This is a genomic window from Psychromonas sp. B3M02, from assembly GCF_003318165.1.
Classification (GTDB): domain Bacteria; phylum Pseudomonadota; class Gammaproteobacteria; order Enterobacterales; family Psychromonadaceae; genus Psychromonas.
In genome coordinates, this window is the sequence record NZ_QOCB01000136.1 from 1 (window position 1) to 45,509 (window position 45,509).

Genomic DNA, 45,509 nt, shown 5'->3' on the forward strand with positions numbered 1-45,509 from the left:
AAATAGGTAATCCATTGAAATGTAAAGTGTTAAAAATTAATTAAAAAGTAGTACTTTATGTACTGTAAATTTAATCGACAAAATTAGTTAACTAAATACTATTAATTAACTTAAATTATCCGTAATCAAAACCTCTCTCATTAATCTGTGATGGTCATTATGATTAAATTCATTACCATAAATATCTAATATCATATGTTGTGAATATTGTAATTTATCACCAGAAAGAGTCATCTTTTTTTGCAATGATTTTGTTGATGCCTTTGTTTGTAAAAATGCAGATTCGGTAATTGGCCAATTAGGACAATTTAAACGAGCTTCAACTTCAAATACAGTTGAGCGTTTTGTGATTGCTTTACCGCCAGCAAGCACAGAAAGCCCTCGGGGTATGGTCAAAGAGTTGATAACATTCTCAGTACCTTGCTCCCATAACCAGTAACCCACTTCACGATGAATGATTTTTCCCGTCGAGCTTCTTTGTACTAACTGAGTGTATTGTACTGCGCTCAACGTTTGTTCTTCGGCATTAGATGTTTCACCTGCTTCTATAAAAACAAGCGTTTCAAAGTAGTCATTAAGTTCTGTAGACCCATCTGCTTCGGGGGATTTATCTTTACCTTTATTGCCTTTCCATGTACCAATTAACCCAGCTAATGGTCCGTAATCGATTGGGTCTTGCTCCTGCATATTGTTGCCTTTTATTATTAATAATTTTTTGTGGGGAAGGTTTTGAGCAGAATTATATATAAATATCAGGAGCTTTAGTAGAAATTACTACTTTAGTGTAGTGGCAGAATGAATGACTGGTAAGCAGTTATTTAACACTAACTACTTACCACCAATTCAATTACCCATTGATGGTTTGTCTTCTTTTTTGATAAGCACTGATAACCAACTCAATAGCTGACAATAAGATGAGGGTATAACCTAAGGTTTCTGTGCCCTCTTCTACAATATTTTTAACGATACGGACATATTGTTCGCCCATCACAGCCTGCCAAAATGAACCTCGTCCCATTAGTCGTGAAAACGCTACAAGCGTAATAAACCCAGATAAGAACACACCATAACTTGGCAGAGTAGTGTAGGCTTTTAAAGCCTTATATATCTGTGATAACTGACCTCGTAATGAACATATTAACGCGATGAAAATCATACATACCAAGATCTGCCAAGCACCATCAAATACATGATGATCCAATAACGAGTCAGACTCTCTAACAAACATCATCGCTAATAACGCAGCTAATATTTTACCAATAATATTTGATGCATTATCTAACTTAGCTGCCCATAGAAACAACATACAACTACTGAAAGTTAATAGGTCTTGAAGATGTTCAGTCAATGTATGTTCGCTATATTGAGCATGAGTATGAAGTTGGTAACCTTCCATATCGATCAATATTGCCACTACAGAAACAACGATTAAATAGAGTAAAGCGCGAAGTAAAAACATAAATAGGGTCTGCCATGATGATTTTCATCTCACATATTTAATGAGATGAATGAGTTAAAAATTGATTTCGTATAGCTCAAAAGCCTATTAACGATCTCAACAGCACAAATTTATAAATTACACTTTTAAAATACCAATCATGTTCAATAACGTCTCTATCACGTAAGGAGTTAACCTAAGTTAAGATAGTTAAGTGGTAGAATACAATTGTATAAACAAGCAATCTTCAGAGATAACTTTAATAGTAAATTACTCTTTTTCTAATAAGATTGCCCTGAACCTATGAGGGGAAACTCTTAACGTTGCGACTTTATCAACACCATTAATGACTTAATCTACATTCATTGAATATAGATTAGTGGTTTAATGTTTTTGACAAGTGTTTTACTGAAATAGAATTAATTTATTAATGATGAAAGAATGGTTTTATATTCTTTAATTCTCATCAAGTTAAACTCATTAATCCTTTAATGATGATTTAATACCGCTATGCTAACTATATTAAATAATAGAAGTTGCTTGCTTTATAAAGCCTAATTAATAAAGCGCGAGATTATAACAAGAGAGAAAAAGTAATAAAGCTATTTTAACAAAGTAATAACATTATTCTTTGTAAAGAATAATAAGCAGAAACCTTGGATGGAAATGCCTAAAGCTACCCCAGAGTAGAGGTAGCTTAGAATAGATTAATGTTGCTTTAAAGCTCGCTTAACAAAGGCTTTAGTTCGTTCATTTTCAGGATTAGAAAATATCTGTTGAGGTGTGCCCTGCTCTACAATGTAACCATCTTCCATAAAGATCACTCGGTCCGCGACCTCTTTAGCAAATTGCATTTCGTGGGTCACCACAATCATGGTTTGTTTCTCGAAAGCTAATTGTTTCATCACCGCTAATACTTCATCAACCCATTCTGGATCTAACGCTGACGTTGGCTCATCAAATAAGATGACTTCACCTTTTGCTGCCATTGCACGTGCAATACCAACACGTTGTTGTTGTCCACCCGATAACTGTGAAGGATAAGCATTAAGTTTTTCGGCTAAACCTACTTTTACTAAAATAGTTTCAGCTGTTGATAATGCTTGCTGCTTAGGAACCTTCCAAACAGTAATCAAACTTTCGGCTACATTTTGTAATGCCGTTTTGTTTGCAAATAAAGAATAATTTTGAAATACAAAACTACTTTGTTTACGTAATGCAGTAACATCTTTGGCTTTATGATCCACCGCGTCGATACTCGCCGGCCCAATAGTGATTATACCTGTAGTCGGTGTTTCCAGATAATTTAGGCAACGTAGTAATGTAGATTTACCCGTCCCTGATGGGCCGATAATCACTACAATTTCACCTTTAGCAACTTCAAAGTTTATCTCTTTGAGCACGGCTAAATCACCAAATTTTTTACCTAATTTAGACACGTTGATCATAATTAATAAGCCTTATTAAGTCTGTATTCTAATAAATGTTGAATACGCGTGAAGAAGATAACGACTACCCAGTAAATCACTGCAACAGCTAAGAAACTTTCAAAAAATTTAAAGCTAGAAGAGGCTTCCATTTGCGCTTTTGCCATAATTTCAGCGACACCAAGAGTGAAGGCTAAAGAGGTACTTTTAATCATATCGATAAAGTAATTCATTAAAGATGGGGTCGCTACACGTGATGCTTGAGGTAATATAACGCGTTTCATAGCCTGTAAGCGTGTCATACCAATACTAAGACAGGCTTCCATTTGCGATTTATCAATGCCTAAGATAGCTGCTCGAATACTTTCTGCCATGTATGCAGAGAAATGTAATGACAGACCAATAATAGCGGCAGTAAATGCATCCATACCGACAAAGATAGGCATGAACTGTGGAAAACCATAATACAGAAGAAATAACTGTACTAATAAAGGTGTACCACGAAAAAATGAAATATAAAGTGACGCAAGGTGTTGAATAAAAGCAATTTTAAATACTCGCACTAGCGCTAAACCAAGCGCGAGTATTAATGCAAATAAGAACCCCCAAAGTGCCATTTCCATTGTTACCCCAAGATACTTAAGTAAAATGGGCATTAATTCAATTATGTATTGAAGATCAAAAGAACTTTGCATAAAAACGACTCTTTAAGGATTAATATTATTGTGTAATGTCTGTACCGAACCACTTATTAGAAATCTCAGCTAATTTACCGTCAGCGCGCATTGATGCTAAAGCAGTATTAACTTGATCACGAATAGCTAATTGAGATGGTTTGTTTAAGAATGGCATCGCATTTTTAATTTCTTCAAATGGGTGACCAGCTAATTGTAATGGTAAACCCGCTTCTTTAATTAATTGAACTGAAGATACGCGATCCATCACAAATGCATCAGCACGACCTAAAGCAACATCTTGCTCGATACCTGTATCGTAAGTCACGATATTGATTTCGTTGTTAATATCGTATTTACGCAGTACTTCTTCAAAGTTACTACCTAGGTTAACAGCTACTTTTTTACCTTTAAGGTCTTCGATACCTTGAATATCATCGCGGCCTTTACGAACTGTAACCTGAACACCGTCAATCACGTAAGGTGTTGAGAATGCATATTTAGCAGTACGTGCTTCAGTAATAGTGATTTGGTTAGAGATAGTATCGATATGACCTGCTTCTAACATACCAAATAAACCAGAAAAACTTGCTGTTACATATTCAACTTTGTAATCTGAACGTTTTGCAATTTCATTCCATACATCAACTTCAAAGCCTTGTAGTTTATCTTGCTTAGAGAATGTGAATGGGAAGTAACGACCAGACATACCTACTTTCACAGTTTCTTGTGCAAATGCAGGAACAGTTAATAAACTACTTGCTGCTACGAAAGCAATCAGCGCCTTTTTAAAAAATAATTTCATAGTAATCCCTATATAGGTGGTGTTTCCAATATGCTAATTAAGATCCATCTATTTTCAGTAGCAAGACAATTATCTTTAACAACTAAAAATTACCTTTAATTACCGTTATTGGGTTAGCTATAGTAAAAGTGTCATTAAACCTATCTATTATTGTTTAATGAGATAATTATTATTCCAATAATCAAACTAGCGATATTAATAGAAAGCGAGTTAAACCTTTAATAACCGACTATCTAACTTTTATACCTAGACAGTTTGTTACTATTAACACAATCTTTGTTTATTAATTGAACTAAATGATTATTTGTCAGAAAAACAGCCAAATTCTACCGTAAAATCAATATTAAAATCATCAAAATAATTGATTCTAAAGCAAAACACAGCCATTCAACTGGAAATGTGTTGCGAATAGTAAACTACTCTTGCACCCCTGTCGTTTAAGATTTTATAACTTAATGTTATATAATAGAGAGTTAGCCCTGCTCTGCTAGAGAATAGAACAATTTATCAGCACTTAGCCAATAGCAATATAATCTGCATGATTTTTTATACGTGAGATCCAAGCCAAAATCGCCGGATAACCATTTAAATTAAAGCCGCCTTCATAGGCCACGTGCGTATAAGCAAACAAACAAATATCAGCAATACTAAAATCATCGCCGACTAAATAGGGATAATCTTGCAACCTTACTTCCATCACGCCTAAAGCTTTATTACCGCCCGCTTGTTTACCCGCTAACTCCTCAAGTCGGTCTGCTGGGCTGCCTAGGTATTTATGAATAAAACGTGCTACGGCAATGTACGGCTCATGGCTATATTGTTCAAAGAACATCCATTGCATGCAAATTGCTTGTTGATATTGAGTTTCAGGAAACAATTCACTTTGTTGTGCTAAATAATAAAGAATAGCGTTGGATTCAGATAAAAATTGTTGATCTTCGGTGACGAGTAACGGGATCTTTGCGTTGGGGTTCATGGCTAAAAAGCTATCTGTACGGGTTTCCCCTTTTAAAATATCAACCTCAACCCAATCATGCGGTATCTGTAATAAAGCACATAATAATTTCACTTTATAACAATTACCTGACAGGCTATCTCCGTATATGGTTATTGGCATACTCTATCCTTAGGGTACTGTAGTACCGCACAATGACACAAATCATAAATGAGCGTAGCTCTCCTGACCTTATCCTGGTAAAGAAAACACTAACAATAATGGATTACTCCAAGCATGGCGACAAAGCCTAAAATAAACACGATGACAGCACTGTATGTTAATAATGCTTTAAGATCAAAATCCCCGTTACTTTACACTCATTCTGCGAACTTTTTTAATGGCTTAAAACTATTCAAACAAGCCACCAGCAGATAATTTTATTAGCCTATGCACAGGCTTTGTAATAAATAGAAAGTTCAAAGACAATTAGGATAATAAATAAAATAGGCGCTTTCTCACATTATCATAAGTATCAATAGATTAAATACTAAACTATGCGTTAAGAAACAATAAAACTGCACTGATTGAGGTAACTTATAGGCCTATTTTGAGTAAAGGGATAATGTTGTGACAACTAATAATATGCCATTAGGACGCCGTATTAATACTTTATGTTTTTTATTATACTGCATTACCTTGGTTATTAGTCTCCACACACTATGGCAAACCAGTTACCAGTCATTACAAATCAGCAACCAGCAACAATTAGAGCGCTTTAAACGTCACTTAGATAGCCAACTTGGACACTACGCGTTTATTCCGCAGTTATTATCGGCACAGGATGTCATCTTTAACGCGTTTCAATACCCAAATAATCCATCTGTCATAGATAACATCAATAAACATCTGCAATCTATAAATAACATCGTCACTGCGTCAGACACTTACTTACTTGATAAACATGGGACTACTATTGCAGCCAGTAATTGGCAAAAAGAGACTACTTTTATCGGCAACAATTTCGACTTTCGTCCCTATTTCCAAGATGCAATACAAGGGCAGCGTGCGCAGTACTTTGCGTTAGGGTCTCGTTCAGGAAAACGAGGATACTATTTTTCCTATCCAATTAAGAATGAACAACAGGTGATTGGGGTTATCGTGGTCAAGATGGATCTGTCTTTAATTGAAAAGGATTGGATAGGCAAAGAGCAGGATTTTTTGGTTACCGATAACGATGGCATCGTATTTATTTCATCAAGAGCAGATTGGCTATTTCATAGTTTAAAACCTTTATCGAAACAACAGGTCAGAGCCATCAATAATGAAAAACGTTACTTACAGCGCCCGATACCATCTTTACCACCTATTTATGGTGCATTAGATAAGCAAGCAAGTTTACTTACTTTAGCGAATAAACGCCCTTTCTCTAATTATTACTTATCCTTGTTCACTGTCTCTGAAGATAAGCAATGGACAGTAAGAGTCTTTGCGCCGATTGTCCCTATTATTATCGAACTATTAATTTTAACCTTAATAATCACCTTGCTTTATTTACTCATCTATCTCTCTTTAATCATGGTTAAACAACAATTACATCGCCACCAAGAACAAGTGCGTTTAGAAGCGAAAGCAAAACAAACCTTAGAAATGACGGTATTAGAAAGAACGTCTGCGTTACAGGCGGAAATCGAAGAAAGACATAAAGCGGAAACAGCTTTACGCTCAACTCAAAAAGAGCTTATACAATCAGCCAAACTCGCAGTATTAGGACAACTATCCACCAGCATAAGTCATGAATTAAATAACCCTCTCTCAGCCATTCGCAGTTATGCTGATAACGCCATTGTTTATTTGGACAGAGACAAACTAGATAATGTTCATGAAAATTTAACGCGTATCACTTCCTTAACCGAACGTATGGCCAAAATTAGTGCACAACTTAAATCTTTTGCGAGAAAATCCGATGGAGAATTACAAGTAGTCGCGTTACAGCCGGTAATTTTAGCGGCACAAGAGTTACTTAAAGCGCAATTTAAAAGTCAACAAGTTGAATTGACATTAGATATGCCAACCACCTTCATTGAAGTTAAAGCTGACGCTATCCAACTAGAGCAAATTATTATCAACCTACTCTCTAATGCTTTGCAATCCATGCAAGGTAGTCAGCAAAAACAAATAAAAGTAAGGCTTAGCTATAACGAAAATGAAGCGATCATCAAAGTACTGGATAAAGGTACAGGCATAGATAAAAACCACTTAGCACAGCTTTTTGAACCTTTTTTTACCACCAAAAAAACAGGATTAGGGTTAGGGCTTTCTATTTCACAACAAATTATTAATAACATGCAAGGTAAATTAACTGCCCAAAATAGACAAGAGCAAGGCGCTGAGTTCACCATTAGCCTGCCAATCTATCTGTCCCTTAAAACAGTTAATGAAAGCAGCAGTAAGGAGCACGCTCAATGATATTTTTTATTGATGATGAAGAGGATATGCGCATCGCTCATCAACAAAGCTTTGCTTTAGCAGATATACAAGCACAATGTTTTGCTGACGCAGAATCCGCGTTAGTGGCAATGCAAAGCCACTCTCCCTTAATGATCATCTCCGATATTCGTTTACCTGGGATCACAGGTCTACAACTGTTAAATACAATACAGCAAAAAGACGCCGACTTACCCATTGTGTTAATTACCGGTCATGGTGATATCTCTATGGCAGTAGAAGCAATCAGAAATGGCGCTTATGATTTCATAGAAAAACCCTTTGCTTCAGATAGGTTAATAGAGATTACCCGTAAAGCCATTGAAAAAAGACAGTTAACCCTGGAAAACCGTGAATTAAAAAGGGCCCTACAAAGTAAAGATATATTAGGCCCTAGGATCATAGGCAATACACCAAGTATTGTTGCTTTAAAGCAGATGATCTGCCGAGTTGCTGATAGTCATGCGGATATTTTACTTTATGGTGAAACGGGGACAGGCAAAGAGTTAGTCGCGCGATCATTACACGAACAAAGCCAACGCAGTGAGCATAACTTTGTTGCAGTAAATTGTGGGGCAGTACCTGAAAACTTAATTGAGAGTGAGCTATATGGCCATGAAAAAGGCGCTTTTACCGGCGCAGAATCGCAACGCATAGGTAAATTCGAATATGCACAGGGAGGCACTCTATTTCTTGATGAGATTGAGTCTATGCCGATGCAAGCACAAGTTAGGTTGTTAAGAGTATTACAAGAGCGTACTTTAGAAAGAGTCGGCTCTAATAAAGCCATAGACTTAGATATCAGGATCATAGCAGCAACAAAAGTAGATTTAAAAGAAACCGAACATTTTCGACAAGATCTCTATTATCGCTTAAACATGGTCACTTTAGACTTACCGCCATTACGCCAACGTAAGGAAGATATTGCTCCACTGTTTCATCATTTCTTACTCGTCGCAGCAGCACGTTATGGAAAAGCAGCACCCGCGCTCCCCGCTGATTCGTTACAAGCCTTAATCAGTCATGATTGGCCTGGCAATGTCAGAGAATTAAGAAATGCCGCAGAGCGATTCATCTTATTAGGAAGTTTATCAGATTTGAATCAAGCCAATAATAACATTAACGCTGGCTTAAGTTTGTCTGAACAAGTTGAGGTATTTGAAAAGACCTTAATAGAGCAAGCCTTAAGTATCAATAATGGCTGTATTAAAGACACCATGGAAGCACTTACCTTACCGCGTAAAACCTTATACGATAAAATGCAAAAACATGGCTTACAAAAGCAGAACTTTAAAAGTGAGGAGTAGAGTGAAATAGCGAGGAGTAAGAGGCAGTTACTTATTCTAATTACTTTTGTTAAATACAAAAATGCTGGAGTCATTAGCTCCAGCATTTATTAACCACCAATATTAAAATAGACTTACTACACCCACTCAATAAGGTCTATTTAATAAAAAACTAGCTACTTAGTGATCACTTCTGGCCCCATCATCAAATTAGGTAACCAAGTAGAGACAGCAGGAATGTAAGTCACTATCATCAAGAAGATAAACATCACCCCAACTAGCGGTAGAGAAGCTTTAACCACTTTCATCATAGATAGTTTAGCCACACCCGCAGTCACAAATAGATTCAAGCCAACAGGTGGCGTGATCATCCCTATCTCCATATTCACCACCATCATGATCCCAAGGTGAATTGGATCAATCCCTAATGCAATAGCAATAGGAAACACTAATGGTGCCACGATAATTAACAGACCTGAAGGCTCCATGAATTGCCCACCAACTAATAACAGTAGATTAACCACTATTAAAAACTCAATCGGCCCAAGTCCTGCTGATAGCATAGACTCTGTGATCATTTGAGGAATACGCTCTTCCGTCAATACATGTTTAAGAATCAACGCATTGGCAACGATAAACATTAACATAATAGTTAATTTACCGGCTTCGTATAACGTCTTACGGGTATCTTCATGACAAAAGACATGCATCGCTTTTAACAAATAGGGTTTCGCTTTTTTATGCTCAGGCTCTTTGTCCGATAAAGGTCCCATATCTTTATATACAAAGTTAGAAATCACAAAGGCGTACACCGCTGCCACAGCAGCTGCTTCAGTAGGTGTGAATACACCGCCATAGATACCACCGAGAATAATAACAATTAATAGTAATCCCCAGCCTGCGCCTTTAGCTGCATTAAACACTTCTCCCCACCCAACAAAAGGTTGTGCTGGAATTTTTTTGTATCGAGCATAAAGGTAGATGGCAAACATTAGCATTAAACCCGCTAATAAACCTGGTATAACTCCACCCAAGAACATACGCCCTACAGACACATCGGTAGCGGCTGCATAGACCACCATGACAATAGACGGTGGAATAAGAATCCCCAACGTACCGGCATTACAAATTACACCTGCGGCAAACTCTTTGGTATAACCATTCTTTACCATACCAGCAATCACAATCCCACCAATGGCCACAACCGTCGCAGGAGAAGAACCTGACAAGGCAGCAAACATCATACATGCCACCACAGACGCCATCGCCAGACCGCCACGTAATGAGCCAACCAGTGCAATTGCAAAACGAATAATACGTTTAGCCACCCCTCCCGTTGCCATAAAGCTAGAGGCGAGTATAAAAAACGGAATAGCTAATAAAGTGTAATGACCGGTAAAGGCATTAAGCAGTGTTTGCGCAATAGAAGCTAGTGACGCATCGGAATGAATCAACAGAAAGACAATACTAGAAGCACCTAAGGAGATAGCAATAGGCACACCGATCACCATCAATATGATCACCATAATAAATAGCATTAACATCGCCATTAGCTTTTCTCCTGTTTAACGTCCGTATCATGCAAAGCATCTATTTTTTCTTCAGCTTCATGGCTCGCAATCATGCGGTCCGTAGTATTAGTCATAATTTGCCATGCAATTTGTAAAAACCTAAACGTCATTAATGCCATTGATAGTGGTAATGCAAAATATGGAATGAATCGAGGTAATCTTTCGTAGCGCTCGCCTTCATTAAACCAATCAGATAAAAACTGCAGTAACTCAGGCATTGGTATATCTTCCGTTTCATACCAAGCACGGTCAGTAATAAAGGGGACCCAATAATTCCAAGAGCCAATCAATAAAGCGATAGAAAAGAACAAGCAAGTAGCAACTGCCAATAATGCACACCCCTTTTTCAAACCTGTAGGCACCAGATTAATCACCACATCCACACCAATATGAGAATGCTTTTTAACGCCATAGGAAGCACCCACCAGAACCATCCAGGCAAACATAAATACAGTTAACTCTAAGGCCCATAAGATGTTGTCGTTAAACACATAACGGACAATCACATTAGCAAAGGTCAGTAAGGTCATTACCCCTAAAAATGCAGCGATTAATGTCTCTTCAATATGGTCGGTGATTTTCCCTATACGGGTAAACAGTGTATTGGCCATTAACAACTCCTTCTTTAATGACAATCTTAGGAAAGCGGCACTCTTACTGTTGACATGAATAAGAGTGCCCAATTTACAGGTTATTTATTATTAGAGGCCTGTGCAGCTTCAATTAAGTCGCTACCAATATCCTTTTCAAACTTCTTCCAAACCGGTTTCAAAGCTGTCACCCATTGTTGGCGTTGATCAGGGGTTAAACTGCGTACCACACCACCAGCTTTAATAATGTTTTGTTTATTCAATTCATTAACGGCTGTTGACTCACTGTTACGTGTTTCTGTAACTTCTTGTAAAATAGTCGCTAGCTGATTACGCATATCATCTGGTAGTCCATCCCACCAATCGCCAGAAGTCACTACTAAGTAATCTAAGATGCCATGGTTACTTTCAGTTACCCCATCTTGAACTTCAAAGAACTTTTTACCGTAGGTGTTTGACCATGTGTTTTCTTGACCATCAATAACTTTAGTTTGTAGACCACCGTACACCTCTTTAAAAGACATCTTTTGAGGGTTTGCACCTAGTTGTTCAAATTGAGCCACTAATACATCAGAGGCTTGTACACGGAATTTAAGTCCCTTAGCATCTCCAGGCACTAGTAAAGGCTTATTTGCAGACAATTGCTTCATACCGTTATGCCAGAACTCTAACCCTTTTAAACCACGGCGATTCATGGCATTTTTTAATTTATCTCCTGCATCAGAGTTTTGGAAACGATCCACGGCAGCCACATCATCAAACAGGAAAGGCAGATCAAAAATACGGTATTTCTTGGTGATTTTTTCAAATTTAGATAAAGATGGTGCAGCTAACTGCACATCTCCGTTTAACAAGGCTTCTAACACTTGGTTATCATCATATAAAGTAGAGTTTGGAAACACTTGCATACACGCCTTACCATTCATCTCTTCATTAACACGTTTTTCTAATAATGAAGCAGCAACGCCTTTGGGGTGTTTATCTGCATTGGTAACATGACTAAACTTAATAACCATTTCACCTGGGTCACAGTTTGCATAAGCTTGAGTACCTGACAGCAAAGCTGCGCTACAAAGAGAAATTACAGTAATTTTTTTAAACATGTGAAGCTCCTATATCCATATGATGCGCATCACTGCGCGGGTTTTGCTTATGACCGAACCGATCACAAATATTTTTAACATCAAACAGATATAGCAAAGCACAAGCCAACATTTAAAATAAACGATGGACTCAGTATTGACGGTAGCTAGAAGGAAGTGAGTAGGTTTGAAATTACAGCAACCTAAATATAATGGGTGGGATTTCACCCATTATATTTAGGTTAATGAGTCAGAACCCACCATTATTAATGTGTTGAAAAATAGAAGAAGAGTTTAGGCAATAAAAAAGGCCACCGAAGTGACCTTTTAAATAAGATTGGAAATCTGTATTAACCTTTACGTTGTTGACGTCTTATGCCAACTAATCCCATTAACCCCATCGCAAACACTGCTAACGTAGTTGGCTCAGGCACTGAGGTGGTTGACGCAGTAAAATCAATATTACTGATTGCACCCGACCCATATAGATTAATCTCTATCGAAGAAACATCTGCCACATCAAAGTACAAACGGTCCCAGGTATTATCGCCACCTGTATTTGGTGTAAAGAACTCACCGATATTTAACTCTAAACCATTAACGTCATATAAATGGATGGCGGTATTAGTATTTGTTTCAGTGTATTCAACATCAAAGAAATCGATACTATTTAAAATAACACTTTCAGAGAAGTCGATAGTGAAATACCCTGCAGGACGACTACCTTCATCATCAGGGTTACTACAGGTGAATGCATCACAAGACTTTGGTTTTTCGTGAATAATTAATATATTACCTGGGTTAGATACTCCTAGGCTTGGGTTGTTTACATTAGTAAAAGGCGACTCTAAATCTGGGTCAGCGGTATTATCTAATGTGCTATCAAATACAACGGCTAGATTTGATTTGTTTCGGTCAACATTAACACCATCAAAAGTGACACCATAAGTTGACAAATACTCATCATCAACACGTGTGCCGTTGTCTAAATCATCAAATGTAATAGTGGTAGCCGAAGCTAATGGCGCTATCACAGCAGATGCTAGTATCATCCAATGTTTAACAATCATCGTTACTCCTTAACGAATTTATAGTTCCATACAAGATAAAGTTGTTCATTCTTTGTTTAACACTTAATTATAGACACATTACTGTAATAAGCTTATATACCATTAGTAATAATTATTGAGGTAAAGGTGATTATTTATCACATTTACGCATACAATCGTTTCGCTTTTAATAAAGCACCAAACACTACCGAGCTAAACGCATCAGCAACATTAATAGTGACCTCAGGATAACGCTCTTTCAGCGCGCTTTGTATTAAAGGAGAAAGTCCCATACCACCGGTTAAATAAATAATTTCAGGGGCTTTACCTGCTTCTGTAATAGCCTCATCAATCATTACAAACATCTTATCCAGCCAATTAACCATAGTTTCAGAGACTTCCTGACGTTCGATGTTTAACTGCAAAGTACTTTCAATAAACGAAAGCGATAACTCAGTTTGTGGTTTATCACTCAAATTTATTTTTGCAGACTCAATAGCGTGCATTAATTGGTGGGTTAAACGTTGTTTTTGAACTCGCTGTAATCGCATTAATGGTAAAGGGTCTTCACTTTCAAAAATGTACTCGGATATCAACTTAGCGCGTGCAGGTGAGTAAAATTCGCCCATTAACGGAATGTTATCGATATCGTAAACACCGGAGAACAACATATTAGGAATCGCTCTTCCCGTATCAGTTCTTCCACCACGACCAAACAATGGCGAAACAATCCCTGCGGCTAAGGCTTTATCAGACACAATACCACCTTGTCTGATCCCTTTTGTTGCAAAAATATCTGCATCTCTATCTAGATTATTGGCTTTATCCTGACTCAGTTCACAGAAGGTAACATCAGATGTACCACCGCCTAAATCCACCACCATAGCATCTGTTGCTTTTTTAATGTTTTGTTCAAAGTGATATGCAGCAGCTAAAGGTTCGTGGATAAAGTCTACTTCAGTAAAACCAACTTTATGCGCTGCACGTAACATTAATGCTTCTGCTTGTTGGTTACCTAACTCACCCATAGTGGAATGGTAGTTAACAGGACGTGCGATCACCGCTTTAGTGATCTGTTTTGACAATTGCTTTTCTGCGCACTGTTTCAAGTAAGAGAGGAAACGCACTACTAAGGTTTCAAAACTATCTAGCAGGCGCTTTGGAATTTTCGCCCCTAGGAAGTTTTTAGGGCTATTCACATAGCGCCCTTCATGGGGTGTTTCTAAAAAAGCTTTAAAACCTTGCTCTCCAAAAAGGATCTCACCAGCGGCTAACATATCATTCAGTGTTTGCTCATTGGCTTTAGCATCATGGCTATCAGCGCCTGACTCATCATGCGCTAAATAGATAGCAGAACGTATTTTGTATGGGTTATCACTGTTTTCATCAACGACAATGAGAGTCGGTAAATTATCAACTAGTGCAGCAACCGCACAGTTACTTGTTCCAAAGTCGATTCCAATAAAATCAGCGCTCATAACATTTCCTAAATACAAAAAATAAAGGAGCGAGATATTACCCGATCCAATAATAAATACCTAGGTGATGACAGTTAAAAAAACATAAACAGTCACTGTTAGCTTAATTAGCACGCAACAATCAGGAACAAAGCCTAAAACAAAAATTAGCAACAAAAAACCAAACGAAAAAGACAAGTAACTTATTCTTTATAGGTAACGCCCCTATTTAGTGCATAACACTATTTTTGTTGTGCGATGGTGCAAAATAAATAGCTAAAAGATGAATCTAAAATACCGAATAAAGGTTAACTTATTGATATTTATATAAATTTAAAACATGGCACTCATCGTGCTATGTTTTACCAAGAACAACCTTGTTAATTAAATGTTAAAATGGATTTTAATGGAGGTAATAGCAATGGATGCGTTAACCAATTCTCACCCTAATCTGACTGTGTTATTAATTGAAGACAGGCCTAACGACCAGTCTGAATTGAAACATCACCTCATCCACCTCAATTATACTATTTCTTTACACATTGATACCCAACAAGCTATTTCATCAACTTGCACTGATACCGTCGCAGACATCATGGTGATCAATACACACACACCTAGTGACCGTATTTTAAAAGAGCTCACCAACATCGATAAATTAACACCATTACCTGTGTTAGTTTTTGCCAAACAAGATGCAAGAGAGATGATTCAATCGACATTAAAAGCCGGAGTAAGCGCTTATATAGTTGGTGAAATACAAGAAAGTCGATTGACTTGCCTGATTGATGTAGCAATAGAACGTTTCAAACAACGCCAATCTTTAATTGCAGAGCTTAAGAAAACTAAAGCACAATTGGCCGATAGAAAAACAGTGGAGAAAGCCAAAGGTTACATCATGCAAGAGAAGCAAGTAACCGAACAACAAGCTTTTACCTTATTACGTAACATGGCAATGAATAATGGACAATCATTAGCCACTGTTGCAAAAAGTGTTATTGAAGTGACTGAGTTACTTGAACACAAGGTGAAATAATATTTAAACATTACCTGTAAGCTTTTTTATCAATGGCGATAAAAGCTGACTACACAAGGTAAATAGAAATACCCATTACTACCAATAATAGTAAAGGCTATCAACGCATAAACAATGACGTTTATGTTTGAAAGAGCAACGGCGCTCATTAATTACCTAATTTATTAGGTGATTGGTGGGCGCTTTTTTTTTGCATAAAAAACGACTATACAATAAAAGGATTTTTATAATGAGTTGGATTAAACCAGTCAAGTTTGTCGCTAAAAAGCTAGCATTGAGCATCGCTATTTCGGCAACCGTTATCTCTTATTCTCACGCTGATAAAATTGGCTACCCAGAAAAAGAGGAACTTAAATTTGGTTTTATTAAATTAACCGATATGGCTCCCATAGCAATCGCTTACGAAAATGGTTACTTCGAAGATGAAGGACTGTACGTAACAATAGAAGCGCAAGCAAACTGGAAAGTATTATTAAACGGTTTAATTGATGGCAGTTTAGACGGCGCACATATGCTGGCTGGTCAACCAATTGCAGCAACCATGGGCTTTGGTACTAAAGCACATATTATCACCCCTTTCTCAATGGATTTAAATGGTAATGCAATCACCGTCTCTAATGAGATTTGGGATAAGATGAAACCCAACATTCCAAAACAAGCCGATGGTAAACCAGTCCACCCTATTAAAGCTGATGCATTAAAACCCGTTGTTGAATCATATAAAGCCGAGGGTAAACCCTTTAACCTAGGTATGGTATTCCCGGTTTCAACTCATAACTATGAATTACGATACTGGCTAGCTGCTGGTGGCATACACCCAGGATTTTACGCACCACATAAAGGGGATACTAGCGGACATATTGATGGCGATGCGATCTTATCAGTAACACCACCACCACAAATGCCATCTACCTTAGAAGCTGGCACGATTTATGGTTACTGTGTAGGTGAACCTTGGAACCAACAAGCCGTATTTAAAGGGATTGGTGTGCCAGTGGTGACCGATTACGAAATTTGGAAAAATAACCCAGAAAAAGTATTTGGTTTAACAGCTGAGTTTGCAGAAAAATACCCTAATACGACTATCCGTTTAACCCGCGCCTTAATCCGTGCAGCAATGTGGTTAGATGAAAATGACAATGCTAACCGCCCAGCTGCGGTGAAGATCTTGTCACAATCTAACTACGTGGGTGCTGATTATGAAGTGATTGCAAATAGTATGACGGGAACCTTTGAATATGAAAAAGGTGACAAACGTGACGTGCCTGACTTCAACGTATTCTTTAGACACAATGCAACCTACCCATACTACTCAGATGCAATTTGGTACTTAACACAAATGCGTCGTTGGGGACAAATTTCAGAACAAAAATCAGATGAATGGTATAAGGATTTAGCGAAAAAAGTATATCGCCCTGACATTTATCAAGTTGCAGCACAATCATTGATTGATGAAAAAGTAGCTGATGCAAAAGACTTCCCTGACTTTGCCACTGAAACAGGTTACCGAGCACCACAACAACACTTTATTGATGATTTAGTGTATGACGGTAATACACCAAACGCTTACATTGATGCATTTGAAATTGGGCTTAAAAAGAGCGACAAACTTTAATTTAAACCCGGTCTTCAAATTAACTATTTAACCTTAATGGGTTAAGTAGATATCACTTAGGCTCCACTTTCACAGTGCGAGCCTAAGCATAAAGCGTTAAACAAGGAACAGTTAACATGACGACTAGCTCAGTAAGTAGCAAATCAGCAATTTCATCGGCAACAAACGTGAAAATTCAAAAGTTTGTTAAAAGTACAACCCGAATACTCGCCCTACCATTGTTAGGCATTATGGTATTTTTATTGTTATGGAGTATCGCCGCTAAAAATATACATACGTCTTTGGGTGAATTCCCAGGACCCAATGCGGTATTTAACCAATTTAGCTCACTCTACGATGAACACACCGCCGAACGAGAAAAAGCTGATAAATTTTACGAGCGTCAAGAGATTCGTAATGCCAAACGAGTAGAAGACGATCCAACCTACGTCCCTAAAATCAGAAAATACACAGGTAAAGAGACTTTTGTCGATCAAATATTTACCAGCTTAATTACCGTAACCAGTGGCTTTTTACTGGCAGCTATTATTGCCATTCCACTCGGTATCGCAATGGGATTAAGTAAAAACCTAAACGCCGCCATCAACCCTATTATTCAGATATTTAAACCCGTTTCACCATTAGCCTGGTTGCCACTGGTGACTATGGTAGTAAGTGCGCTATATGTATCAAGCGATCCATTAGTCTCTAAATCATTTGTTAACTCACTACTCACAGTAACCCTATGTAGCCTTTGGCCTATGGTCATTAACACATCAATTGGTGTTTCTTCATTAGACCAAGACTTAAAAAATGTAAGTCGAGTGTTACGTTTACCAATTTTAACTCATATCCGTAAAATCGTATTACCAGCGTCGGTACCGATGATCTTCACCGGTATGCGTTTATCTTTTGGTGTGGCATGGATGGTATTAATCGCCGCAGAAATGCTTGCGCAAAATCCAGGTTTAGGAAAATTTGTATGGGATGAATTCCAAAACGGAAGTTCAGATTCATTAGCGCGCATTATGGCCGCCGTGATCGTGATTGGTTTCATCGGTTTTATCCTAGATAGAGGCATGTTACAGCTACAACGCTTTGCATCTTGGGATAAATCAGCAACAACAGTTTAATAATCGTTGCTTAACACTAGCAACATTAGAAATTAAGGAATAAAAATGAGCACATTACTTGATATAAGCCATATCGATATGGTTTTCCCAACACCAACGGGCGGTTTTACAGCCCTAAAGGATGTTGATTTAAAGATTAAAAAAGGTGAGTTCGTTTCATTAATTGGCCACTCAGGCTGTGGTAAATCAACGGTATTAAATGTGGTTGCAGGACTTTATCAAGCAACCACAGGTGGTGTTATTTTAGGTGGTAGAGAAGTCACAGAGCCAGGCCCTGAACGCGCCGTTGTTTTTCAAAACCATTCATTATTACCTTGGTTAACAGCCTACCAGAATGTTGAACTCGCCGTTGAGCAAGTATTTGGCTCTAAAATGGGTAAAGTAGAAAAGAAAGAATGGATTGAGCATAACCTCAAGTTAGTGCATATGGATCATGCCATGTACAAACGCCCTAATGAAATTTCAGGTGGTATGAAACAACGTGTAGGTATTGCTCGCGCATTAGCTATGCAACCGGAAGTGTTACTAATGGATGAACCATTTGGTGCATTGGATGCATTAACACGAGCACACATGCAAGATTCATTGATGGAAATTCAAAATGAATTAAATAACACCGTGATTATGATCACCCATGATGTGGACGAAGCGGTATTATTATCCGATAGAATTGTGATGATGACTAATGGACCGAGTGCAACGGTAGGTGAAATATTAGAAGTAAACTTAGAGCGTCCTCGTGATCGTTTGAGTCTGTCTAAAGACCCACACTATAATCGTTTACGATCAGATGTATTAACTTTCTTGTATGAAAAACAACGTAAGGTTGAAACAATCAAAAGTAAAACCGTGGCCAGTTCGACACAAAGTAAAACCGCTTAACTAACACCGCTTAACTAACACCACTTAGTTACTTTATTAATCATAAATATATCAGAGGGCTTAACAGCCCTCTTTTTGCATCAACAGATGATTATTACCTCAGATCACCTTACATACAGAGCAATAGAGATAAAGTGGCTAATTGAACCCATTAAAACAAACAAATGCCAAATACCGTGTGCATGACGCAGCTTTTTAAGGTTATCTAATACATAGAAAATCACCCCCAAGGTATAAGCTAGCCCCCCCACTGTTAACCAAATAATGCCACCACCTGGGATCACCTGCATTAAGGATGAATACTTAAAGACACAAACCCATCCCATGGCGAGGTAAATTAAGATCTGTAACCACTCAATGCGTTTTTTAATAGCTACATCCATGATTAAACCAAAGATCGCCAGCCCCCATACAATGGATAACATTAATAAACCATCGTCTCCCTGCAAAGACAACAACATATAAGGGGTATAAGTGCCCGCAATCAGCAAATAGATACAAACATGATCTAAGGTTTGGAATATCTTTTTAAGATTAGCGGGTTGCAGACTGTGATACAGGGTGGACATGGTATAAAGCAACACCAGTGTTGCTCCAAACACACTAAAGCCAACAATAATGCGCCAATGTTCCTGCTGTAATGCAATAGTTAACAAGGCCCCTAAACCCACTAAAGCTAATATAGCGCCAATTAGATGAGTAATACTATTAAACTTCTCGCCGTAATACATTAAAGTCTCCTGTACTTTCAACTAATAAGATGATTTATTAACAATAAATGCCATACCAGCAAAACAATAACAACAAGGAAATGATATGACAGCAAATGCATTTTACCCCATTGGACAATCCGGGGTGCCATGGTCAGACAAAGAGAAACAACAATGGTTTAATCAAACCGTAAGATCTCGTTCATATCTACAACAAGTGGTCACTGAATTAACTGCGTTAAGTGACGATTTCACCTTAACAAAATATGGTGAATTAACCATTAATCCAACACTCTATCCACTTTATGCACTGACTTCCTCAAACTGGGATAACAGTAAACCTATTATGTTAGTTACTGGTGGTGTTCATGGTTATGAAACCAGTGGTGTTCATGGTGCGATAGCATTCTTAAAAGAACAAGCAAAACATTATCAAGGACAATGTAACATCGCTGTCTTACCCTGCATCAGCCCATGGGGTTATGAGCATATTTTACGTTGGAATCCCTATGCCGTAGATCCAAACCGTTCTTTTGTTGAGAATAGCATCAGTGAAGAAGCTGCCAAGGCCATGCAATTTGTTGCCTCTTTAGAAGGCGAAATAGCCTTACATATCGACCTACATGAGACCACTAATTCAGATGAAAGTGAGTTTAGACCTGCGCTAGCCGCTCGTGATGGCGAAGATTATGTCGCAGGTACCATTCCAGATGGCTTTTATTTAGTAGGAGACAGTGACAATAAACAAGTCACTTTCCAAACAGCGATCATTGAAGAAGTAAAAAAAGTAACGCATATCGCCCCCGCCGATGAAAACGGTGAAATCATAGGTTCAAAACAGGAAGGAGAAGGCATTATTAACTATGCTGTTAAATCTCTGGGTTTATGTGCAGGCATGACCAATGCCCCTTATACCACAACAACAGAAGTCTACCCAGACAGTGAAAAAGCTACTGCAGAAGAATGTAATAAAGCACAAGTCTGTGCGGTCACAGCTGCTATTGATTATATCTTAGCTTAACTTAGAAAGAGTTCACTTCCAGTGGTGTTAAATAACGCCACTGTCCTAACTCCACATCCAGTTTAACCTGTCCTATTTGTTCACGATGTAAACCAACAACACGGTTACCCACTGCTGCAAACATGCGCTTAACTTGATGAAACTTACCTTCAGTAATAGTTAACAGCACTTGCTGTTCAGATATGATTTGCACTTGTGCAGGCTGTGTTAATGCCTTTTCGCCTTGTAATTGAATACCTTGTTTAAAGATGTTAATCAATTCAGGCTTAAACGGTTTAGATAAGGTCACTCGATACACTTTAGGGCATAAATTAGTTGGTAAGGTAATGTTGAAGGTCCAACGGCCATCGTCGGTGATCAAAATTAAACCCGTGGTATCTGCATCTAAACGACCTGCAATATGCAGTTCATCTCGTTGATTAATGCCATTTTCTACTTCTGCCCCATTAATCTGTCTGTCTTTAGTTAATAGATTTAATGCAGATGGGTACACTTCATCAATATTAGAGCAAATTGTATTAGCCGGTTTGTTCATTAATAAATAACGAAAGGGCCTTGCTAGCAAACGTTGATTGGCAAACATCACCTCGTTATTCTCATGCACTTGATGCGCGACTTCTTGTACAATTTCTCCATTTACCCTCACTTCACCAGCTTCTATAACCTGTTTGGCTTGTTGCTTGGTGAAGTCAGTACTTTTCATAACAAATTTATCTAACCGCATTAATCCTCTGTTTTAAAAATGCTTTATTTACCACTTAGTAGCACCACTTAAACGTTTATCTTACCTTTCAAATACAATACAGCATAACCAGAGACTAAAACGCGATCATCTTGTATTTGGCAATATAAAGTTCCGCCTCTATTGGAAGCTTGGTATGCCACTAGCGATTTTTTATTTAAAGCGTTCGCCCAATATGGTGCGAGCCCCGCATGGATAGAGCCTGTAACAGGATCTTCATCTCCACCATTGGCAGGCCAAAAATAACGAGAAATGAAATCATAATGTCCTAAGTCTTTATGATTTTGAGATTGCTTACTGGCGGTAACAACCACATCTAAAGGTGTTAACTTTTTTAATAATTCGGACTTATAACTTATATTTAATATTTGATCCACTGAAGCTAACACAACAACATAAGCTTGACGGTTTTTTAAAACCAGTAAAGGCTTAATCGATAAAGCTTCTATTAAAGCTGTTGGTGGTTGTTCTAATAATTTCGGAGACTGATTAGGAAAGCTCATTTCAATACGTTGATCATCAAGTTGTTGTACTGTTAATTTACCCACTTGTAAGGTAACAAACTCGATATCACCCGTCATCCCCAAATGATGATAAAGCACAAACGCACTCGCTAATGTCGCGTGCCCACAAAAATCTATTTCAGTTAATGGTGAAAACCAACGAATTTCATAAATGCCCTGTTTAGTTTCAACAAAGAACGCCGTCTCAGACAAATTATTTTCGATAGCAATCTTTTGCATCAAGTCATCGTCAATCCAGTTTTCTAAAGGTACGACTGCCGCTGAATTACCTTTGAATTGCTGTTCGGTAAATGCATCAACCACATAAATATCCAGTTCCATTTGATTTCTTCCTTTGAATATATAAAAGCAACAGTACATATTAAATGCAGTCATTAATAAAGATACAGTTTAAAAACTGACAAACAGTACAGAAAGTAACATCTATTGCGTTTAAAATAAAAAAGCAGGCCGATGCCTGCTTGATAGAAGGGATTAAGCTAACTACTGCTTGCTAGCAATAGGCTAGATAGGATTAACCACGGTAGTAGCTTTGTGCAACAACCGGCATTTTTGTCACTGTCATGGCTAGTTTTTTACCACGTACTTCTGCATAAACAACAGACTCGAGCACCGCATTTTCAGTTTTTACGTAACCCATAGCCACTGGCATTCCGTAAGTTGGACCAAAGGTACCACTGGTCACAACACCAATTTCATTATCGTCAGCATCAAATAATACCGCACCTTCACGTACAGGGGCCTTTGATTGACCCACTAAACCAATACGCTTACGGCTAACATTTTTAGTCGCAATTTGATCTAAGATGATACCGCTACCAATAAATCCACCTGGACGTTCACCATCGCTGCGGCGTGCTTTGCTAATTCCCCATAACAAGCTAGCTTCAACAGGAGTTGTAGTTTCATCAAGGTCATGTCCATAAAGACATAAACCACACTCTAAACGTAAAGAGTCACGTGCGCCCAAACCAATCCACTCTACTTCTTCTTTTGCAAGCAGTTCACGTGCTAGTTGTTCTGCTTGTGCAGCAGGAACTGAAATCTCATAACCATCTTCACCAGTGTAACCAGAACGACTTACGTAACATTCAACGCCAACTAATTCAATTTTAACAGCATCCATGAACATCATTTCTTTAACGCTTGGATTAAACTCACCAAGTACAGCTGCAGCTTTTGGCCCTTGTAAAGCAAGCAGCGCTCTGTCTTCGATAATTTCTATTTCTACATCATCGGGCAAATTCGCTTGTAAGTGTGCAATATCTTGTGCTTTACAGGCTGCATTAACCACTACAAATAGGTGATCACCAAAATTAGTTACCATCAAGTCATCACTAATGCCGCCTTGCTCATTCGTAAAGAAAGCATAACGCTGTTTACCATTAGGCAGGTCAATAATATCTACCGGTACTAGTTTTTCTAAACCAGCCGCTGCATTTGCACCTTTCAAACGTAGCTGTCCCATGTGTGAAACATCAAATAAACCAGCAGATTGACGACAGTGTAAATGCTCTTTCTTCACACCTAAAGCATATTGCACAGGCATATCATAACCAGCAAATGGCACCATTTTTGCGCCCATTTCGATATGTAAAGCATGTAGGGGTGTAACTAATAATGGTTCAGACATTGAGTAGATCTCCATTCAAACGTTAAGTATGTAACCAGTTATAATAAAACTAATCATTAATATTCTAAGATGCAGTCACCCATAGGATTTGCGCATCGTCTTCACTAACAGAAGCAAGCATATGCCCCATGTTAGCGTCGTAATAAACTGAATCACCTTCAACTAGGTTGACCGGTTCATAATATTCAGAGAAGAAAGTTATCTCCCCTTTTAACACTAATAAAAACTCTTCACCGTCGTGACGTATCCAATCACTGTAGTCATCAAAACTGCGCGCACGTACCAATGATTTAAAAGGCATCATCTTTTTATTAGATAACTGAGTCGCTAATAACTCATGTTCATAGGTTAAAGTTGGATGAGATTTACCCAACTCATTACGTGTAATATCTCGACGCCCTGTTGTGTTGACCTTTTTAGGTGTTGCAAACAGTTGCGGAATATTAATATCCAAACCAGTTGTCAGCTTTTGCATCGCTTGGAAAGTCGGTGATATTTGTTCATTTTCAATTTTCGACAGAGTCGAACGGGCTAAGCCAGTCTTTTGGCTAGCCTCTTCTAAAGTTAACCCTAATGCGCGTCGAATATCTTTTAATCGCTCACCCAACTTAATAGGGGCGATGTTTTCAGTCGATTGCTCTGTCGAAATGGTCATTGATGGATATACATCTTGTTGATCAGTCATGGTCGACCTCCTCTCTTTCTTTTACTTATCGTTTTAAAGAAAGCACATTACTACAAATATAATAGTTAAAGTGAAAAACCAAGTTTCCTTTAGGAAACTTATTTCTACTTATATTAATAACATTTACACAAATGTCCATATATTAAGCGCTTAACCTGTAAATAAGTGTTTTTAGACATAATTATAACCATTTGGTTAACTGTTAACCTCGAAAATAAATCCACTATAGGAAACATTTACTATTGATATCTTTTTCTAATATGGTAAAAATACATAAAATTGTGCGACGTTTCGACGCAACCTATAAATCAAACTGCATTTTTAGCTAAGGGATCATTATGGAAAGCAACTTAAAATTCACGGAAACACACGAATGGGTATTGGACAACGGTGACGGTACTATCACTATGGGTATTTCTAACCAGGCTCAAAAATTATTAGGTGACGTGGTTTACGTTGATTTACCAGAAGTGGGTGATGATGCAGAAGCAGGTGAAGCTTTTTCACTGGTAGAATCTGTAAAGGCGGCTTCAGACCTGTACGCTCCAGTAACGGGTGAAGTAGTAGAAATCAATGAAGAGCTTGAAGGTAGCCCAGAGCTTATCAATGAGTCCCCTTATTCAGCGGGTTGGATTGTTAAAATTAAACTATCTGACGCTGCAGAACTAGATGGCTTAATGTCTAGTGAGACTTACCATGAAGCAAACGAGGAATAAGCAACTTGCTTATCTCTTTATTCAGCAATAACTGTAAATAGAGTAAACCTAAGGCGGCTTCATTGGAACTCGCCTTTTTTTTAAACATAACTTACTGCGACTGTTTAGGATGAATATGACTGCCAACACATTACTTGACTTATTAAGTGACCAACAAGAATTTGCAACACGCCATAATGGCCCTGACTCAACTCAGCAACAAACTATGCTGGAAACCATTGGTGCAGACAGTTTAGACCAATTGATTGATCAAACCGTACCTGCCGCTATCCGTCTTAAAGACAAGATAAACCTTGCTAAACCACAAAGTGAATCAGCAATGTTGGCGTCATTAAAAACCATCGCAGAAAAGAATGTGGTTAACCGTAGTTTCATCGGTCAAGGTTACTACAACACCTTAACGCCTAACGTAATATTACGTAATGTGTTAGAAAACCCAGGTTGGTACACAGCTTACACGCCATACCAACCAGAGATTTCACAGGGTCGTTTAGAATCATTACTGAACTACCAACAAGCTGTGATGGATTTAACTGCAATGGATTTAGCCAACGCCTCTCTTTTAGATGAAGCGACTGCAGCTGCTGAATCAATGACACTCAGTAAGCGTGCGAGTAAAAATAAAAGCAACGCCTTCTTTGTGAGCAATGATTTACACCCACAAACTGTTGATGTGATCCGCACTCGTGCTGAATATATCGGTTTTGAGATTATTACTGGTAGTGTTGAAGAATTAGAGCAGCACGATGTGTTTGGTGCCATTCTTCAATACCCAAGCACCACTGGTAACGTGACTGACTTAACTGACGTTATTGAAAAAGCACATGCTAAAAAAACCTTAGTTACCGTTGCTTCTGACCTATTAGCGTTAACTGTATTAAAAGCACCTGGTGAAATGGGCGCAGACGTGGTGATTGGTAGTGCACAACGTTTTGGTGTACCAATGGGCTTTGGTGGTCCACATGCAGGCTTCATGGCAACACGTGATAAATTCAAGCGTACCATGCCTGGTCGAGTAATTGGTGTATCAAGAGACAGCAAAGGCAAACAAGCCTTACGTATGGCAATGCAAACACGTGAGCAACATATTCGCCGTGAAAAAGCCATGTCTAACATCTGTACTGCACAGGCATTATTAGCAAACATGGCCGCATTTTATGCACTTTACCATGGTCCTGAAGGTTTATTAAAAATTGGTCGCCGTGTACACCACTACACAGCCGTACTTGCCGCTGCTTTACAAAGTGAAGGTATCGAACTAGAAAACACCGCGTTCTTTGATACGATCACAATTAACACTAATGAGCATACTAAAGCGATTTATCATCGTGCATTGGCAGAAGGGATGAACTTACGTAAGTTCCCTGCAGTACCTAATGATGCAGACAATACAACAACAGATAATACACCAATTAAATTGGGAATCAGCCTAGATGAAACCACTACAGTAAAAGATGTAGAAGACCTAATTCTAGCAATAACAGGCAAAGCATTAAGTGTTAGTGACTTTAGCGAAACCATTGCACAAGATGAATTTGCAGCTATTCCAACAGCGTGTCGTCGTACCAGCAAATACCTAACACACCCAGTTTTCTCAGCACATCATAGTGAAACACAAATGATGCGCTACATGAAAAAACTAGAAAATAAAGATTATTCATTAACTCACGGTATGATCCCGCTAGGTAGCTGTACCATGAAGTTAAATGCAGCAGCTGAAATGCTACCAGTCACCTGGCCTGAATTTGGTCAGATGCATCCGTTCGCCCCTACAGAACAAAGCTTTGGTTACCAAGAACTAGCTGAAAAACTATCTGCTATGTTATGTGAAATCACAGGTTATGATGGTATGTCATTACAACCAAACTCTGGTGCACAGGGTGAATACGCAGGTTTAATTGCTATTCAGCGTTACCATCAAAGTAACGGTGATTCGCATCGTAATGTTTGTTTGATCCCAAGTTCAGCTCACGGTACTAACCCTGCATCTGCGGCAATGGTATCAATGAAAGTTGTGGTTGTTGGCTGTGATGATGAAGGTAATATCGACCACGCTGACCTTAAAGCTAAAATTGATAAGCATCGTGATAACCTGTCGTGCATCATGATCACCTACCCTTCTACACACGGTGTATATGAAGAAGCAATTCAAGAAGTATGTGATTGGGTACATGAAGCTGGTGGTCAAGTTTACCTAGACGGCGCTAACATGAATGCACAAGTTGGTATAACAACACCAGGCTTTATCGGCTCTGACGTCTCACACCTTAACTTGCATAAAACATTCTGTATTCCACACGGTGGTGGTGGCCCAGGTATGGGACCAATTGGTGTTAAAGCACACCTTATTCCATTCCTACCAGGACACATTGAAGTCACTGAATCTGCAGATAATAAACACTATGCAGTATCAGCAGCAGAGTTAGGTTCAGCATCAATCTTGCCTATTTCATACGCTTATATTGCAATGATGGGCGAACAAGGTTTAACGCAAGCAACTAAACTAGCAATCTTAAACGCCAACTACGTAATGGAGCGTTTACGCCCTCATTACCCGGTTTTATACCTAGGTAAAGAAGGCCGTGTTGCTCACGAATGTATTATTGATATTCGTCCAATTGAGGCAGTATCTGGCATTTCTGGTGAAGATATCGCAAAACGTCTAATGGATTATGGCTTCCATGCACCAACGATGTCATTCCCGGTTGCTGGTACATTGATGATTGAACCAACAGAATCAGAAAACCTAACCGAGTTAGATAGATTCTGTGATGCAATGATCGCAATCCGCAACGAGATCAAACAAGTCGAATCAGGTGAATACACACTAGAAGACAACCCACTAGTTAATGCACCTCATACTCAAGTTGACCTAATGGAAACAGAATGGACACACACTTACTCACGTGAGGTTGCGTGTTTCCCATCTGAATTCAGTAAAGGCGCTAAATATTGGCCAGCTTCAAACCGTGTAGACAATGTATTCGGCGACAGAAACTTAATCTGCTCTTGCCCAAGCATTGAAAGCTATATGGAAGATTAACTAGCCACTTAGCAATACCACTGTGTGATAAGAACATATTGTTTTTATCACATCTCATCTAAACGACATCTTTAATCGGGTGTCGTTATTCTAGCCACTAATTAATAAAAATTAACCTTTTTAAAGGTCACGATTTCACTCGTTCTAAATTTCTACTTTTCGCAAAATAAGCAATAGCAAGGCATCTATTTATAAGCATAAAACACTAAATTTAAGGAGTTAAAAAATGAAGGATAAAGAATCAATAGTACCCACTTATGTTATCACTGCAGACTGCCCTAGCCGCTCAGGCACAGTGGATGTTGTAACACGTTTTTTGGTTGAACAAAGCTGCTACATTAATGAAATTCACTCATTTGTGGATACCACGGAAAATAGATTTTTTATTCGTGTTGAATTTAGGTTAGATTCAGACGCCAATTTCGACCAAACTGAATTTAGTGAAAAGTTTGAACAACGCGCACAACAGTTTGCGATGAAATGGCAACTTACACCAAGTGATTACCAATCTAAAGTAGTGATCATGGTGTCAAAGCATGACCATTGTTTAAATGACTTACTTTACCGCTACCGTACAGGCGATCTTAATATACAAATTCCAGCGATTATCTCTAATCATCCGGACTTAGAGGAACTAGCTGACTGGCACGGAATCCCTTATTACCATTTACCAATCACCAAAGAAACCAAGCCAGATCAAGAAGCGAAAGTGTACCAAATCATTCAAGATTGTAATGCAGACCTAGTGGTTTTAGCACGTTACATGCAAGTACTCTCACATGAAATGTCTAAAAAACTGTCAGGCAAAGCAATTAATATCCATCATTCATTATTACCTGGCTTTAAAGGTGCTAGACCTTACTATCAAGCCTACGATCGCGGTATTAAACTAGTAGGTGCAACAGCTCACTATGTGAGTGATGATCTAGATGAAGGCCCAATCATCAGCCAAAGTGTGGATACCGTAGACCACAGTTACTACCCACAAGATTTAGCGGCAAAAGGCCGCCATATTGAATGCTTAACTTTATCCCGTGCGGTACGTTACCACATAGAAAACCGTATCTTCCTTCATGGTAATAAAACCGTTATATTTGGTAAGTAAGGAATCTAAGTATCCAACGCGCTCATTGAGATTTTTTATAAAAGAAATAGTTAGTAAGAATTACAACCTAAAATTTTAGGTCACTTTAACTTATTAATCATAGTCGGACGCAATGTTTACGAGCAGAAATAGCGAAAATGTCTTTTGTTGTTAAGTGTTAATGAAGCTTGTGACTTTAATGAAGTTTGTGACAAGTATTAATTCCAGATAAAAAATAGGCAAACATTATATGGTTGCCTATTTCAAATGCTCGTGTGTGTGATTTTTGAACTATATAAGGTTTTGAGAATGTCTAACAATCAAAAGGCCATAACGCATATTTTAATTCTCAGTAAGTATCAAAATCACTTTCGCCCCCAAAGCGACTTAGGAAATCAACTTAGAGTTGTCAAAATTCAAGATTAAAGACCTGTCACCATAAATAGACGCTAAACCAATACCAGAAGTAGCTCCGGTTATCGCGACTTTATAATCTTTAGACATAAATTAGCTTTTTCTCTATAATTTATTTGAGTAATGACCGCTTGGCAAATTTAGGATAAAAATAGTTAAGCAGGCGCGTTTGTTGCAAGTAATATTCAAGAATACGGTAGGTAAAGCCTACCGGAATAATCTAAAAGCAACATTACTTGGCTAAATAATCGATCAGTATTTCCGCATGAGTTAACCCAGTGTCTTTAATTTCATAATAGAGTGAGTACTGAATCTCTTTGACTGGAAGAACGCGGCCTGAATCCAATACAACATCGCCATTAATCGTTGTCTCAACTTTATTGACTCGAACAACTTCCCCGCAAGGTCCTTTAGGTGTTGTTAGCTGTAAAGCGTCCCATCCTCTACCATCGCACGTAGGAATAGCTTTCAATAAAAACGCTGTTAAGTTGGATAGGTCAGTGCCAAAAGGTAGGTTTGAAAGTGTGGTTACCTTTTTACCCATCTCATGCTTCATATCAGCTATGGTTGTACCCCAACGCTCAAATTTTACTTCCGCATTTTTTCCACCAAAATCATTAATCGTAAACATTGCATCTCGCTTTGGATAACCCGCGCCCACTTGGCCAAGCATCATCGGTAATGCGCTGCCCTCAGGCACAATTGAACCAAGGTAAAGCTGCGATAAATAGATCCCCGATGTTTCTTCACCATTGTTTGTGAAAACAGCTGGCAAAGAAAGTACGGCTTCCCAGTAAGTGGCAAAATTATTTACCTGTAGTAGTACATTATCTTCAGCATCTGGCATTGGCTTAACGTGGTCAGGAAGCATGCCCTTAAGAGCATCTAAATCCGTCTTAAAGGATGTGACGTAATACTTAGCAAGGGGGAAAGTAAATGGTGGTGGTGGAGCATAGCTTAAAATTTCTTTAGGGATCACAATCTCTGTTCTTTTATTGCTCATTGTTTTTTCCTTTATTTTACATGCCTAGAGTATCAATCGATCGCGTAATACTGATTAAGCAATGGGTATATTTTCAATTGTTGCTTGCGGTTTATGTTTTAATATTTTGTGATTTCACTCTAATTTGCTTTAAACTTCCGGTGAGACACTTGTCTCATCTAGTTATTGAAATATATTACTCGCTCTCTTGTCCGTCTATAAAAAAAGCAAAGATGAAACAAATTGGTTAATTTGTTTCATGGTTAACGAGGTTCGATATGGAAATAAAAGACTATAAGCTCTTTGGCATAACAAAAACGCAAGCGAGTATCGTTAATGTCATGCTAAGGCTACTTCAAAATCATTCACTTCAGGCCCTACCTATTACAACGATATGTATGGAGGCGGATGTGGGTCGAGCAACGTTTTATCGGCATTTTGAATCTAAAGAAGATATTATAAAATTATATCTACGCGTAGTAACGGATAGATATTTTTCTATAGTCCAAGACATTTCAAATCTTACGATAGAAAAGCTGGCGGGCACTTATTTTGAATATTGGAGTACGGAAAAAGCGTTTATAGATATTGTCTATAAAAATAATATGTCGATGCTGCTTCTTGAAGAAAATCAATATATTGAAAAGCATATTCAGGCTTTAAATTCGAATGTTTTTCCACAATTGAGTGATGAATTTACCGAGTTGGAAAACTATTACTTTCATTCATTTTATTTTGCAGGTTTTTGGCGACTGATCTTCTTATGGGCGAGCCGGAACTACCAAGAAACGGTTGACGAGATGACAGCCATTTTTTTGAAAATCCACAATTCAAGAGGTGAAAGCTAATTAAATGGTAGCTTTTTTGTATCTGGTGTTAGCATCTCTAGATCCTTCTCAGCCTCTGATTTCAATTAGTATTTAAAAACGTCAATATCTTTAGATAATAAATACCCTGTTAGAGACCTTATTAGCCAAGTAATAAGGTAGCCCCTCTTAAAATTTTTATAATTTTTTCCAAAGTCTAAATTTAAATCATGTAGAGTTGACGGCCCGCATAACCGGCAAAAATCTATTGGAATTTAGCTAACCATTGAATACAACGCGCTGCATCACGGTTCTCATAAGTTTCAATTGCGGCTTCAAGCTCAAGAGAATAGTCAGATTCATTATCATTTCCTATAGCGTTTAAACGCATAGTGTACCAAGCCGTTATTCCTCCCTCAGGTACGCTTGTAAATCGAGGAAACATGGGATTGTTACCTGTATGATTTAACCAGTTATTCGCTAACGTGGGATCTAAAGCTAAAGCGCGAGCAATACCGACCATATCGGCAGCATGGCTTTGTAATGATGTAATGGCTTCTTCCCGTGTTTTAAAGCCTCCCGTAACCACAATAGGGATACTGGTGCGTTGCTTTGCTTTTTTAGAGAAATCAATAAAATAAGGACCTTTAGTTAAGCTATCTGAGCTAGATTTTGCTCCCGGGAAATAGGAGCCTCCGCTTATTTCTATCAGGTCGATTGTGGTTTTATCAAGTATAGACATGGCTGATAATGCGTCTTGTTGTGTTAACCCCCCTTCTAATTGGTCTGTACAATTAATTTTAATGCCAATAGGGAACTTCTCGCCCACAACACTGCGGACTTTATCAATGATATCAATAATGATTTTGCATCGAGATAATATATCCCCCGCATACATATCGTTACGATGATTAAACAATGGCGATAAAAATTGGCTCAGTAAAAAACCATGTCCAGCATGGATTTGAACGCCACTAAATCCAACTTCTTTAGCTAACATTGCCGCTTTAGCATAGATGTTTGGTAACTGAGCAACTTCAGCTTCAGACATGCCCGCACATTCAAAATTATCAATTTTTAAGGCTGATGGGCCTTTAGGCTGACTTATTGTTGGGTGCGAAAGCCCACCTGCATGTCCTAATTGAGCCCAAATATGTGCACCGTTCACTTTGGCTTTCGAGGTCAATGATTGCAATTTTTTTAGATTTGATTGTTCACATAGGACAAGATTACTAGGTCTTTCTGGAAATTTAGGGTCCACTTGTACTTCGCCAATAATGGATAAACCCACTCCACCTTCAGCCCACTTTTCATAAAGACGAGCTTGAGCGTCAGTAGGATTACCTTGCCCATCTGCAAGTGAATCTGACATTGCTGATTTAACAATTCTATTCTTTAGTACTACTCCACATGGGAGATTAAGTGGTTGGCTAAGCATATTAATCGGCTCTTCGGTGGTGGGCATATCGACCTCATGTATTTAATCTTTGCATCAGTTGTTAAAGACATTATGAACAATTTTTATTAAACTAAAATAGCCTAGTAACATAAACACTATTAAAAATAAGTTAACAATGAACACTTCCGATATAAATCTTTTTATTCGAATTGTCGAAACCGGCAGTATCACTAAAGTTGCCAAGCAACAAGGTCTCACTACGGCTGCAGTCAGCTCAGCATTAAAGCGCTTAGAGAAACAGCTTGATCTTCAATTGCTGATCAGGACAACCAGGCAATTACGAATTACACCTCAAGGTGAGCAATTCTTATTTCATTCTAGGCAAGCATTACGCACATTAGAACAAGGCCGCATCTCAGCTCAGCAGCTACAAGGACAAATTGGTGGTAAGTTACGCCTGTCTATTTCATCAGATTTAGGGAGAAATTCTGCATTACCTTGGATAGATGAATTACTAGATCTTCACCCCTCGTTATCGATTGATTTGAGTGCTGGAGATTCACTTTCAGACTTTTACTTGGATCAAATAGATGTTGCGCTCCGATACGGGAAACCACAGGATTCAACAATGGTTTCGTTTCATATTGCGACGCTTGAACGGATCACCTGTGCATCTCCAAGTTATTTATCAACTTTTGGTGAGCCTATGCACCCAGACGACTTACGTGCACATAATTGTTTATTGCATCGAAAAAATGGCCGTTTATTCAATCACTGGGAGTATATGGATAATGCAAAGTCTTGTAATATAAAAGTAGAAGGTAACAGAATAAGTAATGATACTGATATTGTTAGACGCTGGGCAATTAGTGGAAAAGGCATAGCGTACCGTTCGCAAATAGATGTTAGGTCAGATTTACACAATGGTACTTTAGTGGAAGTGTTACCTCAATACCCGTCTCCCTCTATAGAATTACATTTAGTTTGTCCAAGTAGTAAACAAGTTAGTCCAGCAGTTATTGAACTGAGGGAGTTATTGAGAAAAAAATTAGTGATGTACTAGTTTACCCATAACTCTGGTGACTGGATTGTCTGTCCGGATAAAGCAACTCTACTTTTGAATCCTCAGGGGCAGGTCTTTCACTTTTCTGACTTTAGTTGACTTCGTCTTATAGCAATCCAACATAATCCACCCTCCCGCATTCATTTTATAGAATGCTTTTATTGCATATGTAAGTCTTACAACCGTCCTGTATTTATTGCATGTAACTTAGTCTGAACCATCACTTAACCCCTTTAATATCAGGCAATTAAAATTGGAACAGTAGTTGCACCTGTAATATCACTGAATTGATAGAAAGGAAAATAAAGATGAACGACGTTGCTTATACAGGGTATTTAGCATTTTATTTATATTTAGTGATGTTACTTATTCAGTGGGGAGTCGCCACTTTTAGCAAGTCTAAACAACCCAATGCAGTCCCTGGAAAAATTGATGAAAATCTATCACACGATAGTTTCGTTTTTAGAGCGCATCGTACATTCCAAAACACCTTAGAAAACAGTGCACTATTTATAGGAACGGTACTATTGGCATTTACGCTTAACGTGCAAAGTCCTATTTTTGCGATTTGTATATGGATTTATCTCTTAGCCCGAATGATACATATGGCTTTGTATTATGCCATTGCGACCGAGAACAACCCCAGTCCACGCACTTACTTCTTTTTGATGGGTGTAGCGGCTAATGTTGTTATGTTGGGGATATTGGCTCTAAGACTTATTTAGTCAAGAATATTAACAACAATATAAGCGACAAGTCGCTACAAGCATACTCACCATCACTGAACTATCAATATCGAAGTAAGCATTATTTCTAACGTTATAACCCTAATCTTAACACCCAACAGGAGATAAAATGAAACAGACATTAATTATTGGTGCAACAGGTCAAATTGGTAAAAAACTCACACAGTTGATGTTAGATAACAATCATTACGTAGTCGCACTAGTACGTGATAAAAGCAAGCTATCAGATATGCATGACGATAAATTAACCATTGTAGAAGAAGATCTTAATAAAGATTTTGGACATGCGTTTAAAGACTGCGAAAATGTCGTTTTTGCTGCAGGTTCTGGCGGCCACACGGGCACTGATAAAACAGTTCTAATAGATTTATGGGCAGCCTGTAGAGCAGCTGATTATGCAAAAAATAACGATGTGAAGCATTTCACTATGGTCAGTTCGATTGGTGCCGATGCACCATCAGAAGGCCCTGAAAATATGCAACCCTACTTAGTGGCGAAACACATGGCAGATGAGCACCTAATGCACAGTGGCTTGCATTATTCAATTATTCGCCCAGGATCGCTCACCAATGAGACAGGTAAAGGCAAGTTTACTAATCAGCGACCAGAGCAAAAAGAACAAGCAACAATTACGCGTGACGACGTAGCGACTGCATTGTTATTTGCTGTGACAAATCCACCGAAGAAAAGTACTATTACGGAAATTTTCAACGGCTATAAAAGTATTGACGACGTTTTACCTTCGTAACCTTTTAAGGTCTGTGACGGATAACTATTTACTATTTAGCCAACAACATGCAGTAAAGTAAAATAGAGTGATATTAAGAGAGTCGTTAAATTTAAGACTCTCTCAACAACATTACTGGACAGTTTAAAATAGTGTCCAAACTGTTTTGCTACGTAACCACTTGATTGATATGCATTGAGATGGCTTTGTCTCACCTATTAGCTTGCACTTTATACTTATTTAAATTCAATGGCGATGACCTACGTTGCTCAAAAGATATTCCTTGCACATCGTCTTCAAGCAGCCCGAGTATTAGTTGATGCTTTTTCTACAAAGCTCTCATACCCTATAAACACTTAGTGTATTCATTCATCCGAGATTGTTTAATTCGCACCTTCTTTAACACAATTAATATTCAGCAATGGGTTAAGACCGTTTATTTGCAAATAAACGTAACAAGAAATTCGTCTCGAACTCATTTTAAGAGACTTGTTTTCCAATCATGTAATACCAACGATGCCAACCATCTGGTGTTTCAACTATTATCACTATTATTGGATTTAAAAGAATACCGATAGAGCTTCAGCAAGTAGACATTTTTTTAACTAAAAACCGATTCATAATGCCTTGAAATAGATGCCCTCCCAAAGGTGCTTAGGATTAATGGATTGCGTATAAAGACCATTTATTTGGCGCATTCGTTTACTTAAATTTAATTGCCAAACAGGCGTTACTCTATATGGGAATACTTTGTTACCTAAAACAAAAAAGAGCACTTAACTTACTGCTCTTTTTATATCAGTTAACTTTACATGCCTTTATCATTGCTCTTTTTGATTTTCTGCTTCTTCTTCAACATCATCAAAATTTACATCATTGTCTACGACGCCTTTAAATGCTTTGATCCAGCCGTTTTTAATGGTATTAGTAATGGTTGTCCACACTTCAGAATCTACATTATTTAAATCGCCTTCTATAGGTACTTTAGTAGCTAATGTGTTATTCCCTTTATTTTTTAAAACAAACTTGAAAAACCCTGCAAAACCTTCCCATAACGTATTAAAAAAATCATCTTGTTTTGTACTAATCAGTTGTGAATCTTTTAATAAAGGCTTTATGTATCCTTTTAAATAACCATCAGCAATGGCTATTTCACTAAAGACATTAAAGTTACCTTCTACAAAATCTATATTTGCATAATGATTTGTGAAGTCGTTAAACGCAGTGATAGATGCGTTTTCTAATGAGAATGATATGTCCATGTCTGGTATTGCTTTTACCAAATTCATCTTGCCATCTAATTTAAATTCTCCACCACCAATAGAAACAGCAGCACCGTGAATTTCAGAAGGTAATGTCCTTTCTTGCTGAATAACATTTCTTAGATTGGTGGCTTGTAAGTTGAGATGGTCCATATGCAAATCAATTGTTGGTTCAGCCGTCAGTTCTACAAAAGCTATTTTTCCATCTACCAATTCAAGGTTATTGATATCAATTGGTACTAATTCTGTTATCACTTTTGTCCAATCATCATTACTCGCGGTGGTTTCTTCACCTTGATCCTCAAATACGTATATCACTGTGGGTTGAGTCATTACTATTTCACTCACTATTTCACCTTTTAGCAGTGATTTCCATTCCACAGAGATATCCGTTTTTTTAAAATCTAGAAACGGAACTTGGCTGTCAGCATTCACTTTGTTTAAGTACAAATCGTGTATGACATAAGCCCCCCTAATTAAGGAAATATCAATATCATCAACGTGGCCGTAATACCCAGGAATATCTGACAGCACTTCATTAACATATTTTTTAACGAAAATAGGCAGCGTCAATCTAGCGATTATAATGACGCTGATTAGTATTAAGGGGATCATATACCTCTTTTTTGTATACATTTTTCTATTGTTACTTTTCATTAGTTACCCCTTGTGCTTTTGTAGATGTTTAACTTTTCAAGTCTATTTATAAAACGTTATTTTCATTGGTGATTCAAAGTTAAGTCTTTATTTGCTAAGGAAAGTTCTAATATATATTGCTAAACACGCCCTTTTATGACCCTAAAAGTAGTTTTGGATGTTTATCATTGAATGTTTTGATGGTGGATAATGGGTAGCTCAATAACTGGCCAAAAAGGATAAAAAGCAAACTGCTTTTACTTGTTCATTTGCTTCTTATCTTGCTAATAAGCAACTTCAAGTTTCTAACAACTAAATTAACTTGCTAGATTAACTTAGCTTATTGACTCCATATATACTTTTAAAGATGTCGTCGCTTTTTCAAAAACCTGACTAAACACATCTTCATCCATCAACTCAGTGGCAGAGCGAAGTGCTACAGTATAAATAAAGGTCGTTGTACCGTTGCCGTTATCAATTAACTGGTAATCTTCAGCAAATGCAGCGGCTAATGGCGCACTGGCACTTTCAAAATAGAAGCTGCAACGTTTGGCAGGCTCCCAGCAAATGAATTTCTCATTAATAGTGGTTGTGTTAAATAATATAGTACGCGTCGTCCCCACTCCAAAAGGAGTTGGGCTTGTCCAATTCACTTCTTTTATTTCAGAATACCATTTAGGCCATGCACTGCCGTCTTCAAATACGTTGAAAATGGATTCTGGGGAACAATTAATTTCAACTTTGTTAATAAATTTAACCGGTGCTGTATCGAAAAAATCAATGCTGACTGCTTCATATGGATAATTCATTAAATCTCACTTGTATAGTTAATTAATAAAACGAAGATACTTGTCATATTTTAAACGTTAACATATCGCAGGAAGCTGTTAAAGTTTTTACAAATTGTAACCATCATGACTACTGGCACATCAACTTCTCTACTGCGCAGCCTCTGTTTGACTTCAATTGGTGGCCTATGTTCAAGTAAGATTTCAACTAATGAATCTTCAGATGGTGTACATCGTTTACCGTTGAGAGCAGTAAATAACTTTCCATTTCAGCCCGTAAACTAATATTTCATTAGGGTTCATAAACACGATGTTTCCCTTTTGGACTGCCCTTATTTTAATCACCCACACATAATCAAACAATTAATTGAATATTTGTCATGTGGATTGGCAGAAAAAGTCCGTACTAATAGTGGGAATATGGACTGTCGGCAAAATGCATATGAAGGCTAGAGTCTCAACCAACTGTTAACCTGTAAAGAATGTATCTGTACAGAAAATGCATTTGGGGAAAGGAACTCGATTTGTTATTTGCAAGAAACAAAAAAGTAATCTCCGTAATGCTGAACAGTTTAAAATTGATTGGCATTACGAAGATAATTCTATTTTCACTCAAGAGAATAAAAAAGAAGTTAGTACTTATCTGTTTTACAAAGCTACAAACAACAAGCGCAATTACGTTTGGTTTTTTCCATCTTCCCAATGCCTGGATTAAAAGTATTGGTTGGGTCTAATTTTTTGTAAAACTGTACTACCCCATCTTCTGCTTTATAGAGGTGACCTACATTATGTTCCGCTGGGTATTTTGCGCCACGAGCATCTAATATTTTGAGCATTTCCGCTTTCACTTCTTTAGCATCAACGCCTTTCTTCAATACATAGTCTTGATGAAAAACATGACAGAAAAAATGCCCATAATATAAAGGTTTATCGATTTTATCTTGCAGGGAAGCCGGCAGTTGCTCGACCCAATCAAATTCATTTCGACGTAATGCGATATCCAACGCAATTAATTCACCAACTTGCTTTTGATTTAGCAACTCGTAACGTATTGCCGCGCCCGCTGCGGCAAAGCGATGTAAAGCTGCACTAGTGGCTTCTTCTGCATTACATTCAAAATATTCACCGTTGCCTTTATCCGCAAAGAATTCAGGTAAAAAAGCTTCGGTTTCAGCGATCCCACCATCACTTACTTTTAAAATAAGGTAATGCTCGTACTTTTCTCTATATTCAAGTAAACGTTTTGGAAGGTGCTGCGGAAATAGACTTGCTACAAATTGCATGACACGATCGGAGAGGTGACTCGGTAGCCATTTAACATTCTTTAAAGTGGAATCGATTCGACCTTTTAACGCAAATAATTTAGGCATTCTGTCTGTTCCAAAATGTTTCACGCTCAGGAAAGTGTCTTTACCGTAATTTTGGGACACATCAAAGATATCACGATGCATGTATTCACCTACTTCGGGTAAGTTTGTAAATTCGCCTAAAATTTTACGTCTTAGATTGGTTAATGCAGTGGCGCTGTTTGTCCCGATATAAAAGGTTTTCTCTTTTTTAGGCACCGGAAAGCTATCGAGTCTCACAGCAAAAACAGCCAATTTACCAGCACAACCGCTTGCTTCATATAAGCGAGAGGTGTCTGCATTATAGCGGCTTGGTGTATCGGCATCGACATCACGCAATAATGCTTGGTAGTTTCTGGCACTGGCTTGTTTTCTAGTACCTGTATCTGGGGTGTCACTGGTTTCTGGAGCAACATAAGCATGATCAAATTGACCATTTTCAAGATTTTGTAACATCTCTTCTGGGCTATTGCCTAAATCGATACCAAGGTGATTGATGAGGCTTAGCTCGCCTTGTTCATTCACTTGAGCAAAAAGCGCTAATTCTGTATAGGCAGGACCACGTTTAACTAACGCACCGCCGGAGTTATTCGCAACACCACCAACAACAGTAGCCCCCAAACCGGACGACCCTATCACAGAATGTGGTGAACGAGATAAAGGCTTTAGTGTCTTTTCTAACTTATGAAGCGTTGTACCGGGAAAGCTAACTATTTGCTCACCGTCACCCAGCATAATAAGTTGATTCATTGCTAACGTATTAATCACCACTACCTCGCGATCATAATCATCACCACTCGGTGTAGACCCTTCAGTAAGTCCGGTTTTAGCAGCCTGCATGATAACGATGCAATTATGGGTAATACAAATATCTAAAACACGCCAATACTCCACTAAGGTCTGAGGGAAAAGTACCGCTAATGCAGTACCTATACCAGAGCGCCAACCAGAACGATAATGCTCCGTTCGGCGTGGATTAGTTACAACATGCTCTTGTGATAATACATTTTGAAATTTTTCGACGGCAGGATGTTGAGACATTTTTTCTCCGAAAGATAAGTATTTGTGTCTATGAGGGGACTCAATAAGTTAAGAAATAGCAGAGATGTGATTCTCTTATCCCCCTGAAAAATTGGACATCAATATGTTTGTTGTTAGCAAAAGTACCTCATATTAATAAATGCTTAATGTGCAATGACTATATCCTATAACTAATAGACAAGCTTAACTGCGTCAGACTTAGCACTTTAGGAAAAAGCCAAAAACACCGAATGACCGAAGAATACATCTATAACATTCCCCCCTATTTTCCAGGATGCTAGAGATTAATTTTCGAGAATTTTTATCCCTGCAGGGATGCCAAGCAATCTTGTTTTTCACTTACCTGAACATGCTTACTCGGTTATATTCGGATCTAAATAGTACATTCTATTTTCACCTGTAGAACACAACTTAGCTGAATTAATATTTACACTGCAAAACAATGCAACTTTAACAATGTAACTTTAACAATTTACTTTGGATATTTTTCATCCTTACCTTTTCCAAATACCCTTTACAAACACACTAAAACTTAATTAATCATTTAAATTCAAAAACTTAAAATAATCTTAAAAAGCTGGCATTGCCTTTGCTACGTTATAATTACTTATGCAATAAAGAGGTAACTGTTAAATGAGTATTTCAATACAAACGATCAACCCTTTTACTGAGAAACAATTAAATGAATACAGCTTACTTAGCCATGATGAAGCTAAAGATGCTGTGGCTAATGCCAATGATTGCTTTGAAGAATGGAAGCTTGTTCCTATTGCAGAACGTGCAAAATTAGCTAATAAATTAGCTGACGTCATTGAAGAAAATCGCGAATCATTAATTGAATTAATGGTCAGTGAAATGGGTAAAGTCCAGTCACAAGGTGAAGGTGAAGTCTCACTGTGTGCGAATATTTGTAAATACACAGCAAAAATGGCAGAGAAAGAGTTAGCCAACGAGAAACGAGATTATGAAGGTGGTGAAGCCATCATTACTTACCAACCTATTGGTGTTATTTTAGGTATTCAACCTTGGAACTTCCCACTTTACCAAGTAATTCGATACAGTATCGTTAATCTAGTTGCAGGTAATACTACCGTCATGAAGCATGCATCAAACGTGTTTGGTATGGCTGAAAAAATACAGTCTCTCTATGAACAAGCAGGTTTCCCAAAATATGCTTACCAATCATTATTAATCGATGGCAAAACCGCAAGTAAACTAATTAGCCACAAAGCGGTTAAAGGTGTCACTTTTACAGGTAGTGATAAAACCGGTAAAAAAGTAGCAAAAGAAGCTGCAAAACGCAGTAAGAAAACAGTATTAGAGCTGGGTAGTAATGATGCTTATGTTGTTTTAGATGATGCAGATATTAAGTTAGCAATTGAAACTAGCGTTAAGGGTCGTATCGTTAATAATGGTCAAACCTGTGTATCAGCGAAACGTTTTATTGTTACTGAAAAGAATTATGACAAGTTTAAAGAAGGATTCACCCAAGCGATGTCGGCGCTTAAAACTGGTGATCCAAAAGCAGATGACACTGACATTGGACCATTAGCGAGAAAAGACTTACAAGAGAAACTACACAAACAAGTGACTGATTCCATTGAAGCAGGTGCAACCGCACTTTGTGGTTGTGAAGTTCCTGAGGGTAAAGGTTTCTTCTATCCGGCGTCTATTTTAGAGAATGTTTCACCAGGTATGCCGGCTTACGATGATGAGTTGTTTGGTCCTGTAGCAGCACTGATTAAAGCTAAAGATGACGATGATGCAATGCGCATTGCCAATGATTCACGCTATGGTTTAGGTGGTGGTATTTTCTCTACCGATGAAGAGAAAGCCACAGAGCTTGCGATTAAACACTTTGATACGGGTATGGTGAATATTAATGGCTTTGCCCTATCACAACCTAACCTACCCTTCGGTGGTGTAAAAAGCAGTGGTTACGGTCGTGAGCATGGCGGTTTTGGTTTAAAAGAGTTTGTTAATATCAAGTCTGTCATGGTTGCTAAAAACAGCTAATTACTGACTTTTAACGAAAATTTATAGCACTCAATATTAAAGGGTTATTTACTGAGGTAAATAACCCTTTTTTCTTCTAACTATTTGTCTTCCGACTTATTTTTCAATGACTCAGCCAGATATCTTAACAGCCTTTCTCAGCTGCCTTAAGTGGGTTTAGCGATTGAAACTCAGCACTGGATTCACTGATTTTTTTGTATTGTTTTAAAAACATTGATCCGCCTACTAAGCCCGATAAGAAATTACCAACGGTCGCACCAGCCAAAATACCCATTAGCCCAAATAACTCAGAGCCTAACCATATCAATGGCAGATAACAGGCAAATAATCTTAGTATTGAAATGATTAATGCCGACTTAGGCAAGCCCATTGCATTACAGGCAGAGACACAGATCATACACACACCCAAAGCGCCATAGCTGATCGGTACTATCCATAAATAGTGTAATAATAACGTCTCAATATCTGAACTTACTGATAATACATGCGCCACGGGTTTAGAAATCACTAAAATAAACAGTGTTATTGCTAGTTGAGAACAGATAACCGTATAGGCTGCGGTTTTCACTAGAATAAAAATCTCACTAATTTCATTTCTACCTTTGAGTTTTCCAATCATAGGGGGCAATGCCATGGTTAACGCTAGAATCAAGATAATTGAAATATATTCAATACGATTCGCTAAACCCCAAGCGCCTACTGCGAAACTACCGTAAGATGCAATAATAACTGTCACTAACATCGCTGAAACAGGTGGTATGAACTGACTCGACATGGCAGGGATCGTAAACTTAACAATCGTGCTGATGCCTTTTTTGGCGCGATCAATACTGTACAACATCGCGATATAGGGCTTTTTAATAATCGCACTAAAGATGATCATACAACCGATTAAAAACGCAACGCATGTTGCCCATGCAGCCCCTGCTAATCCCATGTCAAAAGTGAACATGAAGATCGGATCTAAGATTACGTTAAGTATGCTGGTGATCACCATCACTTTGCCAGGCAATAGAGTCTCACCATGCGCTCGGCAGATACTGTGGCCAAAGTATAAAATTGCACCTAACCAACAACTTAAAAGCCAAGGGAACCAATAGCTATTTAATAAGGTAAATAAGGAAGCTTCAGCGCCTAAAGCAGCGGCAATGGATTCTTGATAGTACCAAAGTAACGTGCATAATAAAGTGATCACGATAAATCCAATAAATAACACCAGCGTAGCCAGGTATTTGGCATATAACAGTCTGTTACAGCCTATCGCATTGGATATCGAGGCCGTCGTTGCGATGCCTAAGCCCACTTGAACGCCAATCACCAATTGATAAATTGGAATTGAAAACCCAACGACAGCTAATGCCTCTGAACCCAGTTGTCCAATAAAAGCACTATCCACCAGTTGAGAGCCCATAATAGTGAATAGTCCCAACAGCATTGGCCAGGTTTGTTTGTATAATAATTTGAATTGTTGTGTTTTAAATATGTTCATGGCCTGTTACACATCGCTTTTTGTATTTTAATATTTTGTTGAAGGTACTTAGAGCTAAAATAAATAGAGTTATTTTGCGCTGTCTAGTGAAGTCCGTTCACGCTGCTGAGTGCCACATAGGTTTTAACATAAAAATGACATGTAAAAATAAGCCGTCAATATAAGCTGTGATTAAGTCCTTTTCAAGCAGTCAATGCCTGTTACTTGTTTGTCATTAAGTGCAACCAGTACACTCTTTCTTTACTCTACTTTGAGGTCATCGCGTTTTGCGGGACACTAACTAATAGAATCAGTATATTGATAAAATCAATATTTGATAATACAGCGAAACAGCTAATCAATTTATACTTTTTGTTAATAATCACTGATTCGGTGCTATTTGAAATGGGTTAACAGGCAGTCATTGGGAATGCTTCTGAGAGAATGATAAATACCCTTTCGGTAAAAGGTAAGAGGTAAAAGGAAAGAGATATCGAAAGTAAACTTAGTACTTTCAACATCTCTTATTCACTATTTACGCTTTGGTTATTTGTAGGTAAAGGGAGTCTTTTAATCCGGCTCTTTCATGTTTTAATTGGTGGAATGGTTCATCTTCGATGGGTGCATTTCTTAATTCTAGTTTTCGAATCTCAGAGTCCAGTTGATGGTAACGCTTAGCACTTGATGCAAATGCTGGGTCTGTTTGGTTTAACTCTATGATTTTATCTTTATGAGCTGGAAACTCGTTCAGTAATGAATGATCTTCACCTAACATAATAGCTCCTTATCAATTAATGTTTATTCTAACGTTTATGATTAAAGTTTCAGTAACAAGGCCCTTTGTATTCAGTTTGAGCCTTTTACCTGACTATCTTAATACTAACAAGCCTTAATTATTTTGATAACGACATGCTTTCTGTAAAGAGATTATAGAAAATATTAATAATCGACTATGATTCTGGGCTTTTAACTACCCAGGCTTTATCTAACGCAATTAATTTGCACAAGGCATGATTGCCTCTGACGGTATTCAATGGGATAGACAAAGTAATGCGCGGTATACAACCGATGTGTTTTATAACGCGGTTTATAAGTTAGATATGCAAGGTAAGCTGACTTTATTGTCTAAAAATGGCGATACCAACGGGATAAATGGTGAGCTTGATGCACCAAATGAAATGATTGTTCGCGGAAATAATACCAATTGTATTA

The 45,509-nt window shown here is 38.0% G+C and carries 38 protein-coding genes and 1 pseudogene; 16 read left to right on the plus strand and 23 right to left on the minus strand.

All coding sequences use genetic code 11. The features are described from left to right. Positions 1-105 precede the first annotated feature (105 nt). From DS885_RS14995 to DS885_RS15020, 6 genes are all read right to left on the minus strand, one after another. Entirely contained in the window at positions 106-687 is a 582-nt protein-coding gene (locus DS885_RS14995; protein WP_113820221.1) for a heme-binding beta-barrel domain-containing protein, read from the minus strand. A gap of 160 nt (positions 688-847) precedes the next feature. Further along, positions 848-1,459, minus strand: a complete 612-nt coding sequence (locus DS885_RS15000) for a hypothetical protein (RefSeq protein WP_113820222.1) — start codon at positions 1,457-1,459, stop codon at positions 848-850. Between the two features lie 686 nt (positions 1,460-2,145). Then, on the minus strand, positions 2,146-2,886 hold the full coding sequence (locus DS885_RS15005; RefSeq protein WP_113820223.1) for an amino acid ABC transporter ATP-binding protein: 741 nt from the start codon (positions 2,884-2,886) through the stop codon (positions 2,146-2,148). A gap of 2 nt (positions 2,887-2,888) precedes the next feature. After that, complete coding sequence (locus tag DS885_RS15010) at positions 2,889-3,560, minus strand: amino acid ABC transporter permease (protein ID WP_113820224.1); 672 nt, start codon at positions 3,558-3,560, stop codon at positions 2,889-2,891. A 25-nt stretch (positions 3,561-3,585) separates the two neighbouring features. Then, entirely contained in the window at positions 3,586-4,344 is a 759-nt protein-coding gene (locus DS885_RS15015; protein WP_113820225.1) for an amino acid ABC transporter substrate-binding protein, read from the minus strand. Between the two features lie 514 nt (positions 4,345-4,858). Then, positions 4,859-5,455: a glutathione S-transferase family protein gene (locus DS885_RS15020; protein ID WP_113820257.1), complete on the minus strand. Its 597-nt coding sequence runs from the start codon at positions 5,453-5,455 to the stop codon at positions 4,859-4,861. Positions 5,456-5,908: 453 nt separating this feature from the next. Between DS885_RS15020 and DS885_RS15025 the strand changes: the two genes are divergently transcribed. Continuing rightward, complete coding sequence (locus tag DS885_RS15025) at positions 5,909-7,747, plus strand: sensor histidine kinase (RefSeq protein ID WP_258546924.1); 1,839 nt, start codon at positions 5,909-5,911, stop codon at positions 7,745-7,747. Then, the gene (locus tag DS885_RS15030) at positions 7,744-9,072 is read left to right on the plus strand and encodes a sigma-54-dependent transcriptional regulator (protein ID WP_113820226.1); all 1,329 of its coding nucleotides are present in this window, start codon (positions 7,744-7,746) and stop codon (positions 9,070-9,072) included. The genes DS885_RS15025 and DS885_RS15030 overlap by 4 nt, the downstream gene beginning before the upstream one ends. A gap of 155 nt (positions 9,073-9,227) precedes the next feature. Here DS885_RS15030 and DS885_RS15035 read toward each other — a convergent pair whose 3' ends face one another. The 5 genes from DS885_RS15035 to yegD form a co-directional block, all read right to left on the minus strand. Further along, entirely contained in the window at positions 9,228-10,601 is a 1,374-nt protein-coding gene (locus DS885_RS15035) for a TRAP transporter large permease (RefSeq protein ID WP_113820227.1), read from the minus strand. Then, complete coding sequence (locus DS885_RS15040; RefSeq protein WP_113820228.1) at positions 10,601-11,233, minus strand: TRAP transporter small permease; 633 nt, start codon at positions 11,231-11,233, stop codon at positions 10,601-10,603. Before DS885_RS15040 ends, DS885_RS15035 begins: the two co-directional genes overlap by 1 nt. An 80-nt stretch (positions 11,234-11,313) precedes the next feature. Continuing rightward, entirely contained in the window at positions 11,314-12,315 is a 1,002-nt protein-coding gene (locus DS885_RS15045) for a DctP family TRAP transporter solute-binding subunit (protein WP_113820229.1), read from the minus strand. Positions 12,316-12,644: 329 nt separating this feature from the next. Beyond that, positions 12,645-13,364, minus strand: a complete 720-nt coding sequence (locus tag DS885_RS15050; protein WP_113820230.1) for a PEP-CTERM sorting domain-containing protein — start codon at positions 13,362-13,364, stop codon at positions 12,645-12,647. Positions 13,365-13,507: 143 nt separating this feature from the next. After that, positions 13,508-14,821, minus strand: coding sequence for a molecular chaperone (gene yegD / locus DS885_RS15055; RefSeq protein ID WP_113820231.1), 1,314 nt, complete (start codon positions 14,819-14,821; stop codon positions 13,508-13,510). Between the two features lie 385 nt (positions 14,822-15,206). Here yegD and DS885_RS15060 point away from each other — a divergent pair, with 385 nt between their 5' ends. From DS885_RS15060 to DS885_RS15075, 4 genes are all read left to right on the plus strand, one after another. Continuing rightward, positions 15,207-15,836, plus strand: a complete 630-nt coding sequence (locus DS885_RS15060; protein WP_181817778.1) for an ANTAR domain-containing response regulator — start codon at positions 15,207-15,209, stop codon at positions 15,834-15,836. Between the two features lie 229 nt (positions 15,837-16,065). Next, positions 16,066-17,451, plus strand: coding sequence for a CmpA/NrtA family ABC transporter substrate-binding protein (locus DS885_RS15065; protein WP_113820233.1), 1,386 nt, complete (start codon positions 16,066-16,068; stop codon positions 17,449-17,451). A gap of 116 nt (positions 17,452-17,567) precedes the next feature. After that, the gene (locus DS885_RS15070) at positions 17,568-18,563 is read left to right on the plus strand and encodes an ABC transporter permease (RefSeq protein ID WP_113820234.1); all 996 of its coding nucleotides are present in this window, start codon (positions 17,568-17,570) and stop codon (positions 18,561-18,563) included. 45 nt (positions 18,564-18,608) lie between these two features. Then, complete coding sequence (locus DS885_RS15075; RefSeq protein WP_113820235.1) at positions 18,609-19,445, plus strand: ABC transporter ATP-binding protein; 837 nt, start codon at positions 18,609-18,611, stop codon at positions 19,443-19,445. Between the two features lie 104 nt (positions 19,446-19,549). Here DS885_RS15075 and trhA read toward each other — a convergent pair whose 3' ends face one another. Continuing rightward, complete coding sequence (gene trhA / locus DS885_RS15080) at positions 19,550-20,176, minus strand: PAQR family membrane homeostasis protein TrhA (protein ID WP_113820236.1); 627 nt, start codon at positions 20,174-20,176, stop codon at positions 19,550-19,552. A gap of 85 nt (positions 20,177-20,261) precedes the next feature. Between trhA and DS885_RS15085 the strand changes: the two genes are divergently transcribed. Next, positions 20,262-21,176 (plus strand): M14 family metallopeptidase, encoded by a 915-nt coding sequence (locus tag DS885_RS15085; RefSeq protein ID WP_113820237.1) that lies wholly within the window; start codon positions 20,262-20,264, stop codon positions 21,174-21,176. A gap of 1 nt (position 21,177) precedes the next feature. Here DS885_RS15085 and DS885_RS15090 read toward each other — a convergent pair whose 3' ends face one another. From DS885_RS15090 to DS885_RS15105, 4 genes are all read right to left on the minus strand, one after another. Then, entirely contained in the window at positions 21,178-21,900 is a 723-nt protein-coding gene (locus DS885_RS15090) for a pseudouridine synthase (RefSeq protein WP_113820238.1), read from the minus strand. A gap of 47 nt (positions 21,901-21,947) precedes the next feature. Beyond that, entirely contained in the window at positions 21,948-22,763 is an 816-nt protein-coding gene (locus tag DS885_RS15095; RefSeq protein WP_113820239.1) for a PhzF family phenazine biosynthesis protein, read from the minus strand. Between the two features lie 193 nt (positions 22,764-22,956). Beyond that, positions 22,957-24,075, minus strand: coding sequence for a glycine cleavage system aminomethyltransferase GcvT (gcvT, locus tag DS885_RS15100; protein ID WP_113820240.1), 1,119 nt, complete (start codon positions 24,073-24,075; stop codon positions 22,957-22,959). A 64-nt stretch (positions 24,076-24,139) separates the two neighbouring features. After that, the gene (locus tag DS885_RS15105; RefSeq protein ID WP_113820241.1) at positions 24,140-24,760 is read right to left on the minus strand and encodes a helix-turn-helix domain-containing protein; all 621 of its coding nucleotides are present in this window, start codon (positions 24,758-24,760) and stop codon (positions 24,140-24,142) included. A gap of 338 nt (positions 24,761-25,098) precedes the next feature. Here DS885_RS15105 and gcvH point away from each other — a divergent pair, with 338 nt between their 5' ends. The 3 genes from gcvH to purU all read left to right on the plus strand — a co-directional run bounded on the left by gcvH (position 25,099) and on the right by purU (position 29,624). Continuing rightward, positions 25,099-25,476, plus strand: a complete 378-nt coding sequence (gene gcvH / locus DS885_RS15110; RefSeq protein WP_113820242.1) for a glycine cleavage system protein GcvH — start codon at positions 25,099-25,101, stop codon at positions 25,474-25,476. A 115-nt stretch (positions 25,477-25,591) separates the two neighbouring features. Next, positions 25,592-28,519 (plus strand): aminomethyl-transferring glycine dehydrogenase, encoded by a 2,928-nt coding sequence (gene gcvP, locus DS885_RS15115; protein WP_113820243.1) that lies wholly within the window; start codon positions 25,592-25,594, stop codon positions 28,517-28,519. Positions 28,520-28,745: 226 nt separating this feature from the next. Beyond that, complete coding sequence (purU, locus tag DS885_RS15120) at positions 28,746-29,624, plus strand: formyltetrahydrofolate deformylase (RefSeq protein WP_113820244.1); 879 nt, start codon at positions 28,746-28,748, stop codon at positions 29,622-29,624. 625 nt (positions 29,625-30,249) lie between these two features. Here the strand turns inward: purU and DS885_RS15125 are convergent. Next, positions 30,250-31,020 carry an acetoacetate decarboxylase family protein gene (locus tag DS885_RS15125; protein ID WP_113820245.1) on the minus strand — a complete coding sequence of 257 codons (771 nt, stop codon included), beginning with the start codon at positions 31,018-31,020 and terminating at the stop codon, positions 30,250-30,252. Between the two features lie 257 nt (positions 31,021-31,277). Between DS885_RS15125 and DS885_RS15130 the strand changes: the two genes are divergently transcribed. Beyond that, positions 31,278-31,847: a TetR/AcrR family transcriptional regulator gene (locus DS885_RS15130; protein ID WP_113820246.1), complete on the plus strand. Its 570-nt coding sequence runs from the start codon at positions 31,278-31,280 to the stop codon at positions 31,845-31,847. Between the two features lie 223 nt (positions 31,848-32,070). Here the strand turns inward: DS885_RS15130 and DS885_RS15135 are convergent, their stop codons facing one another. Continuing rightward, entirely contained in the window at positions 32,071-33,270 is a 1,200-nt protein-coding gene (locus tag DS885_RS15135; protein ID WP_113820247.1) for an oxidoreductase, read from the minus strand. Positions 33,271-33,379: 109 nt separating this feature from the next. Here DS885_RS15135 and DS885_RS15140 point away from each other — a divergent pair, with 109 nt between their 5' ends. From DS885_RS15140 to DS885_RS15150, 3 genes are all read left to right on the plus strand, one after another. Then, positions 33,380-34,267, plus strand: a complete 888-nt coding sequence (locus tag DS885_RS15140) for a LysR family transcriptional regulator (protein WP_113820248.1) — start codon at positions 33,380-33,382, stop codon at positions 34,265-34,267. 308 nt (positions 34,268-34,575) lie between these two features. Beyond that, positions 34,576-34,992, plus strand: a complete 417-nt coding sequence (locus DS885_RS15145) for an MAPEG family protein (RefSeq protein WP_113820249.1) — start codon at positions 34,576-34,578, stop codon at positions 34,990-34,992. Between the two features lie 130 nt (positions 34,993-35,122). After that, entirely contained in the window at positions 35,123-35,761 is a 639-nt protein-coding gene (locus tag DS885_RS15150; protein WP_113820250.1) for an SDR family oxidoreductase, read from the plus strand. Between the two features lie 800 nt (positions 35,762-36,561). Here the strand turns inward: DS885_RS15150 and DS885_RS15155 are convergent. From DS885_RS15155 to dld, 3 genes are all read right to left on the minus strand, one after another. Then, positions 36,562-37,659: a DUF748 domain-containing protein gene (locus tag DS885_RS15155; protein ID WP_113820251.1), complete on the minus strand. Its 1,098-nt coding sequence runs from the start codon at positions 37,657-37,659 to the stop codon at positions 36,562-36,564. Between the two features lie 314 nt (positions 37,660-37,973). Further along, positions 37,974-38,447, minus strand: coding sequence for an SRPBCC family protein (locus tag DS885_RS15160; protein WP_113820252.1), 474 nt, complete (start codon positions 38,445-38,447; stop codon positions 37,974-37,976). A 635-nt stretch (positions 38,448-39,082) separates the two neighbouring features. Further along, on the minus strand, positions 39,083-40,813 hold the full coding sequence (gene dld / locus DS885_RS15165; protein ID WP_113820253.1) for a D-lactate dehydrogenase: 1,731 nt from the start codon (positions 40,811-40,813) through the stop codon (positions 39,083-39,085). A gap of 633 nt (positions 40,814-41,446) precedes the next feature. Here dld and DS885_RS15170 point away from each other — a divergent pair. Next, positions 41,447-42,829 (plus strand): NAD-dependent succinate-semialdehyde dehydrogenase, encoded by a 1,383-nt coding sequence (locus tag DS885_RS15170; protein WP_113820254.1) that lies wholly within the window; start codon positions 41,447-41,449, stop codon positions 42,827-42,829. A 124-nt stretch (positions 42,830-42,953) separates the two neighbouring features. Here the strand turns inward: DS885_RS15170 and DS885_RS15175 are convergent, their stop codons facing one another. Further along, positions 42,954-44,318: an MATE family efflux transporter gene (locus tag DS885_RS15175; protein WP_113820255.1), complete on the minus strand. Its 1,365-nt coding sequence runs from the start codon at positions 44,316-44,318 to the stop codon at positions 42,954-42,956. Between the two features lie 514 nt (positions 44,319-44,832). Continuing rightward, positions 44,833-45,072 (minus strand): YdcH family protein, encoded by a 240-nt coding sequence (locus tag DS885_RS15180; RefSeq protein WP_113820256.1) that lies wholly within the window; start codon positions 45,070-45,072, stop codon positions 44,833-44,835. 235 nt (positions 45,073-45,307) lie between these two features. Between DS885_RS15180 and DS885_RS15185 the strand changes: the two are divergent. Beyond that, a pseudogene (locus DS885_RS15185) lies at positions 45,308-45,509 on the plus strand (hypothetical protein); the annotation flags it as partial.

Coding starts and splice junctions, on each gene's coding strand:
- DS885_RS15180 (WP_113820256.1), bottom strand. CDS start 45,072: ATGTTAGGTGAAGATCATTCATTACTGAACGAGTTTCCAGCTCATAAA.
- DS885_RS14995 (WP_113820221.1), bottom strand. CDS start 687: ATGCAGGAGCAAGACCCAATCGATTACGGACCATTAGCTGGGTTAATT.
- purU (WP_113820244.1), top strand. CDS start 28,746: ATGAAGGATAAAGAATCAATAGTACCCACTTATGTTATCACTGCAGAC.
- gcvP (WP_113820243.1), top strand. CDS start 25,592: ATGACTGCCAACACATTACTTGACTTATTAAGTGACCAACAAGAATTT.
- dld (WP_113820253.1), bottom strand. CDS start 40,813: ATGTCTCAACATCCTGCCGTCGAAAAATTTCAAAATGTATTATCACAA.
- DS885_RS15140 (WP_113820248.1), top strand. CDS start 33,380: ATGAACACTTCCGATATAAATCTTTTTATTCGAATTGTCGAAACCGGC.
- DS885_RS15105 (WP_113820241.1), bottom strand. CDS start 24,760: ATGACTGATCAACAAGATGTATATCCATCAATGACCATTTCGACAGAG.
- DS885_RS15010 (WP_113820224.1), bottom strand. CDS start 3,560: ATGCAAAGTTCTTTTGATCTTCAATACATAATTGAATTAATGCCCATT.
- DS885_RS15040 (WP_113820228.1), bottom strand. CDS start 11,233: ATGGCCAATACACTGTTTACCCGTATAGGGAAAATCACCGACCATATT.
- DS885_RS15070 (WP_113820234.1), top strand. CDS start 17,568: ATGACGACTAGCTCAGTAAGTAGCAAATCAGCAATTTCATCGGCAACA.
- DS885_RS15125 (WP_113820245.1), bottom strand. CDS start 31,020: ATGAGCAATAAAAGAACAGAGATTGTGATCCCTAAAGAAATTTTAAGC.
- DS885_RS15075 (WP_113820235.1), top strand. CDS start 18,609: ATGAGCACATTACTTGATATAAGCCATATCGATATGGTTTTCCCAACA.
- DS885_RS15090 (WP_113820238.1), bottom strand. CDS start 21,900: ATGCGGTTAGATAAATTTGTTATGAAAAGTACTGACTTCACCAAGCAA.
- DS885_RS15035 (WP_113820227.1), bottom strand. CDS start 10,601: ATGGCGATGTTAATGCTATTTATTATGGTGATCATATTGATGGTGATC.
- DS885_RS15145 (WP_113820249.1), top strand. CDS start 34,576: ATGAACGACGTTGCTTATACAGGGTATTTAGCATTTTATTTATATTTA.
- DS885_RS15170 (WP_113820254.1), top strand. CDS start 41,447: ATGAGTATTTCAATACAAACGATCAACCCTTTTACTGAGAAACAATTA.
- DS885_RS15060 (WP_181817778.1), top strand. CDS start 15,207: ATGGAGGTAATAGCAATGGATGCGTTAACCAATTCTCACCCTAATCTG.
- DS885_RS15175 (WP_113820255.1), bottom strand. CDS start 44,318: ATGAACATATTTAAAACACAACAATTCAAATTATTATACAAACAAACC.
- DS885_RS15065 (WP_113820233.1), top strand. CDS start 16,066: ATGAGTTGGATTAAACCAGTCAAGTTTGTCGCTAAAAAGCTAGCATTG.
- DS885_RS15005 (WP_113820223.1), bottom strand. CDS start 2,886: ATGATCAACGTGTCTAAATTAGGTAAAAAATTTGGTGATTTAGCCGTG.
- yegD (WP_113820231.1), bottom strand. CDS start 14,821: ATGAGCGCTGATTTTATTGGAATCGACTTTGGAACAAGTAACTGTGCG.
- DS885_RS15045 (WP_113820229.1), bottom strand. CDS start 12,315: ATGTTTAAAAAAATTACTGTAATTTCTCTTTGTAGCGCAGCTTTGCTG.
- trhA (WP_113820236.1), bottom strand. CDS start 20,176: ATGTATTACGGCGAGAAGTTTAATAGTATTACTCATCTAATTGGCGCT.
- DS885_RS15050 (WP_113820230.1), bottom strand. CDS start 13,364: ATGATTGTTAAACATTGGATGATACTAGCATCTGCTGTGATAGCGCCA.
- DS885_RS15155 (WP_113820251.1), bottom strand. CDS start 37,659: ATGAAAAGTAACAATAGAAAAATGTATACAAAAAAGAGGTATATGATC.
- gcvT (WP_113820240.1), bottom strand. CDS start 24,075: ATGTCTGAACCATTATTAGTTACACCCCTACATGCTTTACATATCGAA.
- DS885_RS15085 (WP_113820237.1), top strand. CDS start 20,262: ATGACAGCAAATGCATTTTACCCCATTGGACAATCCGGGGTGCCATGG.
- DS885_RS15130 (WP_113820246.1), top strand. CDS start 31,278: ATGGAAATAAAAGACTATAAGCTCTTTGGCATAACAAAAACGCAAGCG.
- DS885_RS15160 (WP_113820252.1), bottom strand. CDS start 38,447: ATGAATTATCCATATGAAGCAGTCAGCATTGATTTTTTCGATACAGCA.
- DS885_RS15095 (WP_113820239.1), bottom strand. CDS start 22,763: ATGGAACTGGATATTTATGTGGTTGATGCATTTACCGAACAGCAATTC.
- DS885_RS15030 (WP_113820226.1), top strand. CDS start 7,744: ATGATATTTTTTATTGATGATGAAGAGGATATGCGCATCGCTCATCAA.
- DS885_RS15135 (WP_113820247.1), bottom strand. CDS start 33,270: ATGCCCACCACCGAAGAGCCGATTAATATGCTTAGCCAACCACTTAAT.
- DS885_RS15015 (WP_113820225.1), bottom strand. CDS start 4,344: ATGAAATTATTTTTTAAAAAGGCGCTGATTGCTTTCGTAGCAGCAAGT.
- gcvH (WP_113820242.1), top strand. CDS start 25,099: ATGGAAAGCAACTTAAAATTCACGGAAACACACGAATGGGTATTGGAC.
- DS885_RS15150 (WP_113820250.1), top strand. CDS start 35,123: ATGAAACAGACATTAATTATTGGTGCAACAGGTCAAATTGGTAAAAAA.
- DS885_RS15000 (WP_113820222.1), bottom strand. CDS start 1,459: ATGTTTTTACTTCGCGCTTTACTCTATTTAATCGTTGTTTCTGTAGTG.